Genomic DNA, 52290 nt, shown 5'->3' on the forward strand with positions numbered 1-52290 from the left:
CGCTGCTGGACGGCACCCCCGACGACGCGCAGGCGCTCGCCCTGCAGGGCATCTGGTCGGACTACACCGGCGATCTGCTCACCCGCGAAGCCGCGTTCAACCGGCTGGCGGCCATCGACCCCGGCATGGCTCAGGGGGCCCGCAACCTCATCGGAGCCATCGGCGCGGCCGTGGGCACCCTGCCCAATCCGCTGCCTGCGCTGGTCGGCCCGCAGACCGGCATCGTGGTGCTCGGTTACGGGCTGCTACCCGACGGCAGCCTGCGCCCCGAACTGGTCAACCGGCTCACCGCCGCGTGGTTGCAGGCGATCGCGGCGCCGATGTCGCCGATCGTGGTAACCGGCGGCAACCCGCAGAACGGCGTGCCGGAGGCGGCCGCGATGGCGGGGTGGCTGATCGGCCACGGCATTCCGGCCTCCCGTGTGCTGGTCGAGGACCGCGCCAACTCGACCGTGCAGAACGCACTGTTCAGCAGCCAGATGCTGCGAGACGCCGGCGCGACCAGTGCGGTCGTGGTCACCTCACCGAACCACATCCGCCGCGCAGTGGCCGATTTCATCGTCGCCGGCACCCGCGTGGTCGGGGCGATGACCTCGCTCGACCAGCTGGTGTCGCAGCTGCCGCCGCCGAGCAAGACCGCACAACGCGGCATCTATCTCGACGCGACCCGCACCTTCCTGCTGCCGTCGGCCCGCTGACCGGCGCTCGCGCACGGAAAATCGTGGTTGACGCCGTGCCGACAATGATGGGGTGATCGACCCCGAATCCGAAGAATCCGGCGACGCGATCGTGACGGATCTGCGCCGCGCCGGATGCGTCTTCGCCGAGGAGGAAGCGGCCTTGCTCCGGCAGGCCGCCTCCTCACCCGGCGAGCTCTCCGCACTCGTCGCCCGCCGCGTCGACGGCATACCGCTGGAATATCTGGTCGGCTGGGCCGACTTTCGCGGCGTCCGGGTGGCACTCGACCCCGGCGTCTTCGTGCCGCGGCAGCGCACCGCGTTCCTGATCGACGAGGCGCTCGAACGCACCGCGGCCCGGCCGGGTGATCGGCGCACCGTGGTCGACATGTGTTGTGGCTCCGGCGCATTGGGCCTGGCGGCGACGACCGCTCTGCGCGCCGGTGGGGTGGACGTCGAGCTGGTCGCCACCGATATCGACACCGTCGCGGTCGCGTGTGCGCGGCGCAATCTGGAACCGCTGGGGGCCCAGGTGTTTCAGGGCGACCTGTTCGCCGCCCTGCCCGGCGAACTGATCGGACGCGTGGATCTGCTCCTGGCCAACACCCCGTATGTGCCGACGGCGATGATCGCCCGGATGCCGCCGGAAGCCCGCGACCACGAACCCCGCACCGCCCTCGACGGCGGCGAGGACGGACTCGACGTGCTGCGCCGCGTCGCCGATGCCGCCGGGCGGTGGCTGACGGCCGGCGGCTGGATGCTGGTCGAGATCGGCACCGCCCAGATCGACACCGCGACCGCGATCGTCGCGGCAGCGGGGCTGCGGCCCGCGATCGCGGAATCGTCCGACTACGGCGCGACCGTGGTGTGCGGAACCAGGACACCCGCCGGCTGAGCGGCGAGAGCTAGCTGCCGATGCCGCGGCGGAGGTCGTCGGCCGTCGTCAACCGCGCCCGCACCTGCGCCAGATCCGCCTCGAGCGCACCGAGATCCGGCCGGGTTGCCGCCGTGGCATAGTCGGCGACACCCGCCTCGACCGCCGCCACCGCGCGTTCGGCCTGTGCCCGCTGCGCGGTCCGCGCGTCGGGACGCAGCATCGAGATCGCGACCAGGTGGTCGTCGAGAGCCAGTGCCGACTGCTCCAGATCGGCCCGGAGGGTGACCGTTGCCGCCGTGTCGTACGCGGTCACCGCGCGCAACGCCGTCATCGCGTCGCGCAGGCGGCGGTGCAGGCGGGCCTCGGGGTCATGCGATCGAGCCCACGCGGCCGGGGCGCGGGTGGCCGTGCCCGGCACCACCTGATTCTCGGCGGCGATACGGCGGCGCTGATGCGCCAGGGCCACCGCGCCGGCCGCGACCGCCCCGCCCACGATCAGCAGGAGGGCCAGCACGAGCAGTAGCAGCACGAACATGTCAGCTCCCGTGATGGACGACGGTGGTGTGGCCGGTGCTGTGATGGTGGGTTCCGCCGCCGCCGTGCCACATCGAGAAGGCGACGACCGCGCCGATGATCAGCAGCGTGACGACCGTGACGAAGGCGGCGAGTTTGACCTTGCTCCACGGCCGCTGCCCGACGACCTCACCGGTCAGGCCGTTGATGTAGACCCGGAACGGGGTGTTCGCGTAGACCACGGTCAGCAGCCAGATCGGCAGCAGAATGTGCTTGTACGCCAGCGAATTCCAGCTCGACCGCAGATCGTGCACGCGCTGGCGGTCGCCGCCGATGTCCGCGCGCACGGTCTGCTCGATGACCTTCTCCATCCGGGCGCGGGCGACCGGGAACATCTGCTCGGCGTCGCGATCGTAGGTGCGGGCCAGATGCCCGGCGACGTACTCCGGCGAATAGCCGGTGGCCTCCGCGACCGGCCACGGTTCGAGTTCGGCCACGCGTGCGCTGTCGTCGATGTCGTTGGCGAGGATCGGCAGATCGTCGAACCGGTTGCCGACCTCACCCATCGCCGGATACCAGCGAATTTCGGTGCGGCTCTTCCACTCTCCGTCGTCCCAGTAGCGTTCGGTGTACTCCTCGCCGCGCTCACCGCGATACCACGTGTGCACGTCGGCGTCGTAGGTGAAATAGGCGTGGTAGACGCTGGCCAGCGAACCGAGCCGCTTGTACTTCTTGAACGCGGTCGGGGCGAACCACCGTCCGGAGACCCACTTCTCGACGCGTTCGCGCGCGGCCTTCTCGTCGACGCGGAACGGGACGACACCGTCCACCGGCAACCGGGCGGGAGCATTGTGCACGTCGTCGCGCTGGATCGGCGTGGCACAGTAGGGGCAGCGGGTCGCGGTCAGACTGCCGACGAACGTGGTTGTGCCACCGCAATTCTGGCACTTCACCTCTCGTTCCCCGGTGACCTCCGGCCCGGTGGTCACGGCCTGCAGCGCACGCAACTCCCCCATCGCCTGCCGCAGATCCCGCGCGACGACCGGCGCCCGCGGCGCCGACAGCGGCGAGTGGTTTCCGCAACTGGGACACCGCAACTGCTGCGAGGCGATATCGAACACCAGCTGTCCGCCACAGGCCGTACAGGGGTAGGTGCGAGTGAGCTCGGTCCGATGCAGCATCGCCGGATCCGCGGAACCCCGCGGCGCTATAGCAGGTGGCGACCCATCCTCGAAGCCGCCGGACAGGTCGTTCCCGCGACCGAGTGGCGTCGTGTCGAGCGGCATGCCTGGTTGCGGGCCACCCGGCCGCGTGGCAGGCGTCGAGCCGAGTGGCGGCGCGCCGAACGGCGTCGTTGCCGCCGGCGGATGGTTCGCGGGCGGACAGAGCGCCGGGCCGCCGCCCACTCCCGGCCCGCGATTTACGACCGGTGGCGATCCGGGACGACCAGTGACCGGGGCAGGATAATCCGCGCCGACGCCCACCGGTGGCGGCGTCGTGCCGTCCTGCATGCGGTAACTACCGCCCGGCATGGGTGATGGGGGCATCCTCCCCGGCTCGTGATAGCCGCCCAGCGCAGGTGGCCGCGGCGGAGGCACCCCCTCGGCGTCGCGATAACCATCCAGCGCAGGCGGCAGCAGCGGAGGCGGCGTCATGCCCTCGGGTTCGCCATGGCTGCCCCGGGGCGGCGGCGGCACCCGAGACGAGTTCGGTTGTGGGCGTGGGTCGTTCATCGGTCCCCCGGTTCGGCTGGTGTGCGGCTAGCCGGCGGGAGGTGGCGGGGGCGGGGTGCCGGGCAGCGGCGGCGGACCGCCGAACAACGACTGCAGCGCGGGGACGGTCGAGGCCGCGGCCCACGCGGACATGCCGGTGGTCCAGACGTTCGTCTGCGGGGTGAGGCGTCCGGCGGCGACGAACTGGCGCAGCTGATCCACCGGGAAGGGGCCCGCCGCCTGCCCGTCGAGGTCGATGTGGAACTGCTGCTGCACCGGAAGCGGCGGCGGCTGCTGCCCATACCCCGGCTGGGTGTAGCCGGTGGGCTGGGCGAATGCGCCCTGCATCGCGCCCGCCATCTGCCCGCCCAGGGCCACGCCCATCCCGGCCTGCATCGCCGCGCCCATCGCACCGCCGCCGGGATTCTGCGCGGCGGCGAGCATCGCGTCGGCCGCCTGCACCTGCTGGTACCGGTTCGGATCGCGGACGTTGTCGGCGAATCCGCCGGCCTCGACGCCACGGGCCACACCGCGGGTCATCGCCTGCTGGATCTCCTCGGGCAACGAGATGGTCATGGTGACCGCGTCGACGCCCAGGCCGAACGAGGCGACCCGCTGTGCCACGAATTCGCGGAGCTTGTCGGACAATTCGACCTGACGGCCCTGCAGATCTATCGCACCGAGGCCGGTGGCGAGCACCATATCCGAGAACGCGAGCGCGACGGTGCGCCGCAGCAGATCGGTGATCTGCTCCATGTCGACGACGCTCTCGGTGCCGATCACCTGGCGCAGGAAGACGGCCGGGTCGACCACCTTCACGATGGTGGTGCCGTTGGCGCGGACCTGCACCATGCGGAAGTCGGGATCGCGCACTGTCACCGGTTGCGGTGTGCCCCAGCGGAAATCGGTGATCGGACGGGTATTGACGAAATACACCTCCGACCGGAACGGGCTGTTGAACCCGTGCTTCCACCCCTGCAGGGTGGACATGATCGGCATGTTCTCCGTGGTCAGCGCGTAATGGCCGGGCTCGTAGCGGTCGGCGAGCTGCCCCCGGTAGACGAAGACGGCCTGCTGGCCCTCGCGCACGATCAGTTCGGCGCCGTTCTTGATCTCGTTGTCGTAGCGCGGGAATCGCCACGCCAGCGTGGAATTCGTATCGTCGAGCCATTCGATGATGTCGACGAATTCACCGCGGATCTTGTCCATCAGGCCCATGCGTACTTCCGTCCTCCCTCGGCGCATTCCGCCGCGCCGAGTATGGCACAAACGAATTCGCCGCGGCCGCTAGCATGAGGCCTCGTGGAGCAGCGATACGTGCGCAGGTCGGGACGGGTGATCCTCGCCGACGCCGACGACCGGATTCTGCTCATCGCCTATCGCGGCACGCTGGATCCGCTGTACTGGATCACCCCCGGCGGCGGTATCGATGCGGCCGAGTCGCCGGCGGAGGCCGCGGCGCGGGAATTGGGCGAGGAAACCGGATTACGGGTCACCGCGGCCGATCTCGGACCGCAGGTGGCGGTGGCGGCCGGGCATCTGGAGATTCCCGGATGGCTGTCGGGCACGTTCCGCGAGGACTATTTCTTCTACCGGCTGCCCACCGCCGGGACCGACCTGGACACGAGTGGCCTGCTGACCTACGAAAGCAGCGCCATCGACGAATTCCGCTGGTGGAGTGTCGATGAGCTCGCGAGCACCGATCAGGAGGTGTACCCCCTCGGTCTCGCCGGGTTGCTCGGCGATCTGCTGGCGGGTCGGATTCCACCCGAACCGGTCACGCTCCCGTGGCGTGACCGGCCCGGTGAAGCCTCGTGATTCGGCGAAGCCACTGGAATCGACTGGGGCTCAGGACTTACGGCCGGTGAATTCGTCCATCGAGTGATAGACGCCCACCTTGTTCAGGTAATAGTCGCGCACCTTCAGCGGCAGCAGACCGGAGATGGCGCGGTTGAGGCGTGAGGTCCACGGCAGCACGACCAGCGCCGCACCGTTCTTCATCTCCCGCCACGCGGTGTCGACGACCTCTTCCTGCTCCAGGATCGGCGTGAACCAGAAACCCTTGGCGCCGTCGAACATTCCGGTGTTGATGTAGGTCGGGCACACCGTGGTGACCTTCACATGCTCGTTGCCGGACTGCTCGAGTTCCAGGCGCACCGAATCCGACCAGCCCAGCGCCGCCCACTTGGACGCGGCGTAGACACTCATGCGCGGATTGGCCACGAGCGCCGCCGAGGAGGCGATGTTCAGCACTCGCGCCGGGGTCTTGCGGTTGACCATCGCGGGCAGGAATTCCAGGGCGACGTACATGGGGGCCAGCGAATTGATCGCCATCGTCTTGTCGATGTCGGCGCGGTTCTCGGTTTCCCAGAAGTAGCCGTTGCCGCGCACGATTCCGGCGTTGTTGACCAGCACGTCGATATCGCCGACCTCCGAGCGCACCGCGGTGCCGGCCTCGATGATCGACTGCTGGTCGGAGACGTCGACCACGTAGTGGTGCACCCGGCTCACCGATCCGGAGGACAGTTCGGCGGCGGTCTGCTTCAGCGCGATCTCGTTGACATCCCAGAGCACCACGTCGGCGGCCTGTTCGCGCACCGCCCGCTGGGCGAAGGATTTGCCCAGGCCCATCGCCGCGCCGGTGATCAGTACCCGCTTGCCCGCGACCGTATCCATATCCGTTCCTCTTCCTCCGTGACCGAAGTCCTCTGTGCCCGAGCGGGCGAGATCATTTCTGCCGCAACGCCTTCATCACGCCGAAGTAGAGCGTCATGGTCTTCGCCCACAGCGCTTCCGACATGCCCGGCAGCGGCGCGATCGGCAGTGCGCGCTGGACCGCGATGGTCTGGGTGTCGACGTATTTGAGCAGCCCCTCCGGGCCGTGGCGGCGGCCGCTGCCGGAGATGCCGAGCCCACCCGAGGGGGCCGCGACACTGCCCCACGCGGCGATGAAGCCCTCGTTCACGTTCACCGATCCGGCGTGGATGCGGGCGGCGATCTCACGGGCGCGTCCGGTATCGCGGCTCCACACGCTGGCGTTGAGACCGTAGGCGGTGTCGTTGGCCTGCTCGACGGCCTCGTCGTCGCTGTGCACGCGGTAGATCGAGACGACCGGGCCGAAGGTTTCCTCGCGATAGACGGTCATCCCCGGTCGCACCCCGGCCAGGACGGTCGGCTCGTAGAAGTACGGGCCGAGGTCCGGCCGTGCGCGGCCGCCGGCCAGCACGGTCGCACCCTTGGCGACGGCGTCCTGGACATGTTCGGTGACCGTGTCGAGCTGGCGCGGGAAGGTCAGCGAACCCATCTCGTAGGAGTAGTCGAGCGCCGATCCGAGCCGCAAAGCCTGTGTGGCGGAGGTGAATTCGCGGACGAACCGATCGTAGACGCGGTCGTGTACGTAGATGCGCTCGATGGATTCGCACAGCTGCCCGGCCGAGGCGAAACAGGCGCGCACCGCGATCTTGGCAGCCGCGCTCACATCGGCGTCGGCGAGCACCAGCAGCGGATTCTTGCCGCCCAGTTCGAGCGAGTAGCCGATCAGCCGCTCCCCCGCCTGCCGGGCGATGGTTCGGCCGGTGGCACTGGAACCGGTGTAGTCGACGTAGTCGGCGCGCGCGATCACCTCACCGCCGATCACCGAGCCGCGGCCCAATACCGCCTGCCACAGCCCCGCGGGCAGGCCGGCGCGTTCGGCGGCGTCGATCGCCCACAGTGCGGTGAGCGCGGTCTGGTTGTCCGGTCGCGCGACGACCGCGTTACCGGCCATCAGCGCGGGCAGCGCGTCGGAAACGGCGAGGGCCAAGGGGTAGTTCCACGGCGAGATCACCGCGACCACACCCTTGGGCCGATTGCGGACCTCGACCTTGGTGAGCACCGGCAGCACACCGCGCGGGGTGCGCGAGGCGAGCAGCCGTTCGGCCGCGGCGGCGTAGTAGCGAGCGTTGACCGCCACATCCCCGACCTCGTCGAAGGCGTGCACACGCGACTTGCCGGCCTCGGTCTGGACGATGTCGAGGATGGTGTCCTGTTCGGCCAGCACCAGATCGTGGAAACGGCGCAGCACCGCCACGCGGTCGCGCACGGGCACCCGCGCCCACTGCTGCTGAGCGCTGCGGGCGGTCGCGAAGGCGGACTCGATATCGGCGGTGGACGACTGCGGCAGATCGGCGATCTTCGCACCGGTGGCCGGGGCGGAGACCACCACCGACGGAGCGCCACCCGCGGTGGCGTGCGCGAGGAGGCGGTCCACCAGCTCCTGCGGCAGGGCCGGAGCAGCGGCGAGGTCTGGGGCGGTCGTCATTGTCGGCCCTCTCGGTCGGCAGGCGCCAACAATTTGTTGAACACCAGTGTTAGATTAACACCGATGTTAGATTAATGGGGCGATGCCGGGCCATGTCAAGTCCGCACAACCGATCAGGGAGGTCCCACGGATGCCGCAGGACGGGGTGGTCACCACTCACAACGGCGCCGCTCGCCGAGGCCGGCCGCCGCAGACGCCCGCACAGGCCGACGAGGTGCGCTCCCGCATCGTTGCCGCCACCGCCGCGGTGTTCACCGAATCCGGTTCGCGCGGACTGAGTGTCGCGCGCATCATCGAACAGGCCGGGATCTCGCGGCCCACCTTCTACCGCTATTTCGCCAACGCCACAGCCCCACTCGACGTCGTTCTCACGCAGTCCAACGAGGGCTTGGTGGGCGGTATCCGCCGGGCCCTGGAGGAGTCCGATGAGCCGGTGGCACTCGGTATCGGCATCATCGACGCCTACCTGGACTGGGCCCGGGGGCATGGGCCGATGCTGCGCCCGGTGTTCGCGGAACTGCACGATCCGGCCTCACCGGTCTCGGCGTACCGGGAGCAGGCCTTCGACGACATCCGCGCGCTGGTGCGGGAGAAGTTCGCCGTACTGGGCCGGCAGTTGCCCGCACCGCTGGACCTCGACACCGCGCTGCAGGCCTGCGCATTCGTGGTCTACCAGGTGTCGCTGGCCACCGCACCGGGGGCGGACCCGGATCCCGAGGCGGTCGCCGAGGCCCGGCTGACGATGATCCGCACGGTGCTGGTCACCCTCGGCCGACGCGAGGATGTCGAACTCGCCCTGACGATTCCGGGTATCTTCCTGCCCGTACAGGGCTGAATTCGGGGACAACGCCCGGTTCAGCCGCGCAGCCCGCTCGCCCGCAGCACCCGGCGCGAGATCCCGGCCTCCAGCGCCTCGGCCGTACCGATGATCCGCACCCGCTGCCGGGCGCGAGTGATCGCGGTATAGAGCAGTTCACGGGTCAGCAGCGTCGACTCCGGGCCGGGCAGCACGATCGTCACCGCACCGTACTGGCTGCCCTGGCTGCGGTGGATGGTCATCGCGTACACCGTGGTGACACCCGGGAACTGAGTCGGATGCACCAGATACGGTTCGCTGCCACGCTGCAGCGCCGCGCGCAGGCCACCGTCGCCGGACCGCACGATGACACCGGTGTCGCCGTTGTAGATGCGGGCCTCGTGGTCGTTGGCGGTCACCAGCAGGGGTTGGCCGGGAAACCACTGTCCGGCAGCGGATTCCGTGCCGATCCCGGCCGCGGCGACCCAGCCGCCGGCCATGCGGTCCCAGCGTTCGACACCGAACTGCCCCTGCCGGTGCGCGCAGAGCAGTCGATGCGATTCCATCGCCCGCAGCGCCGCCGCGGCGTCCCCGGCCTCGGCGGCGGTGGTGGATTCGCGGGCAGCGCGCACCACGTCGGCGCGCACATCGGCGATGTCGTCGGGTTCGTGCAGCGACAGCTCCGCACCGCCGTCGTGCAGCAGCGCGAGCGCCGTCTCGGCGTCGCCGGCGCGCACCGCCACCGCCAGATCGGCGATCCGGCCACCGAACCGACGGCCGCGGGTCAGGCGAATCATGCCGCCGCGCAATCGGTTTCGTTCCCGTTCACTGAGATCCTCGGCACCGGCCACGGGCCCGGAACCGGTGTCGAGGATCCGCTCGAGGATCGGATTCGGCGGCCCGGCCACCGGTCCCGCGACCAGATCGGCGAGGACGGCACCGGCATCGACCGAGGCGAGCTGGTCCGGGTCGCCGACGAGGACCAGCCGGGCGTCCGGGCGCACGGCCGGGAGCAGCCTGCTCATCATGGTCAGCGACACCATGGAGGTTTCGTCGACGACGATGACGTCGTAGGGCAGCCGGTTGTGGGCGTGATGGCGGAAGCGGGTGGTGCCGCCGCGCTGCCAGCCCAGCAGCCGGTGCACGGTGGCCGCGGTCAGCTCCGGCAGGTCGAGGTCGCCGGCCTGTTCACGCACCGATTCCTGCAGGCGCGCAGCGGCTTTGCCGGTCGGCGCGGCCAGCGCGATACGCAGCGGTGCGGTGTCGGCGACCGCGCGCTGATGCGCGACCAGCAGTGCCAGGATGCGGGCGATGGTGTGGGTCTTGCCGGTACCGGGGCCACCGGCGACCACCGTGGTCCAGCTGGTTGCGGCGACGGCGGCGGCGATGCGCTGGCGGTCCGGGGCGGCGCCGGGCCCGCCCGTGCCGGGGAACAGCCGGTCCAGTTCCCGGCGCACGGTGTCCGGGTCGACGAGCGGATGCCCGTGCGCACGGTCCGCCAGCGCCTCGCGGATCGTCTGCTCCTGCCGGTAGTAGCGGTCCAGATACAGCAGCGGCCCGCCCTCGGAGTCGACCAGCCGCAGCGGGCACAGCGGTCCGGCCGGGCTGCCGCACACCAGTGGGCTCGCGCGCAACTGCTCGCACAGGCTCTCGACGTCCGGCCAGGGCAGCAGGGCGGGATCGATCGGCTCCGCGTCGCCCAGATCGAAACCCTCACCGTCGACACCGATTTCGTGCATACGCCGCAATTCCAGGCACACCGATCCCGACCGCACCGCACGCACCGCGAGCGCGGCGGCCAGCAGCACCTGCTCTCCGGATTCACCGCCGAGCTTGCCCAGCCGCAACGCCACGTGCACATCGGCCGCCGACAGCACGCCGGCGGTGTTGAAGGTTCGCAGCAAGCCGGTGGCACGCTGCGCCAGAGCAATCGCCGTCATCGGCCCTCCTGCCCGGCCAGGAGATCCGACAGCGCCACGATCAGCCCGGCCGGTGGGTCCCAGTCGAAGACTCCGTGGCCGGGTGGGGTCGAGGGGCCGATCATGCCGCGCACGAACAGATAGCGCACCCCGCCGAGGTGGTGCGCCGGGTCGTAGCCGGGCAGGCGCCAGCGCAGATAGCGGTGCAGCGCCGCCGAATACAGGAGCGCCTGCAGTGGATAGTGCGAGCGCATCATCTCCTCGGCCATGCGGTCGCGCCGATAGTGCGCCACGGTCAGCTCACCGGTGCCGAGCCGGTTGGTCTTGTAGTCGACGACGAGGAAGCGGGGGCCGTCGGTTCGTAGCACCGCGTCGATACTTCCGGTCAGATATCCGCGCAATGGAATGTCGTCGAGCAGGTCGAGGGCATCGGCGTAGGTGGCGAACGGATCGTCGGACCGCAGATGCTTCCGCAGCAGGGCCCCGATGCGCCGAACCGTCACCCGCTCCGCCACCGGGTCGTCACCGCCCGCGAGCGGCAGTTCGAATTCCAATTCGTTCAACCGATCCCGCGACCGGATGTCGGCCAGCGCGACCGGATCGCACGGCGTGCGCAGCACCGCGACGAGCGCGCGGGCGAGTTCGCCGGGATCGATATCGGCCATGAGTTGCTCCACGGCCTGTTCGCAGCGCAGCAGGACCTCGGCGTCCAGATCCGGCGCATCGGTGTCGACCAGCTCGAGCACGCCGTGCACGAGGGTGCCGAATTCGGCGCCGTAGGGCAGGTCGTTCATCAACGATGGTGCCGCACCGGCGAATTCGTCCCCCGTTCCGAGGCCGGGACCGAGTTCCGGCGCCGGCGACAACGGCTCGTCGGTGCCGCCCTCGACGGTATCCGGCGTCACGAAATCCGTGGCAGCATGGGCCGTTTCGTGCGCGGAGGCGGTGAGCGCCGAGTACGAGGTACGGCGCCAGTCGTGGTCGACGGAGCGGGTGAACCGCGCGGCCTCGAGTGCCTGGTCGGCGGTCTGTCCGCGTTCGGTGCGCAGCTGCGCCTCGACCGCCGCGCGGACGGTTTCGATCTCGATCAGGCCGGGACCGGCGGCCGCCGCCCATTCGCGCAACTGCTGCAACACGATCGGGTCCGCGGGCACCTCACTGCGGGCCGGCACCTCGGCGCTGCCGGGGTCGCGGCCCAGGATCATCCGGTGCAGCGGCGCGGCGGCCGTACCGTAAGCCGGCGCCCACCAGGCCACGACCTGGCACTGCGCCCGGGTCACCGCGACGTACAGCAGCCGAAGTTCCTCTCCCGCTTCCTCGGCCTCACAGCGGCGGCGATGCTCGGCGTAACCGGGCGCCTCGGGGCCGCCGACGTCCAGGACCCGTTCGTCGCCGTCGTGGAACAGCAGCGTCGACGGATTGGGGTTCTTCGCGCCGTCCCACGCGAAGGGCAGATAGACGACGGGGAATTCCAGGCCCTTACTGGCGTGCACGGTGGCGATCTGCACCGCGGCGGCATCGCGGTCGAGGCGACGGCTGCGTCCCGCGACGGCGCCCGAGGCCGGATCACGGACCCGGTCGGCCAGCCAGCGGGTCAGCGCGGTGAGCCCGAGCGATTCCCGCGCGGCGACCTCGTCGAGCAGTTGCGCGATATGCCGCAGATCGGTCAGGCGCCGTTCACCGCCGCTCTGGGCCAGCAGCCGCGGCGCGGGCTGGGCCTGGGCGGACAGCCGGTCGAACACGGCCGCGAAACCGGAACGCGCGAACAGCCGGGCCGCGTCGCGCAGCTGGGTGCTGAGCCGGCCCACCAGATCCGCGCCACCGGCGTCGATATCGGCCGCGGACAGTCCGAGCAGCGGGGTGGTCGCCGCCAGCCGCACCCGATCACCACGGTGCGGTTGTTCCAGCGCGCGCAGCACCCACAGCCAGTCGGTGGCACTGCGGGTGGCGAAAACGCTGGCGCCACCGGCGAGTACGGAGGCGACACCGGCGCGATCCAGTTCCGCGCGCACCAGGTCGATCTGCGCGCGGGTGCGGACCAGCACGGCGATATCGCCGGGTCCCAGCGGGCGGTCGCCGAACCGGGCGCCGGACCCGAGGGTGCGGGCGATATCGGCGGCGAGGTCGGTGGCGATCCGATCGCGCTGGCGGCCCACCACCGGGAATCCGCTCCCGTTCAACGCTCCGGCGCCCTGGCGGGGAAAACATCTGAGCCGCAACGGAACCGCCGCGCCCTCGGGCCCGGTGAGCCGGCTGTGCGGCCGTACCGCCGTGACCTGCGGCACCGTGATCTGCGGATGCCCCAGGGCGGCGCCGCCGAGCATGTGGTGCAGCGCCGCCAGCAGACCGGCGTCACTGCGGCGGTTGGTATCGAGTTCGCGACGGGTCTCGGCGTGGGCGACGGCGTCCAGGTAGCTGAGGACCTCGGCGCCGCGGAAGGCGTAGATCGCCTGTTTCGGATCGCCGACCAGCACCAGGGTCGTGTGGTCGTGGAAGACCCGCCGCAGGATGTCCCACTGCAGGGGGTCGGTGTCCTGGAATTCGTCGACCAGTGTCACGCGGAAGCGGTCGCGGATGCGGCGGCACGCGCGCTCGCCGTGCACCGGGTCGGCGAGTACATCGTGCAGCAGCACCAGCTGGTCGTCGAAGTCGCGGATACCCGAAAGCCGTTTGCGCCGATCGACTTCCGCGCGCACGGCGGCCGCGAACGCCGCCGCCTCGGCCGCCGGGTGATCGCCGAGTTCCTCCCCCGGCACCAGCCGCGCGCGCCGGTCCGCCACCGCGGCCGCCGCCAGCGACAGCGCCTGGCGCACCGGCATCGGCGCGCCGCCACGGGCGTAGCGGGCCAGGTACAGATCCTCGGCGACCGTGCTCACCAGTTCCTCGATGCCCTCGACCAGCCGCACCCGCGGATCGTGTTCGCCCGCGATGCCGAGTTCGTCGAGCATGCGCTGACAGAACCCGTGTGTGGTGGAGATGGTGCCGGCATCGAAATCCGACAGCGCCGCGACCAGCCGCCGGCGCCGACGCGCCACCTCGGCCGGATCGGCGTCGGCCAGATGGGCGATCAGCTCGTCGGTTCCCGCGCGCGCGGCCTCCGGATCCTCGAGCGCGGCCGCGACCGTCACGAACCGCTCCCGCGTGCGTTCCCGCAACTCCTGGGTCGCCGCCCGGCTGAAGGTCACCAGCAGCAACTGCGAGATGTCGACCAGCCCCTCGGCGACGAACCGCACCGCCAGCCCGACGATCGCATAGGTCTTGCCAGTGCCCGCACTGGCCTCGAGAACCGTTGTCCCCGTGGGCAAGTCACCGCACAGATCGAATTGGCCGAACTGGGCCGAGCCACCTGCGCGGGCGCTCCTCGAATGCGATGCGCCCCCGCGGTCGTGATTTCCGGATGTACCGCCAAGGCCGTTCGACGGCGCACGGACCGGCGCCGGTTCGGATTCCATGTCGTCGGCGGATGGCACGGCAACACGTAGATCCGCCTCTCGTACGCCATCGGCCCTCTTCCCGGTATCTACCTCGTCGATGGCGAAAAGTTCAGCGGCATCCGCCGATTCATCGACATCTCGAGTGCGCCGGCGGCGGGTCGTGGTGTGCGCTTCCTGGGTGCGCAGATCGGTGACGGGGAACAGTTCCTCGGTCATGGCTGCCCCTGGGATTCGTTGGCCAGCAGCGGATTCCACAGTCGCCGGGCCACCGAGCCGAAGGTGGTGGTCTCGCCGTAGCGGTCCGGTTCGGGCAGGGGGGTTCCCAGTTGCTCGAAGGTCGGTTCGGGTCCTCGGATGTAGGTCAGGTAGCGGTCGGTGTGGTCACCGAACGGGCGCGGCCCCTTCGGCCCACCGTAGAACTCCTCTTCCGCCGCGGCGCGGGCGGAGTCGAGATCGGCTCCGCGGCAGCGGCGTTCGGCGTACACCGCCGAGGCCGACGGCGCGAACGACAGCGGTTCGGCCAAACCCTCCTCCCGCAGGTCGGCCAGCTCGCGCAGCAGCTCCGCCGCGAGCGCGGGAGCCGGTGCGGTCAGCGACGAACGCCAGGCCGGGCGGCCGAACTTGCCGCGCCCGATGCTCACGGCCTGCCAGCTCTGATGGCGTTCGGTGGCCGCCAGCGCCAGCAGCCGCACCCACGCCGCCATCCGATGTTTGGGCGCGAGCCGCGAATAGGTGGCGCGCACGACAGCGTCGTCGTGCACATCGGCGACCGTCCCGGTCAGCCGCCGCCCCGCCCCCAGATCCACCGCGATATCGATGGTGCGTGCCGGCGCCTGCTGCAGTGGCGCGGCGACCTGCACCAGCCGGTCGACGGTCGATTCCACCTCGGCCAGCACCGAAGCGCCGAGACCGAACGGCGGCAGGGTGCCGCGCCGCCACTCCGCGGCGCGCAGGGCGCCCGGATCGGCGCCGGTGAGCCGCGCCGCCAGCATGCGCTCGCCGATGTTCCAGGTGGCCAGCCCGGTCAGTTCGATGGGCAGGCGCTCATCGATGTCCTCGTCCTCCTCCGGCACCCGGATGCCCAGCCGCTGCCACAGGAAGGCCCGGATCGGATGTTCGGCGAACGACACCAGTTCCGCCAGTTCCACATCCGTGCGCGCCACGGCGGGCAGCGGGCCGGGCAGCCACGGCGGGCTCGGTTGCGCGGGGCGAGCCGCGGCGCGTGCGGCGGCCAGCGCGAGGGTGTCGAAACCGAACGGGTCGCGCGCGTCGAAATTGCGGCCGTCGTAGGCCTGCAGCGGATGCCGCCGCACCACGTCACCGGTACCACGGTGGGCGCGCACCACGTCGATCAGTTCCGCGAGCGGTGTCACCGGCGGCCGGGGCGTACCGGTCACCGGATCGGCACCGGTGTAGAGCACCACCAGATGCTGTTGCGCGGCGAGGACCGCATCGAGCAGCAGCCCGCGGTCCTCGCTGCGCGGATCACGTTCTCCGACAAGCGGTTCCCGGGCGGTGACGTCGTCACCGTCGATGCCGCCGGTGCGCGGGAACACCTCGTCGTCCAGCCCGAGCAGCACCACCACCCGATGCGGAACCGACCGCATCGGCGCCAGCCCGCAGACGGTGAGCTCACCGGTGCGGTAATTGGAGCGCGGCGCCCGGGCCCGGGATCGCGTCCGCAGGGCGGCGATCACATCGGGCAGTCGCAACTCGGCCGCATCCGCGTGCTCGAAGGCGGCCGCCAGTTCCCGGCGCGCCTGCACCCCCTGCCAGGCCGCGGCGGCCGGTAGATCGGTGAGCAGATCGAGCGCGCGATGCAGGATCTGCAGCCACTGCCGGGCGGGACGCGGTGTGCCGGCGGGTTCGGCCGGGGTGGGTCCGCTCAGATCGCGTACGCAGACCGCGAGCCGGTCGACGAATTCGGCGAAACGCCCGGCCAGGTCCACATCGCCGGAGTCGACGTCGTCCAGCGGCAGCGCCAGATCCAGCCAGTCCTCGCCGGACTCCCCCGCGGCGACGCCGAGCAGAATCCGGTCGACCGCCGCGTTGAGGGTGTTCTGGCCGAATTCGGCGAGTCCGAAGGCCTGCCGCTGCCGTTGCCCGATCCCCCAGCGGGCGCCGGTTTCGGCGGCCCATTCGCGCAGCCGCTCGATATCGTCGTCGTCGAATCCGCAGCGATACCGGACGGGTTCGGTGGCGGCGAGGTCGAGCACCTGGGTGACGCCGACACGTCCCTCGGCCAGCGCCAGCAGATCCTCCAGCACCGCGAGCACCGCATTCGCCGCGCCCGCACTGCGTTCGGCGGGCCGCACCCGTAAGCCGTGTGCGGGATTCGCGCCGGGGTCCTCGAGCGCGGCGGGCCCCTGGCCGAAGGCCGCCCGCACCAGCGGGGCGTAGCCGTCGGGATCGGGGCACAGCACGATCACGTCGCGCGGTTCGAGAGTGGGATCGCGCTGGAAGAGCCCGAGCAGGACATCGCGCAACACCTCCACCTGCCGGGCGGGGCCGTGACAGGCGTGGATCTGCACGCTGTCGTCGGCGTCGCACGCCACCGGCGGCCAGCGGTCCGCGCGGATGGCCTCCTGCAGCTCGGAAAGCACTGTCGCCGAAGCCTTTTCGGCACCCGGACAACCCGGCTGGTGGTGCTGGTCGGCGAAATCCACGGTCGCCAGCCTGTTCTGCACCTCGCGCACGTCGCGGCCCAGCGCCCCCAGCAGCGGATGCCGGGCGATCGGGTCGGCCACCACCCGCCGGGGCGCGGCGAGACGAGTTCGCACGATCGTCGCCGCACCCGCGAGCCCGGCAGCGGCTTCCGCGGTCTCGCCGGATCCGGTCGCGCCACCTGTGGCCGGACGGGCGCCCTCCGCCGCGGCATCCGCGCCGGACCGCAGCCGCTCCCACAGCGCCGGGCTGGGATGTACGAGCCAGAGGTGCACGTCCCGGTGTTCGGCCACCGCCTCGAGTACCGCGAGCTGCGCGGCCGCGATCCGAGGCAGTCCGAAGATCGAAAGGCGCTGCGGCAGATCGATACTCGCGGGATCGGTGCGCAGCCGGCGGCAGACGGTGTCGAGCCGCTGCGCCGGCGCGGGAATGCCGATCGCCTCGCGCACCCGCCGCCACAGTCGCGGCTGCCACCGCAGGTCGTCGGGAAGTTCGGCGCCGCAGCCGTCGGTGTCGGCGCCGTCGGCCCAGTCGGTGATCAGGGTGGGGCGGGTGGTGCCGTAGGTGTCGAAGAGGGTCGCGATATGCGTCGCGGTGCTCAGCCGCCGCCCCGCCCGGTATGCCTCGGCCGGGCCGGCGCCCACGCCCAGATGCCGGGCCAGCACCGCCGCCCACGGCTCGCCGATCGCGGCGTCCATCGCCGCCAGGACCGGCCACACCAGCCGGTCGGGCGCCCACGGGTCGGCGTCGGCGGCGATATCGGAGGCCGTGGCCGAGATGTCGGCCACCAGCGCGGCCGGGGTCGGATAGTCGATGTTCGCGGCCACACCGTCACCGGTGCGCGCGCCAAGGGTCACCGCGAGCCGCTGGTTGAGCCAGCGTTGCACGCCGTGCGCGCCGACCGCGACGACCTCGGCGGCGAAGGGGTCCGGCAGCGGGTGCGACAGCATCGCGGCGAGCGCGTCGGCGAGCGTGCGCGCCGACTCGGCCCGGTGGATGTGCAGCACCTGCGCACCGCCTCTCTGTCCCTCGCGCGCGATCCCTTGTCGCGGTGATGCGGCGCGCCCGATCCTACAAACCCGGCCGCCACTCCCGGCGGTCCCGACCCGTCTCGGAGCGCCGCACCCTGTGAACGCCGTGGCACGAGCCGTCCGCTATCGACCCGCCAACGCCCGTTACCACCGATTTGCCGCTCTTCGCAGCATGTCACCAAACATTCGGCAACACAATCGAATCCGGCCATCATGACCATTCGGCTATCACGAACGCAATTCACCACCGCGTGTCACCCGCACACCGGGTCCGTCGTGTGCCACAGTTTTCGGCGGGGAGGTTTTCGGGAGAAGCGGTATCGAAAGGCTGGTTCGATTCATGTCTGCGACGGTGGTCCCCCTCGTACCCAGATCCGGGTTCACGGTACGGCGATCGGGCGAGACGTGGGAATTGATCAACTCCCGGCACTACGGCCGCGGTGTGGTGCTGCACAGCTGGGCTCGCGACGGACATTCCGAGGCCTTCGAGCACTGCTATCGGCTCAACGGCCGCAGCGTCGAGGAACTGCTCGCGGCATTCCGCTGACCTGCGCCGTTGCGGGCGATATGGCCGAAATGCGCTGGCCCGCAACGATCTCCGCGTAGCTAGCACATCCGCAGGCCGACCTCAAGACGTGCGTGATCGGCGCATTTGTGGCTATTGTGGCTCACCGTGCGTTATCCCCGGACCGCGTCCCGCGGCATTCGAACCACCCGCCTGGCCGCCGGTGCCTGCGTCGTCGCCGCCGCGCTGATGGCGGGCACCCCCGTGCTGGATCCCGCTCCGGCCGCCGCCGTCCCACTGCGTATGCAGGGCTGCCGCGACGGCTTCGACTGCGATATGAGCAGCCGGATCGCGGCCGTCGACAACTATCTGGCCTCCCGGCCCGGCGTCACCGGCTATGTGGTGCGCGACCGCGTCACCGGCGGCACCTACGCCAACGGCAATGCCGAGACCCTGTTCTGGACCGCCTCCACCATCAAACTGGCCATCGCCGAGGATCTGCTGAACCGGGCGCGGGTCGGCGCGATCGCGCTGACGCCCGAGGACCGCACCCAGATGGAGTCCATGCTGGCGACCTCCAACGACGCCGCGGCGGACTTCCTGTGGAACAAGTACGCGGGCCCGGACCGGCAGGCGTTCAACAACGCCTTCCGCGCCAACGGGATGACCGGCCTGGTGCCGCGCCCGACCAACGGCAACGGACATCTGTTCCCGGACTGGGGTTTTCAGCAGTGCACGCCGTCCGATCTGGACCGGCTGATGAACAACGTGCTCGACCACATGAACCCCGACGACCGCGGCTATCTGCTCGATCGGATGCGCAAGGTCGACACCAACCAGCACTGGGGCGTGTGGGGCGCCGGCGATGCCATGCATCCGGGCCTCAAGAACGGCTGGTCCGACGAGAACGGCGGCTGGGTCGTCAACTCGGTCGGCTTCGCCGGGCCCGGTGAGCGCTACACTCTCGCCGTGATGAACTCCCTCGGCGACCAGGGCGGCTACACCGATGGCGAGGAGACCACCACGCATGTCGCGCAGCTGCTGTTCGCCGGTCGCTAGTCACAGCCGCGACAGCCGCATCGGCGCCCCGTCGCGCGGGAACGGGATGGTGTTGAAGCCCCACGGCATCAGATAGTCGTCGGGGATGTGCCAGCGGTAGGCACGCACCATCGCCGCGATGACCACCTTCACCTCGAGGGTGCCGAAATGCATGCCGATACATTTGTGCGCTCCCGCGCCGAACGGCATCCACGCCAGCCGGTGCGATTTGTCCTCGCGCCGGCCCTCGGTGAACCGTTCCGGGTCGAAACGCGCGGGATGCGACCACAATTCGGGGATCAGATGGTTGACGCCGTAGGCGACGTCGACGTGGGTGCCGGCCGGAATGTAGTGACCGGCCACCTCGGTGTCGCGTACGGCGCGGCGCACCAGGCCCGGCACCGGCGGCACCAGTCGCAGGCTCTCCTTGATCACCAGATCCAGATCATGCAGCCGATCCAGGTCGGCGATCGTCGGCGGCGCGCCGTCGAGCTCGCCGAACAGTGCCTGGGCCTCGGCGCGCACCCGCTGCTGCCAGTCGGGATGGCGGCCCAGGTAGTAGGCGACCGAGGTCGCGGTGGTGGTGGTCGTGTCGTGGGCGGCCATGATCAGGAAGATCATGTGGTTCACCACGTCGGCGTCGGAGAACATCGCACCGTCCTCGGCGCGGGCGTGACACAGCGCGGAGAAGAAGTCCGCACCCTCTTCGCGGCGCTTGTGCGGCACCATCGCGGTGAAGTACTCCTCGAGCGTCTTGCGCCCGCGCAGTCCGGCCCGCCACGCACCGCCGGGCACCGGATAGCGCACCAGCGCCAGCGGTGCGTGGGTGCAGTCGAGGAAGGCCTGTCCGAGCCGGTGGCGCTGCGGCCCGGCATCGACGCCCATGAAGGTTTCGGTGGCGATTTCGAGCGTGAGATCTTTCACCGTCGGATACAGCCGCAGAGTGCGCGCACCGGCCGGACTCCAGCGCTCGACCGCGGCCTCGACCACCGGGCTCAATTGCGCCAGATGCGATTCCAGCCGCTCGCGGGTGAACGCCTGCTGCATGATGCGGCGATGGAACATGTGCTCGGAGAATTCCAGCAGCAGTAGTCCGCGGCGGAAGAACGAGCCGATCAGGAAATCCCAGCCCTGTCCGAAATCGTTGCGCCGCTTGCCGAGTACCTCGTCGACGGCCTGCGGACCGGCGACCAGGACGCGGTCGATACCGAAGGATTTGTTGTAGCTGACCGGGCCGTAGCGGCGGTACCGGTCGTACATCTCGGCCGGGCCCCAGCGCAGATACTGCAGCGAGCGGCCCAGCACCGGCAGTCCGGCGTCGCCGCGCACGGCCGATGCCGCACTGCCCCGCGGCGGTGTCGCCAGGACCTGCTCCCGCGCCGGTAATCGGTGCAGCAGGCGGTCGATCGGACGGCCGTCCGGTATTTCGATGAAGCCGATGTTCTCCCGCTCGGCGCTGGAGGGACGCGGGTCGACGCTGACCATGACTGATGCCTCCCGAACACAGCGACCGCGCCACGCCGCCCGGCCGCAAGAAAAGTACACCTCGTACATTAGAGGTAGAATCGCGCTGTGACAAGGGACACAGAAATTCGGCGTCCAGGCCGCCCGCCCGGGCCACCCCGGGATCCCGACCGCCGGCGCGCGGAGATCCTCGACGCGGCCGAGCGGGTGGTGGCCGGCTCCGGAGCACGCATGACGATCGCGCAGGTCGCCGCCGAGGCCGGATACGCGCGCACCGCGGTGTACGCGGTGTTCCCGGACCTCCCGGCGCTGGTCGATGCGCTGGCCGAACGGCATATGAACGCGATCATCGCCGCCGCCGACCATCTGCTTGCCCAGCCGCTACCCGCCCGGCAACTGCTGCGCGCGGTGGTGACCCTGATGTGCGATTTCGTCGACGCCAATCCCAACCTGCACCACGTCATGATGCAGCGGCTCGAGCGCGGCGACGCCGAGCACCGGCCGTTCTTCACCCGCGTATCCGATTGGGCGACATCGATTTTCGATATCATCCTGCGGCGCCTCGACGCCGACCCGGCGCTGGCGCGGATCTGGGCGACCGCCACCGTCGGCGCCATTCTGATGTCGGCCGAGGCCTGGATACAGCAGCCGACCCGATCCCGCGCCGAATTCGTCGACCAGCTCGCGGCCTTCCTGTGGCCGAGCGTGCAGAGCATCGGCGGCGACCGCCTCGTCGGGCCGCTGGTGGGCGCGGCGGAGCCGGTGCCGAAGTGATCGCATACCCGCCCCGCGCGGGGCGAAACCGGGGCCCGAGGCGTGGACGCGCCGACATTCGGTGCTCGTCGTGACTGCCTCCGGACAGCCGACTACCGTTGAGCCTGTCGTAGACCGAACGTCCGGCGAGGAGCGCTGATGGGAACCGAAACTGTCGAGAACCGACGCCACCGCGTGGTGGTGATCGGATCCGGCTTCGGCGGCTTGTTCGCGTGCAAACATCTCGAGCACGACGACGTCGATGTCGTACTGATCTCCAAGACCTCCACGCACCTGTTCCAACCGCTGCTCTACCAGGTCGCCACCGGCATCCTGTCCACCGGTGAGATCGCCCCCGCCACGCGCATCGTGCTGCGCAAACACCACAACACGCGGGTGATCCTGGGCGAGGTCCACGATATCGACCTGGTGAACAGGACCGTGACGTCGAAACTGCTCAACCAGGACACCGTCACCTCCTTCGACAGCCTGATCGTCGCGACCGGCGCCCAGCAGTCCTATTTCGGCAACGACCAGTTCGCCACCTACGCGCCGGGGATGAAGACCATCGACGACGCGCTGGAACTGCGCGCCCGCATCCTCGGCTCGTTCGAGGAGGCCGAACTGGCCAAGACCCAGGAGGAACGCGACCGGTTCCTGACCTTCGTCGTGGTCGGCGCGGGCCCGACCGGCGTCGAACTGGCCGGCCAGATCGCCGAACTCGCCGATCGCACCCTGGTCGGCACCTTCCGCAACATCGATCCGCGCGACGCCCGCGTTCTGCTGGTCGAAGGCGCCGGCGCGGTGCTCGCGCCTATGGGCCCCAAACTCGGCGGCAAGGCACAGCGCCGCCTCGAGAAAATGGGCGTGGAGATCCAGCTCAACGCCATGGTCACCGACGTCGACGCCCGTGGTGTGACGGTCAAGGACAAGGATGGCAGCGAGCGTCGCATCGAATCGGCGTGCAAGGTGTGGTCGGCCGGCGTGCAGGCCAGCGAACTGGGCAAGATGCTGGCCGAACGGTCCAAGGGCACCGAAACCGACCGGGCCGGGCGAGTTGTGGTCGAACCGGATCTGACGATCAAGGGATATCCGAACGTCTTCGTGGTCGGCGACCTGATGGCGGTGCCCGGCGTTCCAGGTCAGGCCCAGGGCGCCATTCAGGGCGCGACCTACGCGGCCAAGCAGATCAAGGCCGAGGTCGCCGGTAAGCAGACCCCCGAGCAGCGCAAGCCGTTCAAGTACTTCAACAAGGGCAGTATGGCGACGGTGTCGCGGTTCAACGCCGTGTGCCAGATCGGCAAGCTGGAGTTCTCCGGCTTCCTCGCATGGCTCATCTGGCTGGTGTTGCACCTCTACTACCTGATCGGCTACCGCAGCCGGACCGTCACGGTGTTCCAGTGGTTCGTCGCCTTCCTCGGCCGCAACCGCGGGCAGATGGCGGCCACCGAGCAGTGGGTCTTCGCCCGGCTGGCACTCGAGGCCATGAACGGCAACGAGACCGACGCCCGGGAGGTACAGGCCGAGGTCGGCAATACGACGCCGCCCGCCGCACCGGGTGAACCTCCGGCGAAATCGGCGGCCGCTCCGCCGGACGGCGAAAAGTCCTCCGGCACAAGCGAATCTGTCGGCGAGTCCCCGGCTTCCGACAGCAGCGAGACGACCACCTCCGGCTCGTCACGCCCGAAGGCCGGCTGAGCACACCGGTTTCACCATCGCAGTACCGAGGGCCGCGAGCCGATGAGCTTGCGGCCCTTGTGTATTCACGACAGGCGGCGGATCGACCTTTCCGCGACAGGGCTGGGTGGCCGGTGTCGGCGGGCGAACGTCGCCCGGGCGGGTCACCCAGCGTCGACGCGGGAACTGCCGGACGCTTCGGACAGCCGCGCACCCGTCCACGTCGACAGCGAGCCACCGGCGGCGAGCGGAAGCAACGCGGCCGCCACACCGATGGTGGCGGCGGGGCTGGCGTCGGGATATCGCAGTTCGCTGCACAGCGCGCGCGGGGCCGACAGCAGGTCGTCGGCGGCGGTGCCGGCGCCGAGTTCGAGGCGATGCCGCAGCAGCGGCAGGGCGGAGAGGTCGGCGACGAGATCCCCGCACCAGCGGCCGTGATCCTCGCCGGTGCGACCGATCTGTACGCGTTCGCGAATGCGGATGCGGGCGTCGGCGGCCAGCCGCACGGTGGTGACGGCACGATGGCCGGCTCCCCCCGCGACGACGGTCGGTTCCGGATCGAAGTCCAGTTCACCGCCCGCGCCGACATCGAAGGACCACGACGCCGTCGACATCCGGGTGGTGCGGCCGGGCAGCACGATCGTCGCCGCCACCGAACGAACCACCAGGCGTGCACCGGGATCGACCACGATGCGGATATCGAGTTCGTCCCCGCCGAGCGGCGTGGCGGCGGCACCGATCAGATGCACCGTATCCGGTCCGGTGCAGCGGACCGCCAGCGCGCCGGTGGCCGCCGACCACGGCCGGGCCCCTGCGCGCGCGACGATGCGAATCTCAGTGCGCAACAGCGCTTTCCCCGGCGGACTCGGCGGCCGCCACCGCGTCCAACTGCTCACGCACCCACGCCAGCACCGGTGTCGCGGCCGGATCCTCGGTCAGCGAGCTGAAGACGAACGGGCGGCCCGCGCGCACCGCCGCGGAATCGCGGCGCATCACCTCGAGGTCGGCGCCCACCATCGGCGCCAGGTCGGTCTTGTTGATCACCAGCAGATCCGAGAACGTCACGCCCGGACCGCCTTTGCGCGGCACCTTGTCGCCACCGGCCACGTCGACGACGAAGATCTGCACATCGATCAGGCCCGCGGAGAAGGTGGCGGTGAGGTTGTCGCCGCCGGATTCGACCAGAATCAGATCCAGCGGCGGATTCGCCTCGATCAGATCGTCGATGGCGTCGAGATTGGCGGTGATGTCGTCGCGAATGGCGGTGTGCGGGCAACCGCCGGTCTGCACCGCGCTGATGCGTTCGTCGGGCAGGACCGCGTGCCGGCGCAGGAAGTCGGCGTCCTCGGTGGTGTAGATGTCGTTGGTCAGCACCGCCAGCGACAGTTCGGTGCGCAGCTGCCGGCACAGCGCCGCGACCAGCGCCGTCTTCCCGGATCCGACCGGCCCGCCGATCCCGATGCGCACCGGCTCCCCCGGCGTCCGCACCCGCTTGGGACGGTCGTGAGCGTGATCGTGCGGTTCGCCGTCGATCAGATGGGGCGGCATGAGCTCTCCTTCGGGCCTCGACTCTCGACGATCATCGTGGCCGATCGATGTGAACCCGGTGTTACCGCGCTACGAGGCGAACAGCGGCATCTCACGGTCGAGGTGGCGTTGGGCGAGCACGTCACCGAGCGGATCGGACAGGGCCGCCGGGCCGATCGTGGCCGCGCGGGCGGTCTCGTCGCACAGCGCAGCCAGCTCCAGCGTGATCGCCGCGACCGCGGCCGGATCGAGTGCGAGCAACCGCTGCGCCGCGGTGGCGGCTCCGGTCATCGTCGTATAGACCACGACCCCGGCGATCTCCACCGGCCGCACCCCCGCGGCGCTGCCCACGACACCGAACACCGTGGACAGATGCGGCCGCATGCCCAGGTTGGGCCAATCATGCTGCGGCCATACCTGTTTCGCGAGCCGTAACAGTCCGCGGCCCTGTGCCCGCGAGGCCGTGCGCGCCGCCGGTGCCGGGGTGCGGGCATCGGCTTCCGCCTCCGCCGCCGAGGGCGTCAGGGCTCCCGCACAGACGGCCGCCGACAACGACGCCGCGACCAGACCCGTGGTGCGGATCCGGCGCCGCAGATAGGCCGCCACCGTGTCGACGTCACGCACGAGCCCGGAGCTGACCGCCTCCTCGACACCGCCCGAATGCACGTGCCCGCCGATGGGCAGCCGCGAGTCGGCGAGCGACATCACCATCGCGAGGCTCATGGGCATCTCCTGGGGCCGGGCACGATCTCCGATCCTAGAACCGCGCGGTCAGCCGGCCGCTGCGAAGTCCGCCGAGGCGCTCACCGCGGCCCACTTCTCGGTTTCGTCCGCCCGGATCTGTCCGGCCGTCCGGGCCGCGGCCAGCGCATCACTGCCCAGCAGCAGGCGGCGTGGCGGTTCCTCCGAGTCCGCCACCTCGACGATGATGCGGGCGGCGCGGGCGGGATCACCCGGCTGGTTTCCGTCCTTGTCACGGCGGTAGCGGTGGACGGCGCCGACGGTCTCCTCGTAGTCGGCTCCCACCGGATGGATGGTCATCGAGGCGCCCTGCCAGTCGGTGCGGAATGCGCCCGGCTCGACGATCACGACCCGGACTCCGAACGGGGCCACCTCGCTCGCCAGCACTTCGGAGAATCCCTCGACCGCGAATTTCGCCGTTTGATAGGCGCCGAGTCCGGGCGAACCACCGACCCGGCCGCCGATCGAGGAGATCTGGACGAAGGTTCCCGAGCGCTGGGTCCGCAGCACCGGCAGTGCGGCGCGGGTGACGTGCACGACGCCGAACAGGTTGGTCTCGACCTGTGCCCGGAAATCGTCGGCGGCCATCTCCTCGATCGGGGCGCTGTCGGCGTATCCGGCGTTGTTGACCACGACGTCGAGGGAGCCGAAGGTCTCGGTGGCCGCGCGCACGGCCGCCTCGGCCGCCGCGGGGTCGGTGACGTCCAGTCGCACCGGCAGGATGCGCGAGCCGTAGCGCGTCACCACGTCGTCGAGCTGTTCGGGGCGACGCGCACCGGCGACGACCCTATGCCCGGCGGCCAGCGCGGCCTCGGTCAGCTCGCGTCCCAGGCCCCGCGACGCACCGGTGATCAGCCATGTTCCGGCCATGTTCTTCTCCGTCCTACGGTCCGGACGCTGTCGGGCGACCGGACATCTCTCTTCTGTCACATCAATGTAGCACTTAATTGCATTTCCGCCGCTCAATAGCAGCAGTTCTTCGTAGTTCCGCTGCTCACATGTGTACATTGAAGCCGTGAGAGCTGACGCCGCCCGCAATATCGAACAGGTGCTGACCACCGGCGCCCGGCTGCTCGCCGACGATCCGTCCGCGAGCCTGTCGGCCATCGCCGCCGAGGCCGGCGTGGACCGGCGCACCGTCTACCGCCGCTTCGCCTCGCGCGACGATCTCCTCGCGGCCGTCTATCAGGCTCGATACGACGCGGTCGAGGAAGCCATCGCCGGAGCCCGGCTCCGGGAGGCGCCGGTCGCGGTCGCCCTGCACCGGTACGTCGAAGCGATCATCGGCGTCAACCGCCGCTGGCCGGTGCAGACAGCGAGACTGGTGGCCGACGAAACCGTTCGCGAGCGTCGGGCGCCGCTGATCGCCGAGGTCGACACGTTTCTGCGGCGAGCCACCGATGAAGGTCTGCTGCGCCCCGGCCTTCCCGAGGGCTGGGTGTCGACACTGCTGGCACAGCTGATGGTCAACGCCGCCGAGAACCTTCCGCAGCTCGATCCGGCCCGCGCGGCCGACATCGTGGTCGACACCCTGCTGCGTGGTGTGGGCACCTCCGCGCACGCTTGACCTCAACAATGATGAAGGTTGCAGGCTGGGCTCATGAAAGCGATACGCCTGCACGAATTCGGTCCGGCCGAGAACCTGCGCTACGAGACCGTCCCCGATCCCCTGCCGGAACCCGGACAGGTGCGAATCGCGGTGGCCGCGGCGGGAATCCACTTGATCGACACCCGTTTGCGCCAGGGCCTGCCGGGGCCCTACCCGCTGCCGCAATTACCGACGATCCCCGGCCGTGAGGTCGCGGGCGTCGTCGACCTGCTCGGTCGCGGCGCCGACCCGGATCTGCTGGGCGCTCGGGTGGTGACCCATCTGGGCGCCGCACCGGGCGGCTATGCCGCGCTGGCAGTCGCGGATGCGCAACGGCTGCACCGCATTCCGGACGCGCTGGATGCGGCCGCGGCGGTGGCGATGATCGGCACGGGCCGAACCACCCTGGGCATTCTGGGATTCGCCGAGGTCGAGCCCGGACAGCTCGCGGTGGTGCCGGCCGCAGCGGGTGGGATCGGCACGCTGCTCGTGCAATATCTGCGCGCCGCCGGGCTCACCGTCGTCGGCCTGGCCGGCAGCCCGGCCAAGGTCACCACCGTGGCGGCCAACGGCGCCGACCTCGCCCTCGACTACACCGACCCGAGGTGGCCGGATGCCGTGCGGGCACGTTTCGGCGACCGGCCCGCGCACTGGGTCTTCGACGGTGTCGGCGGCGCCGCCGGCCGGGCGGCCGTCGAATTGCTCGCACCCGGCGGCGCCCATCTGGTCTTCGGCTGGAGCGATACCGCACTGGAATTCGACCCCGGCGACCTCGCCGCCCGCGGCATTACCTCACGGTCGGTTCTCGGTCCGGACATGCTCGAACGTGGCGGCGGAATCGCGGCGCTGGAGACGCGCGCCCTGGTCGCGGCCGGATCCGGTCGGTTGCGCCCTGCAGTACACCGGTTCGCCCTCGCCGATGCCGCCGCCGCGCACCGGGCGCTCGAGGAGCGTGCCACCGTCGGCAAGGTCGTCCTCGAGCCGTAACAGTCGGTAGCTGCTCGATTGCTGACGTAACCGATTCGTAGCCCGTCGCCTCGGTCCGAGCTCCTACGCTGGAGGTCGCGTCTCGTTCTCACGGCCCACGACCGAGGCCGGCGGGCGCACGCGGAGGAGGTTCGTCCATGCCTGTGTGTACGACGCGCGACGAGGTCGACATCTACTACAAGGATTGGGGTTCGGGCCGCCCCGTGGTCTTCATCCACGGCTGGCCGCTCAACGCCGACGCCTGGGACGATCAGTTGAAATGCGTGGCGGACAACGGTTTTCGCGGTATCGCGCACGATCGCCGCGGCCACGGGCGTTCGGCACAGCCGTGGAGCGGATACGACTTCGACACCTTCGCCGACGACCTGAACGATCTGCTCACCCGGCTCGACGTCCGCGATGTCACTCTGGTGGCGCACTCCATGGGTGGCGGGGAACTGGCTCGCTACATCGGCCGACACGGCACCGGACGGGTGCGCTCGGCGGTGTTGCTGTCGGCTATCCCGCCGCTGATGGCGCGCACCGGCGACAACCCCGAAGGCGTGCCCGACGAGGTGTTCGAGCAGATCAAGAAGGGCATCCTGACCGAACGTTCGCAGTTCTGGCGCGACACCTCCGAGGGCTTCTTCAGCGCCAACCGGCCGGGCACCAGGGCCACCCAGGGCAACCGCGACGCGTTCTGGTTCATGGCGATGCACGAGTCGATCGAGGCCGGGGTGCGCTGTGTGGACGCCTTCGCATACACCGATTTCACCGCCGACCTGGAGAAGTTCGATGTCCCGACGCTGATCGTGCACGGCGACGACGACCAGATCGTGCCGATCGACGCCACCGCCCGCAAGGCGGCGAAGATCATCCCGAACGCCACCCTCACCGTCTACGAGGGCGGTTCGCACGGTATCGCGCTGGTGCCCGGTGACAAGGACCGTTTCAACGCCGACCTGCTGGCATTCCTGCAGAGCTGAAACGATCCCGAGGGCTCGCGCGAATCCGGTTGTCGCGCAGGGCCATCGGCCACGGTCCGCGCACGCGGTTCAGGTGAATCGGATGCTGCGGGCCATCAGCCGCTGCATCGGGCCGCGGGTCAGATCCGTCCACGCCTGCAGGGGACCGCTCCACCACGGTGAGATCTCCACCGGTTTCGCGACGACGGCGTGACACACCAGATCCGCGGCCTCGGCGGCGGTCAGGCCCGGCATGGAGCCGAAATCGGTGGGCGCGCTCATGCGGGTATGCACCAGCGGCATGTAGATCGAGGTGGTGGTGACGCCGTCGGCCGCCACCTCGGTCGCCACCGTGCGCAACCACTGGTCGAATGCCGCCTTCGACGCCCCGTAGGCGGCCCACCGCGGCGCCGGCGGCATGCGTAGCCCCCAGGTGGAGATGTTGACGATGTGTCCGCGGCCGCGCTCCCGCATCGCCGGCAGCAAAGCCAGCAGCAGCCGCACCGGGCCGAGATAGTTGATATCGATGGTCCGGGTGAAATCGTGGAAACGATCGTAGGACTGGTCGATCGAGCGCCGGATCGAACGGCCCGCATTGTTGATCACCACATCCACCCGCCCATGTGTGGCGAGGATGTCGCGGGCCAGCTCGTCCACCGCGTCCATATCGGTCAGATCGGCGCTGTAGGTGTGCGCGATGCCGCCGCTCGCGGTGATCTCGTCGGCCGCGGCGTCCAGCTCCGCCGTCGAGCGTGCCACCATCACCACCACGGCTCCGGCGGCGGCGAATTTGGCGGCGGTGACCTTCCCGATGCCGTGCGAGGCACCGGTCACCAGCACGACACGGCCCGAGACGGCCTCGCGCAGCGCCGTGTCGCGGGGCCGCGACGTGGGATACAACAACCGCGTCGCAACCCGCTCTGCCAGCGGACGCCCCGGTGAGACGGTATCTGTCACAGCCGAAACTGTATTGGGCCGCCTGCGCCGGTGGGCCGGAATCGTCACCGCAGCCGGGAACCGGTCAGCGCGATCCCGCCGCCGCGGAGGCGGCATCGACCGCGATCGCGCGCCGGCGCCGGCGGCCCGAGGTCGCCGCGGCCGGCACCGCCATCATGATCAGCAATGCCGCACCGACCATCAGCGCGGTGTGCATGCCGGTGACGAACGAGCTCTGCGCGGCATGGATGACGGCCGGATCGCCGCGATGGCGCACCAGCGTCTCGCCGAGCGTGTCGGCGAAATCGCCACCCGATCGGAACACCAGCGCCGCCAGCGAACCCAGCAGCGACAACCCCAGGGCGTTACCCAGTTCGAAACTGGTTTCGGAGATACCGACCGCCGATCCCGCGCGCTCGGCCGGAACCGAGGACACCGCGACCTCCGACACCAGGGTGAACACGATGCCGTAGCCGAGGCCCGCGATCGTGGATCCCGCGATGTACCAGCCGATTCCGCCGTCGACACCGATACCGAGCAACAGCAGGTTGCCGGCCGCGGCCGCACTCAACGCCAGCACGAACGATCCGCGTGTGCCGAGCCGGCGCGCCACCCGCGCCCCGCCCATCGAGCACACGAACACCGCCACCGCCGCCGGAATACCCAGCAGCGCCGCGCCCAGGACGTCGCGGCCGGCCACCGACTGCAGATACATGCTGGTCAGATAGCTCATTCCGGCCAGCGACATCATGCCCACCGTGGACGACCCGATCGCCACGCGGAACAGGCCGCGCCGGAACAGGCTCAGATCCAGCAGCGGTTCGGCCAGAGTGCGCTGGCGTCGCACGAATGCCACCAGGACCGCGACACCGGCGAGGCCGAGCACGACCGAGACCGCGTCGACGCCCTCGGCCGCGGCTCGTTTCACCGCGTACACCAGCGGCAGGATGCCGCCGATGGACATGAGCACGCTCACCGGATCCAGCGGTCCGCGACCGGCGGAGCGGTGTTCGGGCAGCAGCAGCGGTCCCAGCGCCAGCAGCACCAGCAGCACCGGCGTATTGATCAGGAAAATCGAACCCCACCAGAACTTGTGCAGCAGCAGGCCGCCGATCACCGGTCCCACCGCCGAACCGCCCGCGAAGAACGCCGTCCAGATGCCGATCGCGGTGCCGCGGGCCCGCGCGTCGGGGAACAGGCTCGAGATCAGCGCCAGGCTCGACGGCAGCAGCGTCGCACCGCCGACACCCATCAGCGCGCGGGCCGCGATCAGCACGCCGGCGCTGGGCGCGAAGGCCGCCAGCAGCGAGGCGATGCCGAAAACCGTTGCGCCGGCGAGCAAGATGTTGCGCCGGCCGATGCGGTCACCGAGATTGCCCATGGTGATCAGCAGGCCGGCGATCATGAATCCGTAGATGTCGAGAATCCACAGCTGCTGTTCGGCCGAGGGGTCCAGATGCTCGGTCAGCGTCGGCATCGCCAGGTACAGCACCGACATGTCCATCGACACCAGCAGCACCGGCAGGATCAACACCGCCAGACCCAGCCACGCCCGCCGGGGGGTTGCGCTCGGCGCGGTGTAGCCCGCCGCCGAGGTCTCAATGCCGACCATCACCTATCCTTCATCTCGTGCGTACGTCGTACGCGACCGGGGTACAGCGTACGCATCCGGCCGCAGAAAGGAAAGCGAGTTTCGATGCCGAAACCTTCCCACCCATCCTCACCTGCGCCTTCGGGCTCCCCGAGCCCGTCTCAGCCCGAGCGGCTGACGCGGGCGGCGATCGTCGACACCGCTATCGCGCTGGCGGATGCCGACGGCATCGACGGATTGTCCATGCGCCGTATCGCCGAGCGGATGGGCGTGGGCGCGATGTCGCTGTATCGGCACGTACCGAACAAGGACGCGCTGCTGGCCGATATGACCGACGAGGTCGCGCGCCGCTACCCGTATCCGGCGCCGGAAGCGGGCTGGACCTGGCGCGACCGGGTGCGCGCGGCCGCCGATATCGACTGGCAGCTCTACCGGCTGCATCCGTGGGTGTTGTTCACCTTCGCGGTGCCGCGCTACAACTTCGGCCCGCACAGCCTGGCGTGCCTGGGCTGGCTGACCGAGGGTCTGCTCGAACTGACCGATGATCGCCGCGAGGCCACCGCGATGGCTCTCGAGGTCTGGAGTTATATCGCCGGCATCGCTCTCCAGCAGGTCAGCGCCACCATTCTGGCCGCCCGCGAGGACGAGCACGACGAATCCTCCGGTCTGACAGCACTTCTCGAGGGCACCCCGCGCTGGCCGAGCCCGCCCGCGCTGGCGCCCCTCGAGGGCACCGGACTCGGCGATCTGCTCGATCCGGTGCGGCAATTGCATTCGGGCCTGGCGGCGATGTGCGACGGTTTCGCCGCACGCCACCGCTGACCGACACTCAGTAGTACGACCGGCCCTGGATCCCGCCGGAGACCGACCAGACCTCCACGATCAGCCCGTCCTCGACGCGGAGGATATCGGTGCCGCTCACGGCGATCTCACCGTCCGCGACCGGTCGCCGCGAACCATAGGGCCGCGCCACGGTCCCGGTACGGCGGTCGTCGATCTCGACGACCGCCTCGCCCTGGGTTTCGAATCGCTGCCCGGGCGCGGCCGCGCGGAAGGCCGCGATCTGCCGCGCGAACGTCTCCGGATCGTGGATGCTGTCGTAGACCTCGGCGCCCGGCTGGGCATATCGAAGTGTGAAGTGCGGGGCCATGATTCGGCTCGCGAGCCCCAGCTCCCCGTTCCACATCGCCGTCCAGCGGTCGAAGAGTTCGATTCCGTATGCGCGCATGTCCACTCCAATAGTCTCATTGATACGGTATGACGGATATGAAGCTATAGTCTCAGTGAGACCGTGTCAATGCCGTTCCGAACCGAGACGTGCCGAACCGAAAGCTGACGACCATGGCGGATCTGGGAGCGCAGGACCATATCGTGCTCGGGCTCATCGCCCGGCACGGCCCACTCACCCCCTACGAACTCAAAGCACGCATGGAGGAGAGCGTCGACTACTTCTGGCCGGTGCCGCACGCGCAGCTCTACCGCATCCCGGCCCGGCTGGCCGAGCGGGGCCTGCTGCACGAGGACGCCGAGGAGACCGGCCGCCGCCGGCGGGTATTCCAGCTCACCGACGCCGGACGCGAGGCGTTACGCGCATGGCTGGCCGACCCCGGATGCCCGCCGCCGGAGACGCGTGATCCGGCGCAGGTGAAACTGTTCTTCGCCGACCTCGGCGCACCGGAGGACGTGGTCGCCCTCGCGCGCCGCCAGGCGGCCGAGCACCGCCGCTGGCTCGACCGCTACCGCGCGATGCACGCCGAGATCGACCCGGCCGATACCGTGCGGGCCCAATCCCGTTCCCGCATCCTGGAACTCGGCATCGGCCACGAACAGGCATACGTGGACTTCTGGACCGAACTCGCCGACCGTCCCGACCGGGTCGGGCACGGCGATTCGGCACCGGTCAGCCGGTGACCACGGCGTAGGCGAATCCGTCCCAGCCCTTACTGCCCACGGTCTGCAGCACGGTGGCCTCGAGCCGCGGCTCCTCGGCGAGCAGTCCCAGCGCTTCCCGGGCCCCGCGGACCGCGGGGTCGCCGGGATCGCCGCCGGCCAGGGCGCCACGGCGCACGACATTGTCGACGATGATCACCGAACCGGTCCGGGTCAGCCGCAGGGCCCACCGCACGTAGTTGGCGTTGTTGACCTTGTCGGCATCGATGAAGACCAAATCGAAGGGCTCACTGTGGTCCTCGGCGACTCCCGGCAAGGTGTCCAGCGCCGCGCCGACCCGGATCTCCACCCGCTCCCCCACACCCTTGCCATCGAGGTTGGCGCGGGCCACCTCGGCGTGGTGCGGATCGTATTCCAACGTCACGACGCGCCCCTGCGGTCCCACCGCACGCGCCAGCCACAAGGTGCTGAACCCGCCGAGCGTGCCGATCTCGAGGACACGCCGCGCCCCGGCCGACAGCGCGAGCAGATACAGGAATTTGCCCTGCGCCGGCGAGACGTCGATGGGCGGCAGGCCCGCCTCGGAATTCGCCTGCGCCACATCGGAATCGGCATCGCCGATCAGAGTGTCCACGACGTAGCGATCGACCGCGCCCCATTCGGCATTCGTCATATCGGCCAGTGTGCCACCGCGACCGCACCGGCGCAGCGCAGCGCCGTCGGCGCCCCCGCACCGCAGAATCGCGCGGGATCAGAACAAGAAGTAGCGCTGCGCCATCGGCAGCTCGGTGGCCGGCTGCTGGTCCCACACCTCACCGTCGATGCGGACGGTGAAGGTGTCGGGTTCCACCTCGATGCGCGGCATCGCGTCGTTGAGCGGCAGATCGTTCTTGGTCCGGCGGCGCACATCGGCCACCGGCACGAGTGTGCGCCGGACCTGCAGTCGCTCGGCGAGTCCGTCCTCGACGGCCTGCGGGGAGACGAAGTGCAGTGACGTCCCCGCCGCCACCACCGGCGCGGCGCCGAACATCGGCCGCGGCAGCACCGGCTGCGGGGTCGGGATCGAGGCGTTGGCATCACCCATCGCGGCCCAGGCGATCGCGCCGCCCTTGAGCACCGCGTGCGGGCGCACGCCGAAGAAGGCCGGCTCCCACAGCACCAGATCGGCCAGTTTGCCGACTTCCACCGACCCGATCTCGTGGTCCAGGCCGTGCGTCACCGCCGGGCAGATCGTGTATTTCGCGATATAGCGGCGCACCCGGTGATTGTCGGCGGCCCCGTCACCGGGCAGCGCGCCGCGGCGGACCTTCATCATGTGCGCGGTCTGCCACGTCCGCATCACCACTTCCCCGATGCGGCCCATCGCCTGGGAATCCGAGCCGATCATCGAGATCGCGCCCAGATCGTGCAGCAGGTCCTCCGCGGCGATGGTGGAGGGCCGGATCCGGCTCTCGGCGAAGGCGAGATCCTCGGGCACGGCCGGATTGAGGTGGTGGCACACCATCAGCATGTCCAGATGTTCGTCGAGAGTGTTGACCGTGTGCGGGCGAGTCGGATTGGTCGAGCTGGGCATCACGTTCGGGTGCGAGGCGACGGTGATGATGTCCGGCGCGTGCCCGCCGCCGGCGCCCTCGGTGTGATACGAGTGGATGGCCCGCCCGGCGATCGCGGCGAGGGTGTCCTCGACGAATCCGGCCTCGTTGAGCGTATCGGAATGCAGCGCGACCTGGACTCCGGCGGCATCGGCCACCCGCAGGCAGGCGTCGATCGCGGCCGGGGTGGTTCCCCAGTCCTCGTGCAGCTTGAATCCGCCCGCGCCGCCGCGTAATTGCTCCCACATCGCCTCGGGACGCACGGTGTTGCCCTTGCCCAGCAGCAGGATGTTGACCGGCCAGCCGTCGGTGGCCTCCAGCATGCGGCCCAGATGCCAGGCGCCGGGAGTGACCGTGGTGGCCTTGGAGCCCTCGGCCGGCCCGGTTCCGCCGCCGATCAGGGTGGTGATACCGCCGCCGAGCGCCTCGTCGAGCAACTGCGGGCAGATGAAGTGGACGTGGCAGTCGATCGCGCCGGCGGTGAGGATGCGGCCGTTGCCGGCGATGATCTCCGTCGACGGGCCCACGACGAGATCTGGATGCACGCCGTCCATGGTCTCCGGATTGCCGGCCTTGCCGATCGCGCAGATCCGGCCGTCGCGAATGCCGATGTCGGCCTTGATGATTCCCCAGTAGTCGATGATCACCGCCCCGGTGATCACGGTGTCCGGGGTGCCCTCGGCGCGGGTGGCGCGAGCTTGGCCCATCGATTCGCGCAAGACCTTGCCACCACCGAAGACGGCCTCGTCACCGGCCAGTCCGGGTCCGCCGCAGCGGTCTTCGGTGATCTCGATCAGAAGATCGGTGTCGGCCAGGCGAATTCGATCCCCGACTGTGGGGCCGAAGAGCGTGGCGTAACGAGCGCGGGACAGTTCCGCCATCAGTCGACCGGCCTTCCGTCTGTCTCGCCGGACCGGTCGGTTACCGGGCCGAGCGGTCCCGGCGCCTCCGGGCCGATTCCGTACACCTCGCGGCTGCCGCCCAGCGGTACCAGCGAAACCCGCTGCGCCAGACCGGGTTCGAAGCGCACGGCGGTCCCCGCCGGGATGTCGAGTCGGCGGCCGTGTGCGGCGACCCGGTCGAACTCGAGGGCGGTGTTGGCCTGCGGGAAGTGCACGTGACTGCCCACCTGCACCGGCCGGTCACCGGTGTTGACCACCTCGAGTTCGATCCGGTCGGCGCCGGCGTTGATTTCGATGGGGTCGGCGGCGAGCAGATACTCGCCCGGCACCGGGCCGTGGCCGCTCTCGGCGGATCTCGCGCTCATCGGTGCCCTCAGCCGATCGGGTGATGCACGGTCACCAGTTTGGTGCCGTCGGGGAAGGTGGCCTCGACCTGGACGTCCGGGATCATCTCCGGCACACCCGCCATCACGTCGTCGCGGGTGAGCACGGTGCGACCCGAGGACATCAACTCGGCGACGGTGCGGCCGTCGCGGGCGCCCTCCAGGACGTGGTCGGTGATGATGGCGACCGCCTCGGGGTGGTTGAGTTTGAGCCCGCGCGCCTGCCGCCGCCGCGCCAGCTCGGCCGCGTAGCTGAGCATCAGCCGTTCCTGCTCGTGCGGTGACAGACGCACATCGCCTCCTCGGCTGCTCGGGCGTACGGTGCTCGATATCTTGGCACGGCCGTACCGGGTGCGCTCGTCGTCGTGTCGGCGCTCGCCTTCAGGGCTAGCGTTCGGCCGCGCCGTCCGCGGTGAGGTTCTGCAGCCGCACCTGCCCACGCGCGACCACCCGGTCCTGCTCGTCGGTGATCTGGACCTGCCACAGCTGCTGCGATCGGCCCTGGTGAATCGGGGTGGCGACGCCGCGCAGGCTGCCCTCGCGGACCGCGCGCAGGAAGTCGGTGTTGTTGTTGACGCCCACCACATGTCCGCGGTCGCCGAACCAGACACCGCCGCCGACACTGGCCAGGGTTTCGATGATCGTGCAGTACACCCCGCCGTTGACGATGCCCGCGGGCTGATGCAACTGCGGCGAGACCACCCACTCCCCGACCACACGATCGGGCCCGACCTCGGTGTACTTCAGACCGATGAGGTCGGTGAAGGTCCCCTCGCTGTAGCGGGTCATCTGCTCGGGCGTGACATCCGCCAGGGAACGAGCCTCGAATCGGTCGTGCTGTGTCATGGAAAAACACTTACACCACCCGAGTACCGCCCGGTACGGCGGTGCCGCACGCCCGGGCGCGGGCGGGCCCGGTAATCGGGCAGCACACCTGGTGATAACATGTGAAAATCGTTGTACCGCAGGGGCATACGCACTCACAGCGATCCGGCTACGGTTGTGATCACGGCGAGCGCAACCCTCGCTCCCGCATCCGCGCGGCCCTACCGTGGCGGCCATGACAGCCGCATCGGACACTCCGCTCAACGACATCGTCGACGCCACCGCACAGGCCGTGGCCGGCGATCCGGCGAAGGCGCAGGTCCTGTTTTCCGCCGCCGGCATCGCGGAGGGCGCCGTCGGCAGCGCCGTCACGGCCGGCACCTACACGGTCCGGGTGGACGAGCCGGCCGCGCTGGGCGGCGCGGGTACGGCGCCCAATCCGGTCGAGTTCTATCTCGCGGCGCTGATCTCCTGTCAGGTGGTGACCTATCGGTTCTGGGCGCAGCGACTGGGCATCGTCGTCGACGATCTGCGCATCGACGCCGAGGGCGACCTCGACGTGCGCGGCTTCTTCGGCCTCGACGACACCGTGCGCGCCGGATTCCAGCAGGTCCGGGTGACTGTGCACATCGACGGCCCGGAGCCGGCGGGGCGTTACGCTGAACTGCAGGCCGCCGTGGACGCCCACTGCCCGGTTCTCGACATCTCCACCGGGCCGACGCCCGTGCTGACCACACTGATCACTTCCGAGTCGGAAAACTCCACAGTTTCCGCCTGATTCTTCGCGAATCGGGCATCCTTGGGGGCGGCGCACCGCCGCCTCATGCGCGACGACCCATCCCACCTACACCTTTTGGAGCTGAAACCCATGACCGACTCCGTCGAGCCGAACGATCCGGCGCAGAACTGGAGCTTCGAGACCAAGCAGGTTCACGTCGGCCAGATTCCCGACGGCACCACCAACGCTCGCGCGCTGCCGATCTACCAGACCACCTCCTACACCTTCCGCGACACCGATCACGCGGCGGCGCTGTTCGGTCTGGCCGAGCCCGGCAACATCTACACCCGCATCATGAACCCCACCCAGGACGCGGTCGAGCAGCGCATCGCCGCCCTCGAGGGTGGTGTGGCGGCACTGCTGCTGTCCTCGGGCCAGGCCGCCGAAACCTTCGCGATCCTCAACATCGCGGGCGCCGGTGACCACATCGTCTCGAGTCCGCGCCTCTACGGCGGCACCTACAACCTGTTCCACTACACGCTGCCGAAGCTGGGCATCGAGGTGTCGTTCGTCGAAGATCCCGACGATCTGGATCAGTGGCGCGCCGCGATCCGCCCGAACACCAAGGCGATCTACGGCGAGACGGTGTCCAACCCGCAGAACCACATCCTGGATCTGCCGGGCCTGGCCGAGGTCGCGCACACCGCCGGTGTGCCGTTCATCGTGGACAACACCGTGCCGACCCCGTATCTGATCCAGCCGCTCAAGCACGGCGCCGACATCGTCGTGCACTCGGCGACGAAGTACCTGGGTGGCCACGGTGCGGCGATCGCCGGCGTGATCGTCGACGGTGGCACGTTCGACTGGACGGTGACCGACGAGCAGGGCAACTCGCGCTTCCCCGGCTTCACCACCCCGGACCCCAGCTACCACGGCGCGGTCTTCGCCGATCTGGGTGCGCCGGCGTACGCGCTGAAGGCGCGGGTGCAGTTGCTGCGCGACCTCGGCTCCGCGGTGGCGCCGTTCAACGCGTTCCTGATCAGCCAGGGTCTCGAGACGCTGAGCCTGCGGGTGGAGCGGCACGTCTCGAACGCGCAGGCGGTCGCGGAATTCCTCACCGAGCAGCCGGAGGTGACCAACGTCTTCTACGCGGGTCTGCCGTCGTCGCCGTGGTACGAGCGTGGCCGGGAACTGGCGCCGAAGGGCACCGGTGCGATCGTCGGCTTCGAGTTGGCCGGCGGTGTGGACGCGGGCAAGAAGTTCGTCGACGCGCTGACCCTGCACAGCCATGTCGCCAATATCGGTGATGTGCGGTCGCTGGTCATCCACCCGGCCTCGACCACCCATTCGCAGTTGACTCCCGAGGAGCAGCTGGCCGCGGGTGTGACGCCGGGCCTGGTCCGGCTCGCGGTGGGGATCGAGGGGATCGAGGACATCCTCGCCGACCTGCGGACCGGTTTCGCCGCCACGCACTAGTTCTCACCGATGCCCGGTTCACCGCCACCCCGGCGGTGGGCCGGGCATCGTCGTGTCTGCGAAACAATTACCGGCACATCGAGATTCGCGCGGGGACGTTCGGGGAAACGACGCGGCGGGCCCTCCGTGACGAAGGGCCCGCCGCGGGCAGTGGATCGGGGAGTCGACCGCAGCCCTCGGGACTCTCGCTCGATCCGGACGCCGAGTCGAGTGTAGGTCAGCCTTACCTAACCAAGCAAGAGCGACGTACCGGCAAACCGCGATCGGCCAATGCCAACAGCAGCGCCTGACCCCGCTCGGTCCCGGCATCCGCGCGGGTCCGCGCCAATTCCGGCACGTAGGTGGCCGCGCCGACGATGGATTCGCCCACCAGATTCCAGAATCGTGCCCGGCTCAGCCCGGCACAGCGGTACAGGCTCTCGCACACCAGCGTCAGTGCCGCCTCACAGCGATGCGCCAGCCACACCGACAGCGCCCGATCACACGGCAGCGTCACCACCCCCGGACGCCCGGCCAGCGGATCACCCGCCACCACCCGAATCGTCGTGTCGGACAGGCCCGCCCAGTCCAGTCCGCCGTCGTTGTCGGTGTGCACCCACAGATTCTCGAGCCCGGGATCCCAGGCCCGGTTGTCGCAGACCGCCAGCGCGACCACCCGGCCGACCACGGCATGGATCAGGGCTGTGGCGACCACCTCGGCGGCGATCTCAGCGCTGACCATCTCCGCCGCGTGCCGGCGATACATCAGCTCGATGCGACCTTCGCGCACCCCGTCGGCCAGTCGCCACCAGCGCCGGCGACCCTGTTCGGCCATCGCCGCCATGGCGTAGACCCGCGGATGGCCGGGCTGCAGCGCGCGCAGCCGGACGCAGATCTGTTCGAACGCCGGCTCGAGACGGCGAGCCGGGAAAATCGTCACTGGTTCGGACATCGAACCCCCTCAACGTTCGGCATTACGGTCGACAACGGAAGATAGGTTAGGCTTACCAGACTTGTCATTGCCATGAAACGCGTCACCCAGGAGTCGTTCGCCGCCGTGTCCGCCGCAGTCACCACCCCCCGTCGCCGCGCGACCGGCCTGGCACTCCTGGCCGGGGTGCTGCTGCTCGCCGTCGTCGCCGGACTCGCCGTCGGCGCGAAATCCCTGTCCCCGGCAGAGATCTGGCATGCCGTCTCCTGTCCGGACGGCGTGCCGTTCACCTGCCCGGCGGACGGACAGGCCGATCGGATCGTGCGCGAATTGCGGTTGCCCCGAACGGTTCTCGCACTGCTCACCGGCGCCGCGCTCGGTATCGCGGGTGCGTTGATCCAGGGCTACACGCGCAATCCGCTCGCCGACGCCGGATTGCTCGGCCTCAACGCGGGCGCGGCGTTCCTGGCCGCGCTCGGCATTCACCTGTTCGCACTCACCCAGCCGAGCCAGTACATCTGGTTCGCCTTCGCCGGGGCGCTGGTGGCGGGCGTGGTGGTGTTCGGCGCCGCGGCGACCGGCGGCAGCCGGTCCACCCCGTTGACGCTGGTCCTGGCCGGTGCGGCGGTCACCGCACTGCTGCAGGCGCTGACCAATGCGGTGATCCTGCTCGATCCGGCCGCACTCGACACCTACCGCTTCTGGGTGGTCGGCACACCCGCCGGGCACGAACCCGCGGTGGCGGCCCAGGTGGTGCCGTTCATCCTCGCGGGAGCGGTGCTGGCGATCCTGGCCGCGCCCGGGCTCAACGCGATCGGACTCGGCGAGGACGTCGCGCGCGGACTCGGGGTGAACATCGCGCGCAACCGTGCGATCGGACTCACCGCGGTGGTGCTGCTGACGGGCGCCGCGACGGCCGCGGTCGGCCCGATCGCCTTTCTCGGACTGGTCGTTCCGCACCTGGGCCGCATGATCACCGGCCCGGATCACCGCTGGCTGATTCCGTATTCGGCGTTGCTCGGCGCGATCGTGCTGCTGCTGGCCGATGTCGTCGGCCGGGTGATCGCACCGCCCGGGGAGTTGCAGGCCGGTATCGTGCTGGCCGCGATCGGCGCACCCTGTTTCATCGCCCTGGTGCGCCGGCGGAAGGTGGCCGAACTGTGAACGCGCGCAGCGATATCCGTACTTCCGATGCCGCGGGCACGGAATCGACGACCGGGGCAGGGAATACCGGAGACGGACAGACCGGGGACGCCGGCACGGAGGCGGTGTCCGGCTTCGGCGGCGACTCTTCCAGTGCTGCCGAGGCGGCGTCCGGCTCCGTCGGCGATTCGAGGAGCGCTCCCGACGGGGGCCGATCCGGCGCGGAGCTGACCGGGGTCCGGCCGGCCGTTCGGGTCGCCGGAATATCGGCGGTGCTTCGTCTTTCGATGCTGCTGACGCTGCTGGTCCTCGCCGCGGCGATCGTCGTCCTGTTCGTGGTCGACATCTCCGTCGGCGACTATCACATCGCGCTCGGGCGGGTGCTGGACGTGCTGACCGGCGGCGGAACCCGCTCGCAGCGCTACGTCGTCACGGAATCTCGATTGCCGCGAGCGGTCACCGCGCTGGTGGCCGGGGCGGCGCTCGGCATCGCGGGCGCGATCACCCAGTCGATCCTGCACAATCCGCTCGCCAGTCCCGACGTCCTCGGCATCACCTCCGGGGCGAGCTTCGCCGCGGTGGCGGTCCTGGCCGGCGCGGGTGGCACCGCCACCGGACTCGTGGCGTCGCTGGGTGTTCCGCTCGCGGCGCTGGCAGGCGGGCTGGCCACGGCCGCTCTCATCGGCGTCCTGGCGCTGGGGCGCAACAGCGGCGGCGACACCGGGCTGAGCGGAATGCGATTCATCCTCATCGGCATCGGGGTCAACGCGCTGCTGCTGGCCGGTATCAACTGGCTCGTCACGCGGGCGAGCCTCGACGACGCCACCCGGGCGCAACTGTGGCTCACCGGCTCGCTCAACGGCGCGGACTGGAATCGGACCGCGGCCGCGGCCGCCGGACTCGTCGTCGTGATCGCCATCGCCGCGGGCTCGGCGCGCACCCTCGCCGCGCTGCGCTTCGGCTCCGACACCACTCGTGCGCTCGGTGTGCGCGTGCAGACCCAGCAGTTGGTGCTGATCGGCGCCGCGGTGGCGGCGGCGGCGCTGGCCACCGCGGCGGTCGGCCCGCTGGCCTTCGTCGGATTGGCCGCGCCGCAGATCGCGCGCCGGCTGCTGCGCACTCCCGGCGAGCCCGTGATCGGCTCGGCCCTCACCGGTGCGCTGATCGTGGTCGCCGCCGATGTCGCGGCCCGCACCGTCGTACCGGTCGATCTGCCGGTCGGCCTGGTCACCGCCGCGTTCGGCGGACCGTTCCTGCTGTTGCTGCTGATACGCGTGAACCGGAAGGCGACATTGTGAGCACCCGAACCCCGCACCGGAGCACCGGCCACGACGACGCGCACCGCCTCGCCGCGGAGAACATCACCCTCGGCTACGGCGGCCGCGTCATCGTCGACGGCCTCAGCGTCGATATCGAACCCGGCCTCATCACCACCGTGATCGGACCGAACGGTTGCGGCAAATCCACACTCCTGCGTGGACTGGGCCGCTTGCTGCGGCCGAACGCGGGCCGAGTCCTGTTGGACGGCAAGGCGATCGCCACCATGAAAACGCGCGACGTCGCCCGCATCGTCGGCATGCTGCCGCAGACCCCGGTCGCGCCGGAAGGCCTGACCGTGGCCGATCTGGTCGCGCGCGGCCGCCATCCGCATCAATCCTGGCTGCGCCAGTGGTCGGCCGACGACGAAACCGAGGTCGCGCACGCCCTCGCCCAGACCGGCGTGGCGGAACTGGCCGACCGCACCCTCGACGAACTGTCCGGCGGACAGCGCCAGCGCGCATGGATTTCCATGGCGCTGGCGCAGGGCACCGACATCCTGCTGCTCGACGAGCCCACCACCTATCTGGATCTGGCCCACTCGCTGGAGGTCCTCGACCTCGTCGACCGGCTGCACGACGACCTGGGCAGGACCGTGGTCATGGTGTTGCACGATCTGAACCTGGCCATCCGCTACAGCGACCGGCTGATCGTCATGCGCGAGGGCCGCATCGTCGCCCAGGGCGCGCCGGGCGAGGTGATCGATGCCGAACTGTTGCGAACGGTATTCGGCCTGCGTGCCGAGGTGCACACCGATCCGGTGTCGGAGCGGCCGATGATCGTGCCGATCGGATCCCGGCACGTGATCGGCGCGGTCGGCGGACCACGCGCGGCCGATTCCGAGGCGGGTTCCCCGACGCCCCTATGAAAAATCCCACACAGCTACCGACCGGTTACGACGAACTGTAGTACGCATTTGTGTCGTTGCCTCCGTAAGCTGGAGGGATGGCAGGTCTTGGTGAACTCGAGAAAGCGGTCATGGACCAGTTGTGGTCGGCCGATGAACCGCAGACGGTACGGCAGGTCCACGAAGCCCTCGCCGCGCGCCGCGAGCTCGCGTACACCACGGTGATGACGGTGCTACAGCGGTTGGCGAAGAAGAATCTGGTCGTGCAGCAGCGCGACGACCGGGCACATCGATACGCGCCCGTGCACACGCGCGACGAACTCGTGGCCAGTTTGATGGTCGACGCGCTGCAGCAGGCCGACGAAGTCGGTTCCCGGCGCGCCGCGCTCGTGCACTTCGTCGAACAGGTCGGAAAGGACGAGGCTGCCGCACTCCGGGATGCACTCGCTAAGCTCGAAGCAACCGAGACCGCGCGCAACCCGTCCGAGGACGAGAACACCGCGTCCGACGACAACGGAGTCGCCCCGCCGCAGTAGCTGCGTGGTGCTCTCCGGCGCCGCGATCTCGGGCCCCTGGCCCCACAACGCAGTGAGCTGAGTATGAACGCAACCGCGCCGGTCTTCGCCGGTCTCGCCTTGCTTCTCGCGGGACCGGTCCCGGCTCTGCTCAGCCGAGCCACCTGGCCGTACCGGACACCCCGCGCGGCGCTGGTTTTGTGGCAGGCGGTCGCGCTGGCGGCGGTGCTGTCGGCGTTCGGATCCGGGCTGGCCATCGCCAGCCTGCTGCTCGTCCCGGGACCCGACGGCCGCCCCACCACCTCCCCGACCAAGGAGATCGACGCGCTCGGTCTGGGGCTCTGGCTGATCTACGTCGTCGTCTTCGCACTGACCCTGCTGGTCGGCGCGCGCCTGATCTATGCCTCGATCCGGGTCGGCGTGCACACCCGCCGCCGCCGCGCCCGGCACCGGATGCTGGTCGACCTGCTCGACCAGGGTGGCGACGCGACCCACGGCGATCTCATCGCGACCTCACCGCTGGCCGGTACCCGCGCCGCGGATATCCGCGTCCTGGCTGCCGCCGAACCCATCGCCTACTGCCTGCCCGGGCTGCGCCAGCGCGTCGTGCTGAGCCAGGGAACGTTCGCGAATCTGTCGAAATCCGAGCTGACCGCGATCGTGAGCCACGAGCGTTCGCATCTGCGGGCGCGTCACGACCTGGTGCTGGAGGCGTTCACCGCCGCGCACGAGGCGTTCCCGCGGGTGGTGCGCAGCAAATCCGCGCTGGATTCGGTGAAATTGCTGATCGAACTGCTCGCCGACGATTCCGCCGTCAAGGTCACCGGCCCGACCCCATTGGCCCGCGCCCTGGTGACCTGCTCGAATTCCACCGCCCCGCAGGGAGCCATGGCCGCCGGCGGGCCGACGACGCTCATCCGGATCCAACGCCTGACCGGTCCGCTCGGCGATCTGCGCATCGCGACCGCGGCGTACGTGACGGCCGCCGCGATCCTGGTGATCCCGACCCTCGCGGTGGCGATTCCGTGGCTGGTCGAATTGAACCGGTTGCTGAGTGCCTGAGCGACGGCGTTCACCGGGGTCTCGCGGCCGGCAGTCGAACGACCGCGGCGACAAGCCCTTCGGACGCGGCGGCCCCTGGGGCACGCGATCCTCGGAAGGTTCCGGGCGAACCGCGGGCGGACGGCCGACGGGCGAGCGCAAGGGACGATCGGACCGCACGCCGGGCACCGGAGACCGGGCGCCGAAGGACGGTCGCCGAGCCGGGCGCGAAACCGAACTGTCGACCTCATCCCCCGGCAGCGAAGCGTCTCGCGGACCGGCCGTGTTCGCAGGGCCCGGATTCGCGGAACTCGGCCTGCCGGTCGAACTGGTCCAGGCATTGCGGCGCCAACGTCTCGAGACGGCCTTTCCCATTCAGGCTGCGGCGATTCCGGATGTGCTCGCCGGTCGCGATGTGCTGGGACGCGCGGCCACCGGTTCCGGCAAGACACTGGCCTTCGGCCTGCCGATGCTGGTCCGGCTGCGGCGCGGGGCGTCCGCACCACGTCGTCCTCGCGCACTCGTACTCGCCCCGACCCGAGAGCTGGCCGCGCAGATCGAGGCGGCCCTGGACGAGGCGGCGCTGTCGCTGGGCCTGCGAGTGGCGACCGCTGTCGGCGGCGTACCGATCAAACGGCAAGCCGATCGCCTGGCCCGCGGGGTGGACCTGTTGGTCGCGACCCCCGGCCGGCTCACCGACCTCATCGACCAGGGCAAGGTCGGCCTGGACGCGGTCCGCGTGGTCGCGGTCGACGAAGCCGACCACATGGCCGAACTGGGCTTCATCGACCAGATCCGCGCGATCCTCGACCGCCTCCCCACCGACACCCAGCACCTGCTCTTCTCGGCAACCTTGGACGCCGCTGTCGATACGCTGGTGCACACCTATCTGAACGACCCGGTCAACCATGACGTCACGACCACCGCGGCGACGCAGCGGGCCTCGGGCGAGCAAGCCGGGAACCGCGCGGCGCCAGACCAGGACGGGTCCGGTGACATCGAAAAGCACACCGGGCGCCGGGCCGCGGCATTCGAGCCGAGATCCGGCGAGCCGGGGCCGTCCGCCTCGGACTTCCTGCCGGATTCTGTCTCTTCGGGCGGCGACCCGTTGCGATCCGCGGCGCCCGGATCACCGGCATACCGCGCCGCGGATTCGGCGCCGGCCGCGCGGCTCGAATCGCTTTCCGGCACAGCGAAAGTCGCGCACTACCTCGTGCAGGTACGAGCATCAGACAAGCGGGCCGTGGTCACGGAGATCGCCGCACGGGACGGGCGCACCCTGCTGTTCGTGCGCACCCAGTACGGCGCGGACAAACTCGCGCAGCGGCTGCGGGAGGTGGGCGTCGGAGCCGTCGCTCTACACGGAGGGCTGAGTCAGGCGCAGCGCACGCGCACCCTGGCGGCCTTCTCCGCCGGAGTGGCACCGGTGCTGGTCGCCACCGATGTGGCCGCGCGCGGTATCCACGTCGACGACGTCACGCTGGTGGTCCATGTCGATCCCGCCGCCGACGCCAAGGACTATCAGCATCGCTCCGGCCGCACGGGCCGCGCCGGCGCGGGTGGAACAATCATCACGATCAGCACCGATGCGGGCACGGAAACCGTGCTCAGCGACGCCGCGGTGGCGTTCGAGCAGCTGCGCGTGCGGTCGGGCGACTCCCGGCTCGCCGAGTTGGCCGGGGCCCGCCCGCCCACCGGACGCCCGCTCCCGGATCCGGCCGCCGCCCCGTCTCAGACGGCCGACACGCCTGGAGCGGACACGCCTGGAATGCGTCGGCGGAACACCCAGCCGCCGCGCTCCCGCAAGCGCCGCGCCACCTGAATCCCGAACCGGGACAACCCGATCCCGTCCACGTGGCCGCAGGCCGGCCGCCAGGCGACGTCACCTCGCCGTCATCTCTCCGAAATACCTTCCACGACAGCAGAATTCACCGCATCCGTGCGCGACCCGTCCTTCAAATCCACGCCGGATCGTCCCAATGCGCGCGCACCCGCGACCAGACCCGCGACCACTACTGCGGCCTGCCGATACCCCAGCCCCTCGGGCGGGTGGATATTCGACACGCAGTTGCGTTCGGCGTCGGTGCGTCCCGGGCGGGGATGGTGGGTGAGATAGATGCCGAGACTGTCGGCAACCGACAGTCCGGGGCGTTCACCGATCAGCACCAGCACGGTACGCACGCCGAGAGCGGCACCGAGATGGTCGCCGATCGCCACCCGCGCCTGCGTCGCGATCACCGGCGGGGCCAGCGCGTAGTGCGGGGCGAGTTCGTCGACCAGGGCAGCGAGCAGATCCGGGCCGTGTGTCGCGAGCGCATGGGGAGACAAACCGTCGGCCAGCACGAAGCCCACATCGAAAGCACTGGGCGACAAATTCTTTCGTACCTCCGAGAAGTCCTCGGGCTCTCGTCCGAGATCCGGCCGACGCAGATATTCCGCGCGGTCTCGCGCCCGGCTGCGGACGGGGATCGGCGTCCCGATGCCCAGCGCGGCGACCCGTTCGCCCAGTGCATCCACGTCCACCGACGTGTGCACAGCATCGCGCGCCGCCGCATGTGCGGCCCGGAATTCCAGCACCCGCGCGGTCGGCAGTGCGTCACCAGCCCGCCCGAGCCCTATCCGCGCCTGGGTCACCTTGCGCAACTCCCGCCAAAACAGGTCACCACCCGCATCCGCGCCGCCGGCGCCGCCCGCCCGCTCCACTCCGGCCGAGTTCGTACCGATGGTGCTGATCGTTTCCGCATCGTCCGCGCTCACCGCGCCCACACTCGACCGCTTCGTCTTCGCCGCAACAGCACTCGACCCCGCGCCGCTCACCCTCACCGGTCCCGCACTCACACCGGCGGCGCTCGGAGGCGCGGCGCCTTCGATCGCACCCGCTTCGGTCACCTTCATTTCGCCTTCGTCGGCAGATCCCGCACTCATCGAGGCCCCGCCAATTCCCGCAGCGGCGAGCTCAGCGGTTCCACCACGGCGATACCGCCCGTCGCGTCCAGCATGCCCAGCCCCGCCAGCCACTGCTCGAACTCCGGCGCGGGCGCCAGGCCCAGCAGCCGGCGTACGTACAACGCGTCGTGGAAGCTCAGGCTCTGGTAGCCGAGCATCACGTCGTCGGCCCCGGGCACCGCGATCACGAATGCGACGCCGGCTGCGCCCAGCAGCGTCAGCAGGGTGTCCATATCGTCCTGATCAGCCTCGGCGTGGTTGGTGTAGCAGACATCGACGCCCATCGGCAGGCCGAGCAGTTTGCCGCAGAAGTGATCTTCCAGCCCCGCCCGCACGATCTGTTTGCCGTCGTACAGATATTCCGGACCGATGAACCCGACGACCGTGTTGACCAATAGCGGCTCCAGCTCCCGCGCGACCGCGTACGCCCGCGCCTCGAGCGTCTGCTGATCGACGGGCCGACCGCCGGTACCGAGATGCGCGCCCGCCGACAGCGCCGAGCCCTGCCCGGTTTCCAGATACATCACGTTGTCGCCGACGGTTCCGCGCCCCAGCGACCGCCCGGCGGCGTCGGCCTCGCGCAGCAGCGACAGATTCACCCCGAAACTCGCATTCGCCGTCTCGGTGCCCGCGACCGACTGGAAGACCAGATCCACCGGCGCCCCCGCCTCGATCAGCCCCAGCGTGGTGGTCACATGGGCGAGCACGCAGGACTGGACCGGGATGTCGAATCGGGTCCGCACGTCGTCGAGCAGCGTCAGCAGCTCGGCGGCGGCTCGCGGTGAGTCGGTAGCCGGATTCACGCCGATCACCGCATCCCCACAGCCGAGCAGCAATCCGTCCAGTACCGCCGCGGCGATTCCGCGCGGATCGTCGGTGGGGTGATTGGGCTGCAACCGGGTGGCCAGCCGCCCCGGCAGTCCGATGGTGGTGCGGAAACCGGAGCGCACCTCGGCGGCCCGCGCAACTGCGATCAGATCCTGATTGCGCATCAGCTTGCTCACCGCCGCCACCATCTCCGGTGTCAAACCCGCTGCCACGGAACGCAATACCGCTGCGGGCGATTCCGGCTCCGATCCGGCGGCCACCGCGAGCAGCCAGTCCCGCAGCCCGCCGACGGACAGGTGCGCGATCGGCGCGAAGGCGGCGCGATCGTGGTGGTCGAGAATCAGCCGGGTGACCTCGTCGGTCTCGTAGGGCACCACCGGATCGTTCAGGAATTCGCGCAGCGGCACCTCGGCCAGCGCCCATTGCGCCGCGGCGCGCTCCGCGTCCGAACTCGCCGCGCACCCGGCCAGTTCGTCGCCGCTGCGCAGCGGTGTCGCCTTCGCCAGCAGGTCGACCAGCCCGTCGAAGGCGTAGGTCCGGCCGTGGAGGGTCTGCTGATACCGCGTCATCGGCTCTCCTCCGGATACGCGCGTCCTGTCCACCCTCACCGCCGGTGGTGGCTGCCAGCGTACCGCCGCGCCCGCACCCCGCGATGTCCGTTATGTCCCAACACGTTACGATCGGGTAAGCACTCCGACACTACGGGGAGGCGCGCATGACCGAACGCAAACCGGCCCGCATGGGATTCGAATCCTGGATCGACAAGCAGATCCGCGAGGCGACCGAGCGCGGCGAATTCGACAATCTGGCCGGCACCGGCAAACCCCTGCCCGGTATGGGCGAGCCGTACGACGAGAACTGGTGGCTGAACAACTACCTGCGCCGCGAGGGGGTGGGCGGTGAGGCGTTGCTGCCGACCTCGCTGACGCTGCGCCGCGATCTGGAGCGGTTACCCGAGCGGGTGGCGGAGATGGACTCCGAGGCCGAGGTCCGCGCCTACGTCTCCGATCTCAACATGCGCATCGTGGAATGGATCCGGATGCCGCACGGACCGCACGTCCGCCTCGCCCCGCCCGAGCCGACGAGGTCGTCGCACGCTGGCGCGCCGACCGGCGCATCCGGCAACGGCCGACCGTGGGCAGCGGAAAGCCCTCTCCCGCAGCCACTTCCACGCGACAACGAGGCAGCCGCCCACCGTGGTGGCGCCGACTGGTCCGCCGCGACCGCCCCGGCGCCGCCTAATCCTCGGAAGGCGGGAATCCGCCGGTGGCCACCGGCCCCCACCGCTGCACTTCGATCCGGATCAGCGACTTGTTCTGCCGCGCCATCGCCGCGCGATAGTCGTCCCAATCCGGATGCTCACCCGCGATGCAGCGGTAGTAGTCCACCAGTCCGTCCAGCGCTTCGGGCATGTCGAGCACCTCGGCGCGCCCGTCGATCTGGACGTACGGGCCGTCCCAGTCGTCGGAGAGCACACAGATCGACACCTGTGGGTCGCGCCGGACGTTGCGGGTCTTGGCCCGCCCGGGATAGGTGGAGATCACGATCCGGCCCGCGTCGTCGACGCCGCAGGTCACCGGAGACATCTGCGGGGCACCGTCGGCGCGCGTGGTGACCAGGACGCCACGGTGGCGCGCGCGGGCGAAGTCGAGCAGTTCGGTCCGGTCGACCTCGGTGGCGGTCGCGATCCGTGGCATGGGCGATCCTTTCTCGACGGTCTTCTCGCACCCACCCTGCCATGATCGATTCCCCTACAATGGCCGGAGTGCAGTTTCTCCCAGGACACACGCCGCCGTACGACCTCACCTACGACGATCTTTTCCTCGTACCCAATCGCACCGATGTGTCGTCGCGGTTCGATGTGGACCTGTCCACCAGCGACGGAACCGGCACCACCATTCCCATCGTGGTCGCGAACATGACCGCGGTCGCCGGGCGCCGCATGGCCGAAACGGTCGCGCGCCGCGGCGGCATCGTGGTGCTGCCGCAGGATCTGCCGATCACCGCGGCCGCCGACACCATCTCCTTCGTCAAGAGCCGTTCGCTCACCGCCGACACCCCCGTCACGCTCGGGCCCGATCACTCGGTATCGGACGCGCTGGCGCTGATCCACAAGCGCGCCCACCGCGCCGTGGTGATCGTCGAGAACGACAAGCCGGTCGGTGTCGTCACCGAAGCGGCCTGCGCCGATGTGGACCGGTTCGCACGGCTGCGCACCGTCGCCGACGCCGATTTCGTCAGCGCCGCCGCCACCGCCTCGCCGCGCGAGATCTTCGACCGGCTCGAGGCGGCCCATGCCGGTCTCGCGGTGCTGGTCCACGACGACGGCACCCTCGCCGGTGTGGTGACCCGCACCGGCGCGGTCCGCGACGGCATCTACACCCCGGCCGTGGACCGACACGGCACATTGCGCATCGCGGCCGCGGTCGGGGTGAACGGCGACATTCCGGGGAAGGCGAAGGCTCTGGTCGACGCCGGCGCGGACGTCCTGGTCATCGACACCGCCCACGGCCATCAGGAGAAGATGCTCGAGGCGCTGCGCGCGGTCGCCGACCTGAAACTGGGCGTGCCGCTGGTGGCGGGCAATGTGGTGTCCGCGGCCGGAACCCGCGACCTGGCCGAGGCCGGCGCCGACATCGTCAAGGTCGGCGTCGGCCCGGGCGCCATGTGCACCACCCGCATGATGACCGGTGTCGGCCGCCCGCAGTTCTCCGCGGTCGCCGAATGTGCCGCGGCGGCAAAGGATCTCGGCGTGCACATCTGGGCCGACGGTGGCGTCCGTCATCCCCGTGACGTAGCGCTGGCACTGGCCGCGGGCGCGTCGAACGTGATGATCGGCTCCTGGTTCGCCGGCACCTACGAATCGCCCGGCGACCTGCGCGTCGACCGCGACGGCAACGCCTACAAGGAGAGCTTCGGCATGGCCTCCAAGCGCGCCGTGGCCGCCCGCACCGCCGCCGACAGCGGATTCGACCGCGCACGCAAGGCGCTGTTCGAAGAGGGCATCTCCTCCTCGCGGATGCGGCTGGATCCGGAACGCCCCGGCGTCGAGGACCTCATCGACCACATCTGTTCCGGTGTGCGCAGCGCCTGCACCTACGCCGGGGCCCGCACGCTCGCCGAACTGCACGAGAAGGCGGTGCTCGGCGTGCAGTCGGCCGCCGGTTTCGCCGAAGGCCGCCCGCTGCCCTCAGGGTGGTGACCCCGCCCACGCCCGTCCGCTGCGAGCGGTCCTGGAATGTGGCGCCACCTGCGGGATCGGGAGATTTCACCCCGCCGCACC

The 52290-nt window shown here is 70.0% G+C and carries 47 protein-coding genes and 1 pseudogene (1 of these 48 cut by a window edge); 23 read left to right on the plus strand and 25 right to left on the minus strand.

Annotation, left to right across the window (positions count from 1 at the left end; all coding sequences use genetic code 11):
• Together NK1_RS16835 and NK1_RS16840 are read left to right on the plus strand one after the other, a co-directional pair.
• On the plus strand, window positions 1–698 hold the 3' portion of the coding sequence (locus tag NK1_RS16835) for a YdcF family protein (RefSeq protein ID WP_063009713.1). The gene continues 175 nt to the left of window position 1, outside the view; only the last 698 of its 873 coding nucleotides appear in the window; its start codon lies off the left edge, out of view; the stop codon is at window positions 696–698.
• Window positions 699–750: 52 nt separating this feature from the next.
• Entirely contained in the window at window positions 751–1572 is an 822-nt protein-coding gene (locus NK1_RS16840; RefSeq protein ID WP_245660591.1) for a putative protein N(5)-glutamine methyltransferase, read from the plus strand.
• Between the two features lie 10 nt (window positions 1573–1582).
• Here NK1_RS16840 and NK1_RS34580 read toward each other — a convergent pair whose 3' ends face one another.
• The 3 genes from NK1_RS34580 to NK1_RS16855 form a co-directional block, all read right to left on the minus strand.
• Window positions 1583–2089, minus strand: a complete 507-nt coding sequence (locus NK1_RS34580) for a hypothetical protein (RefSeq protein WP_063009715.1) — start codon at window positions 2087–2089, stop codon at window positions 1583–1585.
• A 1-nt stretch (window position 2090) separates the two neighbouring features.
• Window positions 2091–3248 carry a TFIIB-type zinc ribbon-containing protein gene (locus NK1_RS16850; protein WP_063906026.1) on the minus strand — a complete coding sequence of 386 codons (1158 nt, stop codon included), beginning with the start codon at window positions 3246–3248 and terminating at the stop codon, window positions 2091–2093.
• Window positions 3249–3827: 579 nt separating this feature from the next.
• Window positions 3828–4997 carry an SPFH domain-containing protein gene (locus NK1_RS16855; RefSeq protein ID WP_063009719.1) on the minus strand — a complete coding sequence of 390 codons (1170 nt, stop codon included), beginning with the start codon at window positions 4995–4997 and terminating at the stop codon, window positions 3828–3830.
• Between the two features lie 84 nt (window positions 4998–5081).
• Here NK1_RS16855 and NK1_RS16860 point away from each other — a divergent pair, with 84 nt between their 5' ends.
• Window positions 5082–5597 carry an NUDIX domain-containing protein gene (locus NK1_RS16860; RefSeq protein ID WP_063009721.1) on the plus strand — a complete coding sequence of 172 codons (516 nt, stop codon included), beginning with the start codon at window positions 5082–5084 and terminating at the stop codon, window positions 5595–5597.
• A gap of 30 nt (window positions 5598–5627) precedes the next feature.
• Here the strand turns inward: NK1_RS16860 and NK1_RS16865 are convergent, their stop codons facing one another.
• Together NK1_RS16865 and NK1_RS16870 are read right to left on the minus strand one after the other, a co-directional pair.
• A complete protein-coding gene (locus tag NK1_RS16865) occupies window positions 5628–6455 on the minus strand; it encodes an SDR family NAD(P)-dependent oxidoreductase (RefSeq protein WP_063009723.1) in 828 nt (275 codons plus the stop codon).
• A 52-nt stretch (window positions 6456–6507) separates the two neighbouring features.
• Window positions 6508–8079 (minus strand): succinic semialdehyde dehydrogenase, encoded by a 1572-nt coding sequence (locus tag NK1_RS16870; protein ID WP_063009725.1) that lies wholly within the window; start codon window positions 8077–8079, stop codon window positions 6508–6510.
• Between the two features lie 130 nt (window positions 8080–8209).
• Between NK1_RS16870 and NK1_RS16875 the strand changes: the two genes are divergently transcribed.
• A complete protein-coding gene (locus NK1_RS16875; RefSeq protein WP_063009727.1) occupies window positions 8210–8914 on the plus strand; it encodes a TetR/AcrR family transcriptional regulator in 705 nt (234 codons plus the stop codon).
• A gap of 20 nt (window positions 8915–8934) precedes the next feature.
• Here NK1_RS16875 and recD read toward each other — a convergent pair whose 3' ends face one another.
• The 3 genes from recD to recC are packed head-to-tail and all read right to left on the minus strand — an operon-like array spanning window position 8935 to window position 17899.
• On the minus strand, window positions 8935–10815 hold the full coding sequence (gene recD, locus NK1_RS16880; RefSeq protein WP_063009729.1) for an exodeoxyribonuclease V subunit alpha: 1881 nt from the start codon (window positions 10813–10815) through the stop codon (window positions 8935–8937).
• Window positions 10812–14444: a UvrD-helicase domain-containing protein gene (locus NK1_RS16885; protein WP_084461071.1), complete on the minus strand. Its 3633-nt coding sequence runs from the start codon at window positions 14442–14444 to the stop codon at window positions 10812–10814. Before NK1_RS16885 ends, recD begins: the two co-directional genes overlap by 4 nt.
• Entirely contained in the window at window positions 14441–17899 is a 3459-nt protein-coding gene (gene recC / locus NK1_RS16890) for an exodeoxyribonuclease V subunit gamma (protein WP_063009732.1), read from the minus strand. Before recC ends, NK1_RS16885 begins: the two co-directional genes overlap by 4 nt.
• Window positions 17900–18263: 364 nt before the next feature.
• Here recC and NK1_RS16895 point away from each other — a divergent pair, with 364 nt between their 5' ends.
• The gene (locus NK1_RS16895) at window positions 18264–18470 is read left to right on the plus strand and encodes a hypothetical protein (protein ID WP_025349494.1); all 207 of its coding nucleotides are present in this window, start codon (window positions 18264–18266) and stop codon (window positions 18468–18470) included.
• 126 nt (window positions 18471–18596) lie between these two features.
• Complete coding sequence (locus tag NK1_RS16900) at window positions 18597–19487, plus strand: serine hydrolase (protein WP_039778012.1); 891 nt, start codon at window positions 18597–18599, stop codon at window positions 19485–19487.
• Here NK1_RS16900 and NK1_RS16905 read toward each other — a convergent pair whose 3' ends face one another.
• Entirely contained in the window at window positions 19488–20951 is a 1464-nt protein-coding gene (locus tag NK1_RS16905) for a cytochrome P450 (protein ID WP_063009734.1), read from the minus strand. It abuts the gene before it with no gap.
• An 87-nt stretch (window positions 20952–21038) separates the two neighbouring features.
• Here NK1_RS16905 and NK1_RS16910 point away from each other — a divergent pair, with 87 nt between their 5' ends.
• Window positions 21039–21704, plus strand: a complete 666-nt coding sequence (locus NK1_RS16910; protein WP_157104313.1) for a TetR/AcrR family transcriptional regulator — start codon at window positions 21039–21041, stop codon at window positions 21702–21704.
• Between the two features lie 138 nt (window positions 21705–21842).
• Entirely contained in the window at window positions 21843–23381 is a 1539-nt protein-coding gene (locus NK1_RS16915; RefSeq protein ID WP_063009738.1) for an NAD(P)/FAD-dependent oxidoreductase, read from the plus strand.
• A gap of 143 nt (window positions 23382–23524) precedes the next feature.
• Here NK1_RS16915 and NK1_RS16920 read toward each other — a convergent pair whose 3' ends face one another.
• From NK1_RS16920 to NK1_RS16935, 4 genes are all read right to left on the minus strand, one after another.
• Window positions 23525–24205: an urease accessory protein UreD gene (locus NK1_RS16920; RefSeq protein WP_063009740.1), complete on the minus strand. Its 681-nt coding sequence runs from the start codon at window positions 24203–24205 to the stop codon at window positions 23525–23527.
• Entirely contained in the window at window positions 24195–24908 is a 714-nt protein-coding gene (ureG, locus tag NK1_RS16925) for an urease accessory protein UreG (protein WP_063009742.1), read from the minus strand. Before ureG ends, NK1_RS16920 begins: the two co-directional genes overlap by 11 nt.
• Before the next feature lie 69 nt (window positions 24909–24977).
• Window positions 24978–25610 carry an urease accessory protein UreF gene (locus NK1_RS16930; RefSeq protein WP_063009744.1) on the minus strand — a complete coding sequence of 211 codons (633 nt, stop codon included), beginning with the start codon at window positions 25608–25610 and terminating at the stop codon, window positions 24978–24980.
• A 48-nt stretch (window positions 25611–25658) separates the two neighbouring features.
• Complete coding sequence (locus NK1_RS16935; RefSeq protein WP_063009746.1) at window positions 25659–26498, minus strand: oxidoreductase; 840 nt, start codon at window positions 26496–26498, stop codon at window positions 25659–25661.
• Window positions 26499–26643: 145 nt separating this feature from the next.
• Between NK1_RS16935 and NK1_RS16940 the strand changes: the two genes are divergently transcribed.
• The 3 genes from NK1_RS16940 to NK1_RS16950 all read left to right on the plus strand — a co-directional run bounded on the left by NK1_RS16940 (window position 26644) and on the right by NK1_RS16950 (window position 29168).
• The gene (locus NK1_RS16940; RefSeq protein WP_174552731.1) at window positions 26644–27195 is read left to right on the plus strand and encodes a TetR/AcrR family transcriptional regulator; all 552 of its coding nucleotides are present in this window, start codon (window positions 26644–26646) and stop codon (window positions 27193–27195) included.
• Window positions 27196–27228: 33 nt separating this feature from the next.
• A complete protein-coding gene (locus tag NK1_RS16945) occupies window positions 27229–28203 on the plus strand; it encodes a zinc-binding dehydrogenase (RefSeq protein ID WP_063009748.1) in 975 nt (324 codons plus the stop codon).
• 137 nt (window positions 28204–28340) lie between these two features.
• On the plus strand, window positions 28341–29168 hold the full coding sequence (locus NK1_RS16950; protein WP_063009750.1) for an alpha/beta fold hydrolase: 828 nt from the start codon (window positions 28341–28343) through the stop codon (window positions 29166–29168).
• Window positions 29169–29237: 69 nt separating this feature from the next.
• Here the strand turns inward: NK1_RS16950 and NK1_RS16955 are convergent, their stop codons facing one another.
• On the minus strand, window positions 29238–30104 hold the full coding sequence (locus NK1_RS16955) for an SDR family NAD(P)-dependent oxidoreductase (protein WP_245660593.1): 867 nt from the start codon (window positions 30102–30104) through the stop codon (window positions 29238–29240).
• Window positions 30105–30168: 64 nt separating this feature from the next.
• A complete protein-coding gene (locus NK1_RS16960; RefSeq protein ID WP_063009754.1) occupies window positions 30169–31695 on the minus strand; it encodes an MFS transporter in 1527 nt (508 codons plus the stop codon).
• 84 nt (window positions 31696–31779) lie between these two features.
• On the opposite strand from NK1_RS16960, the gene NK1_RS16965 reads away from it, so the two are divergent.
• Window positions 31780–32496, plus strand: a complete 717-nt coding sequence (locus NK1_RS16965; RefSeq protein WP_063009756.1) for a TetR/AcrR family transcriptional regulator — start codon at window positions 31780–31782, stop codon at window positions 32494–32496.
• Window positions 32497–32503: 7 nt separating this feature from the next.
• On the opposite strand, the gene NK1_RS16970 is transcribed toward NK1_RS16965, so the two are convergent.
• On the minus strand, window positions 32504–32902 hold the full coding sequence (locus NK1_RS16970) for a nuclear transport factor 2 family protein (RefSeq protein WP_218023132.1): 399 nt from the start codon (window positions 32900–32902) through the stop codon (window positions 32504–32506).
• 113 nt (window positions 32903–33015) lie between these two features.
• Between NK1_RS16970 and NK1_RS16975 the strand changes: the two genes are divergently transcribed.
• Window positions 33016–33585, plus strand: coding sequence for a PadR family transcriptional regulator (locus NK1_RS16975; protein ID WP_063906030.1), 570 nt, complete (start codon window positions 33016–33018; stop codon window positions 33583–33585).
• On the opposite strand, the gene NK1_RS16980 is transcribed toward NK1_RS16975, so the two are convergent.
• From NK1_RS16980 to NK1_RS17000, 5 genes are all read right to left on the minus strand, one after another.
• Window positions 33575–34237 (minus strand): O-methyltransferase, encoded by a 663-nt coding sequence (locus NK1_RS16980; RefSeq protein ID WP_063009762.1) that lies wholly within the window; start codon window positions 34235–34237, stop codon window positions 33575–33577. The two genes, NK1_RS16975 and NK1_RS16980, sit on opposite strands and share 11 nt — an antisense overlap.
• A 78-nt stretch (window positions 34238–34315) precedes the next feature.
• On the minus strand, window positions 34316–36037 hold the full coding sequence (locus NK1_RS16985; protein ID WP_063009763.1) for an urease subunit alpha: 1722 nt from the start codon (window positions 36035–36037) through the stop codon (window positions 34316–34318).
• The gene (locus tag NK1_RS16990) at window positions 36037–36423 is read right to left on the minus strand and encodes an urease subunit beta (RefSeq protein WP_063009765.1); all 387 of its coding nucleotides are present in this window, start codon (window positions 36421–36423) and stop codon (window positions 36037–36039) included. Before NK1_RS16990 ends, NK1_RS16985 begins: the two co-directional genes overlap by 1 nt.
• An 8-nt stretch (window positions 36424–36431) precedes the next feature.
• Window positions 36432–36734 carry an urease subunit gamma gene (locus NK1_RS16995; protein WP_063009767.1) on the minus strand — a complete coding sequence of 101 codons (303 nt, stop codon included), beginning with the start codon at window positions 36732–36734 and terminating at the stop codon, window positions 36432–36434.
• Window positions 36735–36828: 94 nt separating this feature from the next.
• Window positions 36829–37287 carry a PaaI family thioesterase gene (locus NK1_RS17000; protein WP_218023133.1) on the minus strand — a complete coding sequence of 153 codons (459 nt, stop codon included), beginning with the start codon at window positions 37285–37287 and terminating at the stop codon, window positions 36829–36831.
• A gap of 214 nt (window positions 37288–37501) precedes the next feature.
• On the opposite strand from NK1_RS17000, the gene NK1_RS17005 reads away from it, so the two are divergent.
• Both NK1_RS17005 and NK1_RS17010 read left to right on the plus strand, forming a co-directional pair.
• A complete protein-coding gene (locus NK1_RS17005; RefSeq protein ID WP_063009769.1) occupies window positions 37502–38044 on the plus strand; it encodes an OsmC family protein in 543 nt (180 codons plus the stop codon).
• 90 nt (window positions 38045–38134) lie between these two features.
• Window positions 38135–39460 (plus strand): bifunctional o-acetylhomoserine/o-acetylserine sulfhydrylase, encoded by a 1326-nt coding sequence (locus NK1_RS17010; protein ID WP_063009771.1) that lies wholly within the window; start codon window positions 38135–38137, stop codon window positions 39458–39460.
• A 223-nt stretch (window positions 39461–39683) separates the two neighbouring features.
• On the opposite strand, the gene NK1_RS17015 is transcribed toward NK1_RS17010, so the two are convergent.
• On the minus strand, window positions 39684–40391 hold the full coding sequence (locus tag NK1_RS17015) for a hypothetical protein (RefSeq protein ID WP_063009773.1): 708 nt from the start codon (window positions 40389–40391) through the stop codon (window positions 39684–39686).
• Window positions 40392–40463: 72 nt separating this feature from the next.
• On the opposite strand from NK1_RS17015, the gene NK1_RS17020 reads away from it, so the two are divergent.
• From NK1_RS17020 to NK1_RS35395, 6 genes are all read left to right on the plus strand, one after another.
• Window positions 40464–41534 carry a FecCD family ABC transporter permease gene (locus NK1_RS17020; RefSeq protein ID WP_063009775.1) on the plus strand — a complete coding sequence of 357 codons (1071 nt, stop codon included), beginning with the start codon at window positions 40464–40466 and terminating at the stop codon, window positions 41532–41534.
• A 251-nt stretch (window positions 41535–41785) separates the two neighbouring features.
• On the plus strand, window positions 41786–42811 hold the full coding sequence (locus tag NK1_RS17025; protein ID WP_369689819.1) for a FecCD family ABC transporter permease: 1026 nt from the start codon (window positions 41786–41788) through the stop codon (window positions 42809–42811).
• Window positions 42808–43698, plus strand: coding sequence for an ABC transporter ATP-binding protein (locus NK1_RS17030; RefSeq protein ID WP_063009777.1), 891 nt, complete (start codon window positions 42808–42810; stop codon window positions 43696–43698). Before NK1_RS17025 ends, NK1_RS17030 begins: the two co-directional genes overlap by 4 nt.
• Window positions 43699–43775: 77 nt before the next feature.
• Entirely contained in the window at window positions 43776–44213 is a 438-nt protein-coding gene (locus NK1_RS17035) for a BlaI/MecI/CopY family transcriptional regulator (RefSeq protein ID WP_051024559.1), read from the plus strand.
• Between the two features lie 63 nt (window positions 44214–44276).
• Window positions 44277–45254 carry a M56 family metallopeptidase gene (locus NK1_RS17040; RefSeq protein WP_063009779.1) on the plus strand — a complete coding sequence of 326 codons (978 nt, stop codon included), beginning with the start codon at window positions 44277–44279 and terminating at the stop codon, window positions 45252–45254.
• Between the two features lie 262 nt (window positions 45255–45516).
• Window positions 45517–47055 (plus strand): DEAD/DEAH box helicase, encoded by a 1539-nt coding sequence (locus tag NK1_RS35395; protein ID WP_439955944.1) that lies wholly within the window; start codon window positions 45517–45519, stop codon window positions 47053–47055.
• A 71-nt stretch (window positions 47056–47126) separates the two neighbouring features.
• Here NK1_RS35395 and eutC read toward each other — a convergent pair whose 3' ends face one another.
• A complete protein-coding gene (gene eutC / locus NK1_RS17050; RefSeq protein WP_063009823.1) occupies window positions 47127–47891 on the minus strand; it encodes an ethanolamine ammonia-lyase subunit EutC in 765 nt (254 codons plus the stop codon).
• 263 nt (window positions 47892–48154) lie between these two features.
• Complete coding sequence (locus NK1_RS17055; protein ID WP_063009781.1) at window positions 48155–49576, minus strand: ethanolamine ammonia-lyase subunit EutB; 1422 nt, start codon at window positions 49574–49576, stop codon at window positions 48155–48157.
• A gap of 170 nt (window positions 49577–49746) precedes the next feature.
• Here NK1_RS17055 and NK1_RS35780 point away from each other — a divergent pair.
• Window positions 49747–49911, plus strand: a pseudogene (locus NK1_RS35780) (DnaJ family domain-containing protein); the annotation flags it as partial.
• 334 nt (window positions 49912–50245) lie between these two features.
• Here the strand turns inward: NK1_RS35780 and NK1_RS17060 are convergent.
• The gene (locus NK1_RS17060; protein WP_063009782.1) at window positions 50246–50704 is read right to left on the minus strand and encodes a PPOX class F420-dependent oxidoreductase; all 459 of its coding nucleotides are present in this window, start codon (window positions 50702–50704) and stop codon (window positions 50246–50248) included.
• 68 nt (window positions 50705–50772) lie between these two features.
• Here NK1_RS17060 and NK1_RS17065 point away from each other — a divergent pair, with 68 nt between their 5' ends.
• Window positions 50773–52209, plus strand: a complete 1437-nt coding sequence (locus NK1_RS17065) for a GuaB1 family IMP dehydrogenase-related protein (RefSeq protein WP_039777986.1) — start codon at window positions 50773–50775, stop codon at window positions 52207–52209.
• Window positions 52210–52290 lie beyond the last annotated feature (81 nt).

Origin of the sequence: Nocardia kruczakiae NBRC 101016, assembly GCF_001612965.1 — a bacterium.
Classification (GTDB): domain Bacteria; phylum Actinomycetota; class Actinomycetes; order Mycobacteriales; family Mycobacteriaceae; genus Nocardia; species Nocardia kruczakiae.

What these genes read in the sequence shown, in the direction of transcription:
- NK1_RS17015 (WP_063009773.1), bottom strand. Translation starts at nt 40,391, where the DNA reads ATGTCCGAACCAGTGACGATTTTCCCGGCTCGCCGTCTCGAGCCGGCG.
- NK1_RS16850 (WP_063906026.1), bottom strand. Translation starts at nt 3,248, where the DNA reads ATGCTGCATCGGACCGAGCTCACTCGCACCTACCCCTGTACGGCCTGT.
- NK1_RS16990 (WP_063009765.1), bottom strand. Translation starts at nt 36,423, where the DNA reads ATGAGCGCGAGATCCGCCGAGAGCGGCCACGGCCCGGTGCCGGGCGAG.
- NK1_RS16930 (WP_063009744.1), bottom strand. Translation starts at nt 25,610, where the DNA reads ATGAGCCTCGCGATGGTGATGTCGCTCGCCGACTCGCGGCTGCCCATC.
- NK1_RS16985 (WP_063009763.1), bottom strand. Translation starts at nt 36,037, where the DNA reads ATGGCGGAACTGTCCCGCGCTCGTTACGCCACGCTCTTCGGCCCCACA.
- NK1_RS34580 (WP_063009715.1), bottom strand. Translation starts at nt 2,089, where the DNA reads ATGTTCGTGCTGCTACTGCTCGTGCTGGCCCTCCTGCTGATCGTGGGC.
- NK1_RS16870 (WP_063009725.1), bottom strand. Translation starts at nt 8,079, where the DNA reads ATGACGACCGCCCCAGACCTCGCCGCTGCTCCGGCCCTGCCGCAGGAG.
- NK1_RS16895 (WP_025349494.1), top strand. Translation starts at nt 18,264, where the DNA reads ATGTCTGCGACGGTGGTCCCCCTCGTACCCAGATCCGGGTTCACGGTA.
- NK1_RS17020 (WP_063009775.1), top strand. Translation starts at nt 40,464, where the DNA reads ATGAAACGCGTCACCCAGGAGTCGTTCGCCGCCGTGTCCGCCGCAGTC.
- NK1_RS17010 (WP_063009771.1), top strand. Translation starts at nt 38,135, where the DNA reads ATGACCGACTCCGTCGAGCCGAACGATCCGGCGCAGAACTGGAGCTTC.
- NK1_RS17005 (WP_063009769.1), top strand. Translation starts at nt 37,502, where the DNA reads ATGACAGCCGCATCGGACACTCCGCTCAACGACATCGTCGACGCCACC.
- NK1_RS16965 (WP_063009756.1), top strand. Translation starts at nt 31,780, where the DNA reads ATGCCGAAACCTTCCCACCCATCCTCACCTGCGCCTTCGGGCTCCCCG.
- NK1_RS16865 (WP_063009723.1), bottom strand. Translation starts at nt 6,455, where the DNA reads ATGGATACGGTCGCGGGCAAGCGGGTACTGATCACCGGCGCGGCGATG.
- NK1_RS17055 (WP_063009781.1), bottom strand. Translation starts at nt 49,576, where the DNA reads ATGACGCGGTATCAGCAGACCCTCCACGGCCGGACCTACGCCTTCGAC.
- NK1_RS17060 (WP_063009782.1), bottom strand. Translation starts at nt 50,704, where the DNA reads ATGCCACGGATCGCGACCGCCACCGAGGTCGACCGGACCGAACTGCTC.
- NK1_RS16855 (WP_063009719.1), bottom strand. Translation starts at nt 4,997, where the DNA reads ATGGGCCTGATGGACAAGATCCGCGGTGAATTCGTCGACATCATCGAA.
- NK1_RS16980 (WP_063009762.1), bottom strand. Translation starts at nt 34,237, where the DNA reads ATGACGAATGCCGAATGGGGCGCGGTCGATCGCTACGTCGTGGACACT.
- NK1_RS16905 (WP_063009734.1), bottom strand. Translation starts at nt 20,951, where the DNA reads ATGGTCAGCGTCGACCCGCGTCCCTCCAGCGCCGAGCGGGAGAACATC.
- NK1_RS17040 (WP_063009779.1), top strand. Translation starts at nt 44,277, where the DNA reads ATGAACGCAACCGCGCCGGTCTTCGCCGGTCTCGCCTTGCTTCTCGCG.
- recD (WP_063009729.1), bottom strand. Translation starts at nt 10,815, where the DNA reads ATGACGGCGATTGCTCTGGCGCAGCGTGCCACCGGCTTGCTGCGAACC.
- NK1_RS16945 (WP_063009748.1), top strand. Translation starts at nt 27,229, where the DNA reads ATGAAAGCGATACGCCTGCACGAATTCGGTCCGGCCGAGAACCTGCGC.
- NK1_RS16875 (WP_063009727.1), top strand. Translation starts at nt 8,210, where the DNA reads ATGCCGCAGGACGGGGTGGTCACCACTCACAACGGCGCCGCTCGCCGA.
- NK1_RS16950 (WP_063009750.1), top strand. Translation starts at nt 28,341, where the DNA reads ATGCCTGTGTGTACGACGCGCGACGAGGTCGACATCTACTACAAGGAT.
- NK1_RS17000 (WP_218023133.1), bottom strand. Translation starts at nt 37,287, where the DNA reads ATGACACAGCACGACCGATTCGAGGCTCGTTCCCTGGCGGATGTCACG.
- NK1_RS17035 (WP_051024559.1), top strand. Translation starts at nt 43,776, where the DNA reads ATGGCAGGTCTTGGTGAACTCGAGAAAGCGGTCATGGACCAGTTGTGG.
- ureG (WP_063009742.1), bottom strand. Translation starts at nt 24,908, where the DNA reads ATGCCGCCCCATCTGATCGACGGCGAACCGCACGATCACGCTCACGAC.
- NK1_RS16970 (WP_218023132.1), bottom strand. Translation starts at nt 32,902, where the DNA reads ATGCGCGCATACGGAATCGAACTCTTCGACCGCTGGACGGCGATGTGG.
- NK1_RS16885 (WP_084461071.1), bottom strand. Translation starts at nt 14,444, where the DNA reads ATGACCGAGGAACTGTTCCCCGTCACCGATCTGCGCACCCAGGAAGCG.
- NK1_RS16915 (WP_063009738.1), top strand. Translation starts at nt 21,843, where the DNA reads ATGGGAACCGAAACTGTCGAGAACCGACGCCACCGCGTGGTGGTGATC.
- NK1_RS16935 (WP_063009746.1), bottom strand. Translation starts at nt 26,498, where the DNA reads ATGGCCGGAACATGGCTGATCACCGGTGCGTCGCGGGGCCTGGGACGC.
- NK1_RS16975 (WP_063906030.1), top strand. Translation starts at nt 33,016, where the DNA reads ATGGCGGATCTGGGAGCGCAGGACCATATCGTGCTCGGGCTCATCGCC.
- NK1_RS16960 (WP_063009754.1), bottom strand. Translation starts at nt 31,695, where the DNA reads ATGGTCGGCATTGAGACCTCGGCGGCGGGCTACACCGCGCCGAGCGCA.